42 protein-coding genes, 3 tRNA genes and 1 CRISPR repeat array (1 of these 46 cut by a window edge) are annotated in these 57,526 nt (G+C 74.4%); of the genes, 26 read left to right on the top strand and 19 right to left on the bottom strand.

Annotated features, from left to right (window positions below; genetic code table 11):
- The 4 genes from ET526_RS12730 to guaB all read left to right on the top strand — a co-directional run.
- Window positions 1–1,164: the 3' portion of a xanthine dehydrogenase family protein molybdopterin-binding subunit gene (locus tag ET526_RS12730; protein WP_135468080.1), read on the top strand. It extends 1,215 nt beyond the left edge of the window; 1,164 of the gene's 2,379 nt are visible here — the last part of the coding sequence; its start codon lies off the left edge, out of view; its stop codon occupies window positions 1,162–1,164.
- A gap of 213 nt (window positions 1,165–1,377) precedes the next feature.
- Window positions 1,378–4,230 (top strand): PAS domain S-box protein, encoded by a 2,853-nt coding sequence (locus ET526_RS12725; RefSeq protein ID WP_135468079.1) that lies wholly within the window; start codon window positions 1,378–1,380, stop codon window positions 4,228–4,230.
- The gene (locus ET526_RS12720; protein WP_135468078.1) at window positions 4,227–4,586 is read left to right on the top strand and encodes a response regulator; all 360 of its coding nucleotides are present in this window, start codon (window positions 4,227–4,229) and stop codon (window positions 4,584–4,586) included. Before ET526_RS12725 ends, ET526_RS12720 begins: the two co-directional genes overlap by 4 nt.
- Window positions 4,587–4,686: 100 nt before the next feature.
- Window positions 4,687–6,204, top strand: a complete 1,518-nt coding sequence (gene guaB, locus ET526_RS12715) for an IMP dehydrogenase (RefSeq protein ID WP_135468077.1) — start codon at window positions 4,687–4,689, stop codon at window positions 6,202–6,204.
- On the opposite strand, the gene ET526_RS12710 is transcribed toward guaB, so the two are convergent.
- Window positions 6,189–8,153 carry a molybdopterin-containing oxidoreductase family protein gene (locus ET526_RS12710; RefSeq protein ID WP_158295575.1) on the bottom strand — a complete coding sequence of 655 codons (1,965 nt, stop codon included), beginning with the start codon at window positions 8,151–8,153 and terminating at the stop codon, window positions 6,189–6,191. The two genes, guaB and ET526_RS12710, sit on opposite strands and share 16 nt — an antisense overlap.
- A gap of 305 nt (window positions 8,154–8,458) precedes the next feature.
- On the opposite strand from ET526_RS12710, the gene ET526_RS12705 reads away from it, so the two are divergent.
- From ET526_RS12705 to cofC, 5 genes are all read left to right on the top strand, one after another.
- Window positions 8,459–9,334, top strand: coding sequence for a TIGR03620 family F420-dependent LLM class oxidoreductase (locus tag ET526_RS12705; protein WP_158295574.1), 876 nt, complete (start codon window positions 8,459–8,461; stop codon window positions 9,332–9,334).
- An 81-nt stretch (window positions 9,335–9,415) separates the two neighbouring features.
- The gene (gene fgd, locus ET526_RS12700; protein ID WP_135468074.1) at window positions 9,416–10,417 is read left to right on the top strand and encodes a glucose-6-phosphate dehydrogenase (coenzyme-F420); all 1,002 of its coding nucleotides are present in this window, start codon (window positions 9,416–9,418) and stop codon (window positions 10,415–10,417) included.
- Between the two features lie 6 nt (window positions 10,418–10,423).
- Window positions 10,424–11,179, top strand: a complete 756-nt coding sequence (cofE, locus tag ET526_RS12695) for a coenzyme F420-0:L-glutamate ligase (protein ID WP_135468073.1) — start codon at window positions 10,424–10,426, stop codon at window positions 11,177–11,179.
- Entirely contained in the window at window positions 11,176–12,117 is a 942-nt protein-coding gene (gene cofD / locus ET526_RS12690) for a 2-phospho-L-lactate transferase (protein WP_135468072.1), read from the top strand. Before cofE ends, cofD begins: the two co-directional genes overlap by 4 nt.
- A complete protein-coding gene (cofC, locus tag ET526_RS12685; RefSeq protein WP_135468071.1) occupies window positions 12,114–12,794 on the top strand; it encodes a 2-phospho-L-lactate guanylyltransferase in 681 nt (226 codons plus the stop codon). Before cofD ends, cofC begins: the two co-directional genes overlap by 4 nt.
- A 96-nt stretch (window positions 12,795–12,890) precedes the next feature.
- Here the strand turns inward: cofC and cofH are convergent, their stop codons facing one another.
- Window positions 12,891–15,254 (bottom strand): 5-amino-6-(D-ribitylamino)uracil--L-tyrosine 4-hydroxyphenyl transferase CofH, encoded by a 2,364-nt coding sequence (gene cofH / locus ET526_RS12680; RefSeq protein ID WP_240048380.1) that lies wholly within the window; start codon window positions 15,252–15,254, stop codon window positions 12,891–12,893.
- Between the two features lie 111 nt (window positions 15,255–15,365).
- Between cofH and ET526_RS12675 the strand changes: the two genes are divergently transcribed.
- Both ET526_RS12675 and ET526_RS12670 read left to right on the top strand, forming a co-directional pair.
- On the top strand, window positions 15,366–16,319 hold the full coding sequence (locus tag ET526_RS12675) for an LLM class F420-dependent oxidoreductase (protein ID WP_135468069.1): 954 nt from the start codon (window positions 15,366–15,368) through the stop codon (window positions 16,317–16,319).
- A 19-nt stretch (window positions 16,320–16,338) separates the two neighbouring features.
- Entirely contained in the window at window positions 16,339–17,382 is a 1,044-nt protein-coding gene (locus ET526_RS12670) for an LLM class F420-dependent oxidoreductase (RefSeq protein WP_135468068.1), read from the top strand.
- 28 nt (window positions 17,383–17,410) lie between these two features.
- Here ET526_RS12670 and ET526_RS12665 read toward each other — a convergent pair whose 3' ends face one another.
- Window positions 17,411–18,427, bottom strand: a complete 1,017-nt coding sequence (locus ET526_RS12665) for a TIGR03619 family F420-dependent LLM class oxidoreductase (protein WP_240048379.1) — start codon at window positions 18,425–18,427, stop codon at window positions 17,411–17,413.
- On the opposite strand from ET526_RS12665, the gene ET526_RS12660 reads away from it, so the two are divergent.
- The 9 genes from ET526_RS12660 (at window position 18,385) to ET526_RS12620 (ending at window position 29,767) form a co-directional block, all read left to right on the top strand.
- On the top strand, window positions 18,385–20,427 hold the full coding sequence (locus tag ET526_RS12660; protein WP_135468067.1) for a PAS domain-containing sensor histidine kinase: 2,043 nt from the start codon (window positions 18,385–18,387) through the stop codon (window positions 20,425–20,427). The genes ET526_RS12665 and ET526_RS12660 overlap by 43 nt on opposite strands.
- 64 nt (window positions 20,428–20,491) lie before the next feature.
- Window positions 20,492–21,226, top strand: a complete 735-nt coding sequence (locus ET526_RS21265; protein WP_158295573.1) for a hypothetical protein — start codon at window positions 20,492–20,494, stop codon at window positions 21,224–21,226.
- Window positions 21,227–21,362: 136 nt separating this feature from the next.
- Window positions 21,363–21,620: an exodeoxyribonuclease VII small subunit gene (locus ET526_RS12650; protein WP_240048378.1), complete on the top strand. Its 258-nt coding sequence runs from the start codon at window positions 21,363–21,365 to the stop codon at window positions 21,618–21,620.
- Window positions 21,621–21,633: 13 nt separating this feature from the next.
- The gene (locus tag ET526_RS12645; RefSeq protein WP_240048377.1) at window positions 21,634–22,551 is read left to right on the top strand and encodes a polyprenyl synthetase family protein; all 918 of its coding nucleotides are present in this window, start codon (window positions 21,634–21,636) and stop codon (window positions 22,549–22,551) included.
- The gene (gene dxs / locus ET526_RS12640; protein ID WP_135468066.1) at window positions 22,551–24,476 is read left to right on the top strand and encodes a 1-deoxy-D-xylulose-5-phosphate synthase; all 1,926 of its coding nucleotides are present in this window, start codon (window positions 22,551–22,553) and stop codon (window positions 24,474–24,476) included. Before ET526_RS12645 ends, dxs begins: the two co-directional genes overlap by 1 nt.
- 73 nt (window positions 24,477–24,549) lie before the next feature.
- Complete coding sequence (locus ET526_RS12635; protein ID WP_135468065.1) at window positions 24,550–25,341, top strand: TlyA family RNA methyltransferase; 792 nt, start codon at window positions 24,550–24,552, stop codon at window positions 25,339–25,341.
- A gap of 27 nt (window positions 25,342–25,368) precedes the next feature.
- Window positions 25,369–25,444 (top strand) — tRNA-Lys (locus ET526_RS12630).
- Window positions 25,445–26,429: 985 nt separating this feature from the next.
- A complete protein-coding gene (gene cas3 / locus ET526_RS12625) occupies window positions 26,430–29,072 on the top strand; it encodes a CRISPR-associated helicase Cas3' (RefSeq protein ID WP_135468064.1) in 2,643 nt (880 codons plus the stop codon).
- Complete coding sequence (locus ET526_RS12620) at window positions 29,069–29,767, top strand: hypothetical protein (protein WP_135468063.1); 699 nt, start codon at window positions 29,069–29,071, stop codon at window positions 29,765–29,767. Before cas3 ends, ET526_RS12620 begins: the two co-directional genes overlap by 4 nt.
- Before the next feature lie 532 nt (window positions 29,768–30,299).
- Window positions 30,300–30,755: a CRISPR direct-repeat array (repeat unit 29 nt; unit sequence GGTGCCCCCGCCCACGCGGGGATGGACCC).
- Between the two features lie 669 nt (window positions 30,756–31,424).
- Here ET526_RS12620 and ET526_RS12615 read toward each other — a convergent pair.
- From ET526_RS12615 to fsa, 3 genes are read right to left on the bottom strand one after another with little or no spacing between them, the layout of a single operon-like run.
- Entirely contained in the window at window positions 31,425–32,348 is a 924-nt protein-coding gene (locus tag ET526_RS12615) for a tyrosine recombinase XerC (protein ID WP_135468062.1), read from the bottom strand.
- A gap of 48 nt (window positions 32,349–32,396) precedes the next feature.
- Window positions 32,397–33,068 (bottom strand): DUF484 family protein, encoded by a 672-nt coding sequence (locus ET526_RS12610; RefSeq protein ID WP_158295572.1) that lies wholly within the window; start codon window positions 33,066–33,068, stop codon window positions 32,397–32,399.
- Window positions 33,065–33,721, bottom strand: coding sequence for a fructose-6-phosphate aldolase (gene fsa / locus ET526_RS12605; RefSeq protein ID WP_135468060.1), 657 nt, complete (start codon window positions 33,719–33,721; stop codon window positions 33,065–33,067). The genes ET526_RS12610 and fsa overlap by 4 nt, the downstream gene beginning before the upstream one ends.
- A 64-nt stretch (window positions 33,722–33,785) precedes the next feature.
- Between fsa and ET526_RS12600 the strand changes: the two genes are divergently transcribed.
- Both ET526_RS12600 and ET526_RS12595 read left to right on the top strand, forming a co-directional pair.
- A complete protein-coding gene (locus ET526_RS12600) occupies window positions 33,786–36,023 on the top strand; it encodes a primosomal protein N' (RefSeq protein WP_135468059.1) in 2,238 nt (745 codons plus the stop codon).
- Window positions 36,024–36,206: 183 nt separating this feature from the next.
- The gene (locus ET526_RS12595) at window positions 36,207–36,908 is read left to right on the top strand and encodes a CBS domain-containing protein (protein ID WP_240048375.1); all 702 of its coding nucleotides are present in this window, start codon (window positions 36,207–36,209) and stop codon (window positions 36,906–36,908) included.
- Here ET526_RS12595 and ET526_RS12590 read toward each other — a convergent pair.
- From ET526_RS12590 to ET526_RS12580, 3 genes are all read right to left on the bottom strand, one after another.
- Entirely contained in the window at window positions 36,898–38,160 is a 1,263-nt protein-coding gene (locus ET526_RS12590; RefSeq protein WP_135468058.1) for an MFS transporter, read from the bottom strand. The two genes, ET526_RS12595 and ET526_RS12590, sit on opposite strands and share 11 nt — an antisense overlap.
- A gap of 28 nt (window positions 38,161–38,188) precedes the next feature.
- The gene (locus ET526_RS12585) at window positions 38,189–42,898 is read right to left on the bottom strand and encodes an NAD-glutamate dehydrogenase (protein ID WP_135468057.1); all 4,710 of its coding nucleotides are present in this window, start codon (window positions 42,896–42,898) and stop codon (window positions 38,189–38,191) included.
- A gap of 72 nt (window positions 42,899–42,970) precedes the next feature.
- Complete coding sequence (locus tag ET526_RS12580) at window positions 42,971–43,852, bottom strand: DMT family transporter (RefSeq protein ID WP_135468056.1); 882 nt, start codon at window positions 43,850–43,852, stop codon at window positions 42,971–42,973.
- 296 nt (window positions 43,853–44,148) lie between these two features.
- Here ET526_RS12580 and ET526_RS12575 point away from each other — a divergent pair, with 296 nt between their 5' ends.
- Window positions 44,149–44,871 carry a M48 family metallopeptidase gene (locus ET526_RS12575; protein WP_135468055.1) on the top strand — a complete coding sequence of 241 codons (723 nt, stop codon included), beginning with the start codon at window positions 44,149–44,151 and terminating at the stop codon, window positions 44,869–44,871.
- Window positions 44,872–45,137: 266 nt separating this feature from the next.
- Here ET526_RS12575 and trpS read toward each other — a convergent pair whose 3' ends face one another.
- From trpS to ET526_RS12525, 10 genes are all read right to left on the bottom strand, one after another.
- On the bottom strand, window positions 45,138–46,139 hold the full coding sequence (gene trpS / locus ET526_RS12570; protein WP_135468054.1) for a tryptophan--tRNA ligase: 1,002 nt from the start codon (window positions 46,137–46,139) through the stop codon (window positions 45,138–45,140).
- Between the two features lie 112 nt (window positions 46,140–46,251).
- Complete coding sequence (locus ET526_RS12565) at window positions 46,252–47,043, bottom strand: MBL fold metallo-hydrolase (protein WP_192898690.1); 792 nt, start codon at window positions 47,041–47,043, stop codon at window positions 46,252–46,254.
- Between the two features lies 1 nt (window position 47,044).
- Window positions 47,045–47,818 (bottom strand): TatD family hydrolase, encoded by a 774-nt coding sequence (locus ET526_RS12560; protein ID WP_135468053.1) that lies wholly within the window; start codon window positions 47,816–47,818, stop codon window positions 47,045–47,047.
- A 5-nt stretch (window positions 47,819–47,823) separates the two neighbouring features.
- Window positions 47,824–49,359, bottom strand: a complete 1,536-nt coding sequence (metG, locus tag ET526_RS12555; RefSeq protein ID WP_135468052.1) for a methionine--tRNA ligase — start codon at window positions 49,357–49,359, stop codon at window positions 47,824–47,826.
- 11 nt (window positions 49,360–49,370) lie between these two features.
- On the bottom strand, window positions 49,371–50,423 hold the full coding sequence (locus ET526_RS12550; protein ID WP_135468051.1) for a DNA polymerase III subunit delta': 1,053 nt from the start codon (window positions 50,421–50,423) through the stop codon (window positions 49,371–49,373).
- Window positions 50,420–51,058: a dTMP kinase gene (gene tmk, locus ET526_RS12545; protein ID WP_135468050.1), complete on the bottom strand. Its 639-nt coding sequence runs from the start codon at window positions 51,056–51,058 to the stop codon at window positions 50,420–50,422. Before tmk ends, ET526_RS12550 begins: the two co-directional genes overlap by 4 nt.
- Window positions 51,059–51,444: 386 nt before the next feature.
- Window positions 51,445–52,674 carry a D-alanyl-D-alanine carboxypeptidase family protein gene (locus ET526_RS12540; RefSeq protein WP_135468049.1) on the bottom strand — a complete coding sequence of 410 codons (1,230 nt, stop codon included), beginning with the start codon at window positions 52,672–52,674 and terminating at the stop codon, window positions 51,445–51,447.
- 142 nt (window positions 52,675–52,816) lie between these two features.
- Window positions 52,817–53,893, bottom strand: a complete 1,077-nt coding sequence (locus ET526_RS12535) for a tartrate dehydrogenase (RefSeq protein WP_135468048.1) — start codon at window positions 53,891–53,893, stop codon at window positions 52,817–52,819.
- A 252-nt stretch (window positions 53,894–54,145) separates the two neighbouring features.
- Window positions 54,146–54,220 (bottom strand) — tRNA-Asn (locus ET526_RS12530).
- Between the two features lie 90 nt (window positions 54,221–54,310).
- A tRNA-Cys gene (locus ET526_RS12525) sits at window positions 54,311–54,384 on the bottom strand.
- 193 nt (window positions 54,385–54,577) lie between these two features.
- Between ET526_RS12525 and ET526_RS12520 the strand changes: the two genes are divergently transcribed.
- The 3 genes from ET526_RS12520 (at window position 54,578) to ET526_RS12510 (ending at window position 57,399) form a co-directional block, all read left to right on the top strand.
- Entirely contained in the window at window positions 54,578–55,234 is a 657-nt protein-coding gene (locus ET526_RS12520) for a protein-L-isoaspartate O-methyltransferase family protein (RefSeq protein WP_135468047.1), read from the top strand.
- A 186-nt stretch (window positions 55,235–55,420) separates the two neighbouring features.
- Window positions 55,421–56,833: a TolC family outer membrane protein gene (locus ET526_RS12515; RefSeq protein WP_135468046.1), complete on the top strand. Its 1,413-nt coding sequence runs from the start codon at window positions 55,421–55,423 to the stop codon at window positions 56,831–56,833.
- Between the two features lie 2 nt (window positions 56,834–56,835).
- Entirely contained in the window at window positions 56,836–57,399 is a 564-nt protein-coding gene (locus ET526_RS12510) for a DUF2497 domain-containing protein (RefSeq protein ID WP_240048374.1), read from the top strand.
- Window positions 57,400–57,526: the final 127 nt, after the last annotated feature.

Raw genomic sequence — 57,526 nt, 5'->3', positions numbered from 1 at the left:
AGCGCCGTCGAGCTGCGCCGGCTCAACCACATCCGGCCCGACCAGTTCCCGTTCCACGCCGCCTCCGGCAGCGTCTACGACGGCGGCGACTTCTCCGCCATTCTGGAGGAGGCGCTGAAGGCCGCCGACTGGGAGGGGTTCAAGGCGCGCCGGGCGGAAAGCCGCGCGCGCGGCAGGCTGCGCGGGCGGGGCATCGGCAACTTCCTGGAATGCACCGCGCCGCCCATGAAGGAGCAGGGCGAGATCCTGTTCAACGAGGACGGCACCGTCACCATCGTCACCGGCACGCTCGACTACGGCCAGGGCCACTGGACGCCCTTCGCCCAGGTGCTGCACCAGACCCTCGGCGTGCCCTTCGAGGCGATCCGGCTGGTGCAGGGCGATTCCGACCGGCTGGTCGCCGGCGGCGGCACCGGCGGCTCCAAGTCGCTCATGGCGTCCGGCGCCGCGATCGTGGAGGCGGCGCAGCAGGTGATCGAGAAGGGCCGCGCCGCCGCCGCGCACCTGCTGGAGGCGGCGCCGGCCGACATCGAGTTCGAGCGCGGCGCCGACGGCCTCGGCCGCTTCGTCATCGCCGGCACCGACCGCGCCATCGGCATCATGGAGCTCGCCTCCCGGCTGCGCGCCGAGGGCGGCCGCCTGCCGCCCGATGCGCCGCGCAGCCTCGACGTGCGCCACGTCTTCGACCAGGCGCCGATGGCCTTCCCCAACGGCTGCCATGTCTGCGAGGTGGAGATAGATCCCGAGACGGGGGTCGCCGAGGTGGTGCGCTACGTCTCGGTGAACGATTTCGGCGTCGTCGTGAACCCGCTCCTGGTCGAGGGCCAGGCGCATGGCGGCATCGCCCAGGGCATCGGCCAGGCGCTCTACGAGCGCGTCGCCTACAGCGAGGAGGGCCAGCTCCTGTCCGGCAGCTTCCAGGACTACGCCCTGCCGCGCGCCTCGGACCTGCCCGGCTTCGGCTTCCGCAGCCACCCCGTGCCGTGCCGGACCAACCCGCTCGGCGCCAAGGGCTGCGGCGAGGCCGGCTGCGCCGGCTCGCTGCCGGCGGTGATGAACGCCGTGGTGGACGCGCTGTCGGAGTTCGGCATCAGCCACATCGACATGCCGGCGACGCCGGAGCGGATCTGGCGCGCCATCGCCGAGGCGCGCGGGCGGGCCTGACGCCGCCCCGCCGGCGGGGGCATGTCGGCGGCTTGTGGACGCGCCCCTCTCCTTGCGCCATGGAGGAACCCGCGCGCAGACCCTCTCGGGATCTGCGCGGGCTGGCGCCTGATTCGCCGGGGCAGGAGCGGCGAATCGGTCGCCCAAGGGTGGCGGAGGCGTGATCGGCGAAGGGGTGTCACGCCGTAGGGAGGAGGGGCGGCGGCAGGGCGCATGAACGAGGCGACGGTGCGGCATCCGGCTCGGCCCAGGCGCGGCCTTGGCGTGCGCGCGCTGCTGGTCCTGCTCGTGCTGCTGGCACTGCTGCCCGCCTGGGGCGCGGCCGGCTTCGCCGCTTGGCGCTTCGCCGAGATGGAGCGTGCCCGCCTGGTCCGTGGCGGGGAGGAGATGGCGCGCGAGATCGCCGCGGCGGTGGAGCGGGAGATCGCGGCGCTGCGGGGCTCCCTCTCGGTGCTCGCTTCCTCGCCCGCGGTGCTGGCGGCGGATGCCGAGGCCTTCTCCCGGCAGGCTGCGGTGCTGCAGGCCTCGCTCGGGGTGGAGCTGAGCCTGGTCCCGGCCGAGCGCGATGCCGCGCCGCCCGCGCTCCGCGTCTCCGACCTGCGGCGGGATCCGGAGACCGGCCGCCCCGTGGTGGTCTTCCGCCAGCCCGTGGACGGCGCGGCGGGAGCGCCGCTGGACCTCCTGCTCTCCACCGACGGGATCGGCTTCTGGTCGGCCGTCCTCGAGCGCCTGCGCCTGCCGCCCGGCTGGGTCGCCTCGGTGCTGGACGGCAGCCACACCATTCTCGCCCGCGTGCCGCTGCCCGCCCGCTTCGTCGGCCAGCAGGTGCATCCGGACGCGCTGGCGGCGCTGCGGGAGGCGGGCTGGCCGCCGGCCGGCTGGCGCACCAGCACCACGCGGGACGGCGTGCCGGTGCACATGGCCTGGCGGCAGGTCTCCGGCATGCCCTGGACGGTGCTGGTCGGGGTGCCGCGGGACGCGGTGGACGGCGCGCTGCGCCGCGCCATGGCGCCGGTGGTGCTGGGCGGCCTGCCCCTCCTGCTGGCGCTCACCCTCGGCATCGCCTTCTGGGGCGACCGGCGCCTCGTCCGGCCGCTGCGCGGGCTGCAGGCGGTGGCCCGCGTGGCCGGGCGGGGGGAGGTGCCGGTGCCGCTCCGCGCTTCGGGGGTGCGGGAGGTGGACGCCGTCGCCACCACCCTGGTCGCCGCGGCGCGCAGCCGCCGCGCGCGGCAGGCGGAGAGCGCGCGCCTTGCCGCGCGGCTGCAGGCGGTGCTCGACCACGTGCCGGTGGGCGTGGTGCTGGCGGAGGCGCCCTCGGGCCGGATCATCCTGGCCAACCGCCGCGCCGCCCGGATGCTCGGCGTGCCCGAGATGGCCGCCGCCGGCGTCGCCGACTACGCCCGCTACCAGGCCTTCGACGGGGAGGGCCGGCTGGTGCCCGCCGAGGCGCGGCCGCTGGCGCGGGCGCTCGCGGGGGAGTCCCCGGCCAGCGCCGAGCTGCGCATGCGCCGTCCAGGGGGCGATTCGGTCTGGATCCGGGCCCAGGCCGCGGCGATCCGCGACGATGAGGGGCGGATCGCCTTCGCCGTGGCGGCGCTGATGGACATCGACGCGGAGCGGCAGGCGGCGGAGGCGCTGCGCCAGTCGGAGCTGCGCTTCCGCATCCTGGCCGAGGCGGTGCCGCAGATCGTGTGGTCGAGCGGGCCGGACGGGCGGGTGGACTACCTGAACCCCCGCTTCTTCGAGTTCACCGGCCAGCCGCCGCGGGAGGCGCCGGAGGCGGTGCGCGTGCCCGTCCACCCCGAGGACCGCGCGGCGGTGCTCTCCGCCTGGCGCGCGGCGCTGCAGCGTGGCGAGCCCTATGAGGCGGAGTGCCGGATGCGCCGGGCCGACGGCGCCTGGCGCTGGTTCGTCGCCCGTGCCCTGCCGGCGCGCGGCGCCGACGGGGTGATCCGGCGCTGGATCGGATCGGCCACGGATGTGACGGACCTTGTCGAGACCCGCCAGGCGCTGGAGCGGCAGGTGGCGGCCGAGGCAGCGGCACGCGCGGCGGCGGTCGCCGCGGCCGGGGCCCTCGCCGCCTCCGAGACCCGCTTCCGCCGCTTCGCCGAGGCGAGCCCGGACGTGCTCTGGGTTCTCGACGCCGGTGCGGACCGGCTGGACTATGTCAGCCCCGCCTATGCGCGCCTCTGGGGCGCCCCGCCCGGGCCGGGCGCGGGCCACACCGCCCTGGCCCGCGGCGCAGAGGAGCCCGGGCAGACGGCGGAGGCGTTGCGCCGGATGCTGTCCGGCGAGGCGATGGACCTCGAATACGCCATCCGTCGCCCCGACGGGCAGCGGCGCTGGATCCGCGTGCTCGGCTTCCCGATCGGCGAGCCGGAGGAGCGGCCGGCCCTGCTCGGCGGCTTCGTGCGCGACATCACCGCCCGCCGCGAGGCGGAGCAGCGCCAGCGCCTGCTGATCGGGGAGCTGAACCACAGGGTGAAGAACACCCTGGCCACTGTGCTCTCCCTGGCGCGACAGACCGCGCGTCGCGCCGGCCCCGGACCGGTGGAGGGGTTCCTCGCCGATTTCCAGGACCGGCTGATGGCGCTCGCCCGCGGCCACGACCTGCTGACGGCGCGCACCTGGCGCGGCGCCACGCTGGAGGAGGTGGCGGCGTCGGCCCTTGCGCCCTGGCGCGGAGCGGGCGATGGGGGAGCGCAGACCCGCATCCGCCTGGAGGGGCCGCCGGTCTGGCTGGCGCCGCGCCAAGCCCTGGCGCTGGCGCTCGCCATCCACGAAATGGCCACGAATGCCGCCAAACATGGCGCGCTTAGCCTGCCCACCGGGCAGGTGGTGCTGACCTGGCGGCGGGAGGAGGAAGGCTGGGTGGACCTTGCCTGGGAGGAAGGCGGCGGGCCGCCGGCACGGCCGCCCGAGAGGCAGGGCTTCGGCACGCGGCTCCTGCGCTCGGGCCTGCCGAACGAGCTGGGCCAGGGAGCGACGGTGACGCTCGACTACAGGACATCGGGTTTCCGGGCCAGGATCCGTTTCCGGCCCGCCCCGGGGGGAGAGACGGAATGACGAGGCTGACGGGGCGGCGCATCCTGGTGGTGGAGGACGAGGCGCTGGTCGCCATGCTGGTCGAGGACGCCCTGCAGGACGCCGGCGCCACCATCATCGGCCCGGTGGCGACCGTGGCCGAGGCGCTGGCGCTGCTCGAGCGCGAGATGCCCGACGCGGCGGTGCTGGACCTCAACTTGGCGGGCGAGACCTCCACGCCGGTGGCGGATGTGCTCGCGGCGCGGCAGGTGCCCTTCGTGGTCGCCACCGGCTACGGCGCCGAGGGGCTGCCGAGCGCCCATGCCGACGTGCCGGTGCTCGCCAAGCCCTACGACCCGGACGAGCTGACCGCGGCGCTCGGCCGGCTCTGGGGCTAAGGGGCGGCGGCAACGCGCCCCGCGCTTGCGGCGCGGGGGCGGATGGGGCTATGGGGGGCCGCCAAGGTGCGGATCGCGCCCTCCCCGCGAAAGGTCCACCATGGCTCCCGAATTCCTGCCCGACGCAGGCCCCCGCGCCCGCATCGTCATCGAGGACGCCCTCGCCTTCGACGACGTGCTGCTGGTGCCCGGCTACTCCACCGTCCTGCCGCACCAGACCGACACGCGCACGCGGCTGACGCGCGAGATCGCCCTCAACATCCCGCTCGTCTCCGCGGCCATGGACACGGTGACGGAGGCCGCCATGGCCATCGCCATGGCCCAGGCCGGCGGCATCGGCGTGATCCACAAGAACATGTCGCCGGAGGACCAGGCCGCCCAGGTGCGGCGGGTGAAGAAGTTCGAATCCGGCATGGTGGTGAACCCGGTCACCATCCACCCCGACCAGACGCTGGCCGAGGTCCGCGCCATCCAGGACCAGCACCGCATCAGCGGCATCCCGGTGGTGGAGCGCGGCGCCAATGGCGAGCCGGGCGGGCGCCTCGTCGGCATCATCACCAACCGCGACGTCCGCTTCGCCACCGACCCGAACACCCGGGTCTACGAGCTGATGACGCGGGAGAACCTGGTCACCGCCCCCCCCGACGTGACGCCGGAGCAGGCCCGCGCCCTGCTGCACCGCCACCGCATCGAGAAGCTGCTGGTGGTGGACGAGGCCGGGCGCTGCATCGGCCTCATCACCGTGAAGGACATGGAGAAGGCGCAGGCCAACCCGAACGCGGTGAAGGACGCGCTCGGCCGGCTGCGCGTCGCCGCCGCCACCGGCGTGGGCGAGGACGGCCTCCGCCGCGTCGAGGCGCTGGTGCGGGCCGAGGTGGACGTGGTGGTGGTGGACACCGCGCACGGCCATTCGGGCGGCGTGCTGGCGGCGGTCGAGCGCATCAAGCGCATGTCCAACGCGGTGCAGGTGGTGGCCGGCAACGTGGCGACGCCCGAGGGCGTGCTGGCGCTGGCCGAGGCCGGCGCCGACGCGGTGAAGATCGGCATCGGACCGGGCTCGATCTGCACCACCCGCGTGGTGGCGGGGGTGGGCGTGCCGCAGCTCACCGCGGTGATGGAATGCGCCGCCGCGGCGCGGGAGCGCGGCGTACCGGCCATCGCCGATGGCGGCATCCGCAGCTCCGGCGACATCGCCAAGGCGATCGCGGCGGGGGCGGACTGCGTGATGATGGGCAGCGTCTTCGCCGGCACCGACGAGGCGCCGGGCGAGGTGTTCCTCTACCAGGGCCGCTCCTACAAATCCTATCGCGGGATGGGCAGCCTCGGCGCCATGGCCCGCGGCTCGGCCGACCGCTACTTCCAGCAGGAGGTGCAGGATTCGCTGAAGCTGGTGCCCGAGGGGGTGGAGGGCCGCGTCGGCTACAAGGGGCCGGTCGGCACGGTGATCCACCAGATGGTGGGCGGGCTGCGCGCGGCGATGGGCTACACCGGCAACGCCACCATCGCCGAGATGCAGCGCAACTGCCGCTTCCGCCGCATCACCAACGCCGGCCTGCGCGAGAGCCACGTGCACGACGTGGCGATCACGCGCGAGGCGCCGAACTACCGCCAGGAATAGGCCGCCGCGGCCGGCGCCTCGACGGCGACGAACACGTCATTGTAGGCCGGCTGGCCGCCCGGCGACCAGGCGGAGGGGGTGAGCAGGTTGGCCACCGCCCCGTCCGCCTCCCACCACTTGCCGGGCAGCGCCGCGACGCCGGGCGGCACGGCATCGGTCACGTGCAGCGTCGCGAGGATCGTCCCCCGCGCATTGCCGATCCGCACCGCCTGCCCCTCGCCGAGGCCGCGCGCCGCCGCATCCGCCGGCGCCATCTCCAGCCGCGGCGCGCCCTGCGCGCGGCGCTGGCGCGGCTGGTTGGCGAAGCTGGAGTTGAGGAAGAAGTGCGCCTTCGGCGTCAGCAGCCGCAGCATCCCCTCGGGCGGGGCGGGCGGCGGCGTCACGCCGCGCGCGAGGCGCAGCCCGGCGCCGTCGAGGCGCGGCGGCGGCTTCTCCATCTTCACCCACCCCGCCTCCTTCAGCGCCGCCAGCGTCAAACCCGGCGGCAGGGCGGAGGCGGCGATCGTCTCGTCGTCCTCGCGCAGCGCCGGGTGGTCGAGGCCCAGGCTCCGCGCCAGCAGGCGCATGATCTCGCCGTGCGACTTCGCCTCGCCGAGCGGGGCGATGGCCGGCAGGTTGACCGTGACGTACTGGTGCCCCCAGGCGCCGAGCACGTCGAAATGCTCGAGCTGCGTGGTCGAGGGCAGCACCACGTCGGCGTGGCGCGCGGTGTCGGTGAGGAAGTGCTCGATCACCACGGTGAACAGGTCCTCCCGCGCCAGGCCCCGCCGCACCCGCCCGGCATCCGGCTGCACCACCGCCGGGTTGGTGCCCCAGACCATCAGCCCCATCACCGGCGGGTCGAGCGCCGGGTCGGTCAGCGTCGCGCCGAGCCGCGCCATGTCGAGGGCGCGCGGCGCCGCGCCGGGCGGGATCAGGTCGGCGCGCTCGGCGCGAAGATCGTCGAGGCCGGGCGTGGCGATGGTGAGCACGCCGCCGCCGCGGTGCCGCCAGTGCCCGCCCAGCACGGCCAGGGCGTGCACCGCGCGCAGGAACTCCTCGCCATGCACTGTCTGCTGCGGCCCGACGCCGACGCGGATAGCCGCCGGCCGCGCCGCGGCGAAGTCGCGCGCGAGGCGCGGCACCGTCTCGGCGGGGATGCCGCAGGCCTTGGCCACCCGCTCCGGCGTCCAGGGCGCCACCTGGGCAGCGAGGGCGTCGAAATCGGCGCAGGCGCCGCGGGCGAAGCCGAGATCGGCGAGCCTCTCCTCCAGCATCACCCGCGCCATTCCGGCGGCCAGCACCGCGTCGGAGCCGGGGCGGAGCGCGATGTGCTCGTCGCATTGGCGCGCCGTGCGGGTGCGGATCGGGTCCAGGCAGAGGATCCGCGCGCCGTGGCGCCTGCGCGCCTCCTGCACGAAATGCCAGTGGTGGTGGCAGGTGGTGAGGAGGTTGAGGCCCCAGAGCAGGATCAGCCGGCTCTCCGCCATGTCCTCCGGGTCGAAGCCGAGCGGCAGCCCCTCCGCGGCGGTGGCGATGGCGGCGACGCTGCAGATGCCGCCCTGCAACCGGCTGGCGCCGAGGGCATGGAACAGGCGCATCGGCGCCCGCCGCTGCACCACGCCCATGGAGCCGAGGTAGCGGTGGGGCAGGAGGGCCTGCGGCCCGTGCCGGTCGGCGATCGCGCGGAAGCGCTCGGCGATCAGCGCCGCCGCCGCCTCCCAGGAGATGCGCTCGAACCGGTCGGAACCCTTGGGGCCGACGCGCCGCAGCGGATGCAGCAGGCGGTCCGGGGCGTAGGTGCGCGCTTGGTAGTCGTTCACCTTGGCGCAGAGCACGCCGCGGGTGAAGGGATGGTCCCTGGCGCCGCGGACGGCGACGACGCGGCCCTCCTCCACCTCCGCAACCCAGGCGCAGGTGTCCTGGCAGTCGAGCGGGCAGCAGCCCTTCACCTGGCGGACCTCGCCCATGGCCGTCCTCCCTCGCGGAAAGCAGGCTACGCCGCCCGCGGCCACGGCGCGCCGACGGCATGAGCACAGCATCGCGATCCCCAGGCGCTGCGCAACCGCCACCCGCTCTTGACGTTCAGCCGGGCGCAGCCATCTTCGCGGCGGCCAGCAGACCTCTCTGTCTGCTGCCTTTCTTGGACGTTTCCTCCCTGAACTTGGCGGTGCCATCAGGCGCCGCCTTTTTCTTGCCTGGGTATTGCCATTTTCTTGCCACGATTGTGGCGCGGCGCCAGGATGGTCACCGTGCGGGGAAGGGAGGCCATGTCATGCGGGATGACAGCATGCGGATCGGGCGGCTCGGCATCTGGTATCCGACGGACCGTTTGGATGCGGCGGGGCTGCGCGACCTGGTCCGCACCGTCGAGGATCACGGCTATTCGACGCTGTGGTATCCGGAGGCGCGGGGCTACGAATCCTTCTCGCTCGCCGGCTTCCTGCTCGGCGCCGGCACGCGGCTGATGGTCGGCAGCTCGATCGCCAGCATCTACGCGCGCGATGCCTTCGCCGCCCGGCGCGGCCTCATCACCCTGAACGCGCTGTACGGGGACCGCTTCATCCTCGGCCTCGGCGTCAGCCACGCCCCGATGGTGGAGCGGCTGCGCGGCCACGCCTACGAGAAGCCGGTGCCGGCGATGCGCGCCTATCTCGACGCCATCGCCAGGGACCAGCCGGAGGCCGGGCGCTGGCCGATCCTCCTCGCCGCGCTCGGCCCGAGGATGCTGGCGCTCGCCGCCGAGCGCGCCCGCGGCGCTGTTCCCTACAACGTGACCCCGGAGCACACCCGGCGCGCCGCCGCCATCCTCGGCCCCGGCAAGGTGCTGGCGGTGGAGCAGAAGGTCTGCCTCGAGACCGACCCGGCCCGCGCCCGTGCCCTCGGCCGCAGGGAACTGGCGCGCTACATGACGCTGCCGAATTACCGCAACAACTGGCTGCGCCTCGGCTTCACCGAGGCGGAGCTGGAAGACGGGGGCAGCGACCGCTTCATCGACGCGATGGTGCTCTGGGGGGAGGCCGAGGCGGTGAAGCGCGGCCTGCGCGCGCATTTCGAGGCCGGCGCCACCCATGTCTGCATCCAGCCCGTGCACGAAGAGGAGGACCGGGCGGCGCGCGACCGCATCATCGCCGCCCTGGCCGACACCTGATCCCCGGTTGGTGGCGGCGCTGGGCGCGGGCTATAGATCACCGGGCGCCCGCGCCCGGGCGCCGGCGGAGGGGGTCGCGACGTGCTGAAGCTCGGCTACAAGGCATCGGCGGAGCAATTCGCCCCCGGCCCGCTGCTGGAGTTCGCCTGCCAGGCGGAGGCGGCGGGATTCGACAGCGTCTTCGTCAGCGACCACTTCCAGCCCTGGCGGCACAGCGGCGGCCACGCGCCGAACTCCATCGCCTGGCTCGGCGCCCTCGGGGCGCGCACCGCGCGCGTCGCCATCGGCACCAGCGTGCTGACGCCGACCTTCCGCTACCATCCCTCCATCGTCGCCCAGGCCTTCGCCACGCTCGGGGCCATGTTCCCCGGTCGCGTCGTGCTCGGCATCGGCACCGGCGAGGGGCTGAACGAGGTGCCGGCCACCGGCCAGCCCTGGCCGGAGTTCAAGGAACGCTTCGCCCGGCTGCGCGAGGCGGTGGCGCTGATCCGCCGCCTCTGGACGGAGGAGCGGGTCAGCTTCGAGGGGCAGTACTACCGCACCGAGAACGCCACCATCTACGACCGGCCGGAGCGGCCGGTGCCGATCTGGATCGCCGCCGCGGGGGCGATGGTGGCGAAATACGCCGGTCGCGCCGGCGACGGATTCATCTGCACCAGCGGCAAGAAGGCCGAGCTCTACACCGAGACGCTGCTGCCCAACGTCGCGGCGGGGCTGGAGCAGGCCGGGAACGGCCGGCCCTTCGAGCGCATGATCGAGGTGAAGGTCTCCTTCGACACCGACCGCGACCGCGCCCTGCGGGACACGCGCCACTGGGCGGCGCTGGCCCTTTCGTCAGAGGAGAAGATGTCGGTCGAGGACCCGGCGGAAATGGAGCGGCTCGCGGACGCGCTGCCGCTGGAACGCGCGGCGAGCCGCTGGATCGTCTCCACCGACCCGGAGGAGCATGTGGAGCGCATCGGCTTCTATGTCGGCCTCGGCTTCCGCCACTTGGTGTTCCACGCCCCGGGGCCGGACCAGGCGCGCTTCCTCTCCCTCTACGGGGAGCAGGTGCTGCCGCGGCTGCGCCGCCGCTTCGGCTGAGCGCGGATGCCCGCCCCAGGCCGGCTGGAGCTCCTGGCGCTGCCCGGCATCCCGTTGGTGCGGGCCGGTGACGACCTCGCCGCGCTGCTCGCGGCGGCGCTCGCGCGCGCCGGCGCCGTACCCGATGCGCGCGATGTGCTGGTGGTGGCGCAGAAGATCGTCTCCAAGGCCGAGGGACGGATGCTGGACCTCGCCACGGTCACGCCCTCGGCCAGGGCGCGGACGCTGGCGGCGGCGGTGGGCAAGGATCCGCGCCTGGTGGAGGTGATCCTCTCGGAATCCGTGCGCGTGGTGCGCGCGCGGCCGGGGCTGCTGATCATGCAGCACCGGCTTGGCTTCGTCATGGCCAATGCCGGGGTGGACCGCTCCAACGTCGCCGCGGCGGACGGCGCGGAGCGCGTGCTGCTGCTGCCCCGCGATCCCGACGCCAGCGCGGCGGCGCTGCGGGAGCGGCTCGGCCTGCCGGTGGTGATCAGCGACAGCTTCGGCCGCCCCTGGCGCCGCGGCACGGTCGGCGTCGCGATCGGCGCGGCGGGGCTGCCGGCGCTGCTCGACCTGCGCGGCCGGCCGGACCTGTTCGGCCGTCGCCTCGAGGTGAGCATCACCGGCTTCGCCGACGAGATCGCCGCCGCCGCCTCGCTGCTGATGGGCCAGGGCGACGAGGCGCAGCCGGCGGTGCTGCTGCGCGGCCTCCGCTGGGACGCGCCGCCCGCCGCGGCGCGGGCGCTGGTGCGCGCCCCGGAGGAGGATCTGTTCCGGTGAACCTTGTGGTGGCGCTTTCGGGCGGCGTCGGCGGCGCCAAGCTGGCGCTCGGCCTCTCCCGCGTGCTGCCGGAGGGGGCGCTGCTGGTGGTCGCCAACACCGGCGACGATTTCGAGCATCTCGGCCTGTCCATCTCGCCCGATCTCGACACGCTGATCTACGCGCTGGCCGGGCTCGACAACCCGGAAACCGGATGGGGGCGGCGCGACGAGACCTGGTCCTTCATGGCGGCGCTCGCCGAACTCGGCGGCGAGACTTGGTTCCGCCTCGGCGACCGCGACCTGGCGACGCATGTCGAGCGCACGCGCCGCCTGCGCGCGGGCGAGACGCTGAGCGCCGTCACGGAGGATTTCCGCCGCCGCCTCGGCATCAGCGCGCGCATCCTGCCGATGTCGGACGATCCGGTGCGCACGCGCCTTCTCACCGGGGAGGGATGGCTCGACTTCCAGCACTGGTTCGTGCGTCGGCAATGCGGCCCGGCGGTGCGGGGGATTGCCTTCGCGGGCGCCGGGCAGGCGCGGCCGCAGCCCGAGGTGCTGGCGGCGCTGTCCGGAGGCCGGGTGCGCGCGGTGGTGATCTGCCCCTCCAACCCGCTCATCAGCGTGGAGCCGATCCTCGCCGTTCCCGGCCTGCGCGCGGCGATCCGCGGCTGCGGCGCTCCGGTGGTCGCGGTGTCGCCGATCATTGGCGGCCGGGCGGTGAAGGGACCGACGGCGAAGATGTGGCGCGAGCTGCTCGGCGAGGCGCCGGGCGCCGCCGCCGTGGCGCGCCGCTACGGCGACCTGCTCGACGGCTACGTGATGGACGAGGCGGACGCGGTGGAGGCGGAGGGGCTGCGGCCGCGCGTCGCGCTCGCCCGCACGCTGATGACGACGCTTGCGGAGCGCGAGGCGCTGGCGCGCGCCGCACTCGACCTTGCGGATTCGCTTCGCGCATGAGCCGCGACCTCTGGGCGGTGCTGCCGGTGAAGGAGCTGGACGGGGCGAAACAGCGCCTCTCCCCGCTGTTGGCGCCGCCGCGGCGTCGCGCCCTGGCCGAGGTGATGCTGACGGAGGTGCTGGAGGCGCTCGCCGCCACGCGCGGCCTCGCCGGCATCCTGGTGGTGACGCTCGATCCCTGGGCGGCGGCGCAGGCGCGACGCATCGGCGCGCGCATCGTCGCCGAGGGCGCGCGCGAGGGTCACACCGGCAGCGTCGCCGCCGCGCTGCGCCTGCTCGCGCGGGAGGGGCGGAGCGGCGCGATGGCGGTGCCGGGCGACATCCCCGCCGCCACCGCCGCCGAGTTCGAGGCGGTGCTGGCGGCGCATGGCGGGGCGCCCGCCTTCACCATCGCGGCGGCGCATGACGAGATGGGCTCCAACGCCGTCGCCTGCTCGCCGCCCGATGTGGTGCCGCTGCGCTTCGGCGACAACAGCTTCTTCCCGCATCTCGAGGCCGCGCGGCGCCGCGGCATCGCACCGTGCGTGCTGCGCCTGCCCGGCATCGGCCTGGACATCGACCACCCGGCGGACCTCGCCGCCTTCCTGCGCCTGCCGCAATCCGCCGGCACGCGCACGCGCGCCTGGCTGGAGGCGAACGGGGTGGCGGCCGCGCTGGCGGAACAGGGCCTCGGCTAGAGCGGATCGCGGACGGCCGGAACCGGGGATCCGCCCTGCGGACAAAGGGCCAGAGCCGTTTCCCCGATCACAGCCGTGTGGAAACGGCTCTGAGGGTCAGGCCGGCGCCGCCTCCCGCCGGCGGGGCGGCGTCTGCACCACCGGGGCGAGCGCCGCCGCGGCGAAGGACGCGGCCCGCCGCTCCTCCGGCACCGGGCGGTAGAGCGTGTCGCGCTGGCGCGGCTCGCGGCCGATGCCGCGGATCAGCGCCTCCATCGCCGCCGGGGGGAATTCCTGGCCGTGCTGCGTGCCGGCGGCACGGGAGATGCTCTCGTTCATCAGCGTGCCGCCGAGGTCGTTGGCCCCGGCCCGCAGGCACAGCGCCGCGCCCTCCGGCCCCATCTTCACCCAGGAGGTCTGGATGTTGCGGATGTGCGGATGCAGCGCGAGGCGCGCCACGGCGTGCATCAGCACCGCCTCGCGGAAGGTGGGGCCGCGGCGCGCCTCGCCCTTCAGGTACATCGGCGCCTCCATGTGCACGAAGGGCAGCGGCACGAATTCGGTGAAGCCGCCGGTTTCCGCCTGCAGGTCGCGCAGCGCCAGCAGGTGCCGCGCCCAGGCGGGCGGCCCCTCGACATGGCCGAACATGATGGTGGCGGTGCTGCGCAGGCCGAGCCCGTGCGCGGCGCGCATCACGCCGAGCCAGGCGGCGGTGTCGAGCTTGTCGGGGCAGATCACGGCGCGCACCGCGTCGTCCAGGATCTCCGCCGCCGTGCCCGGCAGGGTGCCGAGCCCGGCCTCCCGCAGCCGCGCCAGGAATTCCGGCACGGCGAGGCCGAGCGTCGCCGCGCCCTGCGCCACCTCGAGCGGCGAGAAGGCATGGATGTGCATGGCGGGCACCGCCGCCCTGATGGCGCGGCAGATCGCGAGGTAGGTCTCGCCCGTGTAGTCGGGGTGGATGCCGCCCTGCAGGCAGACCTCGGTGGCGCCGCGCTCCCAGGCCTCGGCGGCGCGCCGGACGATCTCCTCCATCGCCAGGTCGTAGGGCGCGCCGCGCAGCGCCTCGTGCGTCCTGCCCTTGGAGAAGGCGCAGAAGCGGCAGCGGAAGGCGCAGATGTTGGTGTAGTTGATGTTGCGGTTCACCACGTAGCGCACCACCTCGCCGCTGACGGCGCGGCGCAGCGCGTCGGCGGCTGCGGTGACATGGGCGAAATCCGCGTCGCGCGCGGCGAAGAGGCGGAGGATCTCCGGCGGCTCCGGCCGCTCGCCCCGCGCCGCCCGCTCCGCCGCGCGCGCCAGCCCCGCCTCGGCGCGGGCGAGCCGTGCGGCGGGCAGGCGCGGCGGCGCCGTCTCGCCGGGCGACCAGGCATCCTCCCGCGCCAGCCCCGCCGCGTCGGCCAGGCGCCGCGCCCGCGCCGCAACCTCCGGCGCCAGCCACGCCCCGGCCTCCCGCACATAGGCGGGATAGGCGGGCAGGCGCCGCACCAGCACCTTGCCGGCCTCCGCCGTGCGCCGCGCCAGCTCCTCGAGGTGTGGCCAGGGCGCCTCCGGGTTCACGTGGTCGGGCGTGACGGGGGAGACGCCGCCCCAGTCGTTCAGCCCGGCCTCGACCAGCCGCGGATAGACGCCGGGCGAGAGGTTGGGCGGCGCCTGGATGTTCATCTCCGGGCCGAGCAGGAGGCGCGCCGCGGCGATGGTCCAGAGCAGGTCGTCGAGGTCCGGCTCCGGCGACCCCGCCCGCCGGGTGCGGGGCTTGGCGCGGAAATTCTGGACGATGACCTCCTGGACGTGGCCGAACTCGGCGTGCAGGTCGCGGATCGCCAGCAGCGCCTCGATCCGTTCCGCCCGCGTCTCGCCGATGCCGATCAGGATGCCGGTGGTGAAGGGCACGCGCAGCGCGCCGGCGAGGCGGATCGTCTCCAGCCGCGCCGCCGGGTGCTTGTCGGGCGAGCCGTGGTGCACGCCGCCTGGCGCGCAGAGGCGCAGGCTGGCGGATTCCAGCATCAGGCCCTGGCTCGCCGTCACCTCGCGCAGCGCGGCGATCTCCTCGCGCGTCATCACGCCGGGGTTGGCGTGCGGCAGCAGCCCGGTCTCGCGCAGCACCAGCGCGCACATCGCGCGCAGGTAGGAGATGGTGGTGGCGTGGCCGAGCGCCGAGAGCGCCTCCCGTGCCGCCGGCCAGCGCAGCTCCGGCTTGTCGCCGAGGGTGAACAGCGCCTCGGTGCAGCCGGCGGCGGCGCCGGCGCGGGCGATCTCCAGCACCGCCTCGGGCGGAAGGTAGGCGGGCCGGCCCGGGCGCGGCGGCTCGGCGAAGGTGCAGTAGTGGCAGACGTCGCGGCAGAGCCTGGTCAGCGGGATGAACACCTTGCGGGAATAGGAGACGAGGCGCCCGTGCCCCTGGTCGCGCAGCGCGGCGGCCTCCGCCATCAGCTCCGCCAGCGGCGCCCGTTCCAGCCGCTCCACGAGGGGAATGCCCGCCACGCCCGTCCTCCTGCCCCCGTTGCGGCGCCGCCGGCTTGCCGCCGGGCGCCAACTTCCGCATCGTGTGGGAAGGCCGGCCCGGAGGCAATCGGGGCGGGAGGGAGGGACGCCATGCAGCTCGGCTTCAGCGCGCCGATCGCGGGACCGCTGGCGGCGCCGGACAGCCTCGTCCGCCTGGTGACGGAAGGCGAGGCGATGGGCTTCGCCTACGCCACCTTCAGCGACCATGTGGTGATCCCGCGCGACATCCGGGCGCGCTACCCCTACACCGAGAGCGGCGAGTTCCCGAGCGGCTCGCGCGGGGAGCGGCACGAGCAGCTCGCCGCGCTCGCCTTCGTCGCCGCGAAGACCTCGCGCCTCAGGCTCGTCACCTCGGTGATGGTGGTGCCGCACCGCCCGGCGGTGCTCGCCGCCAAGACGCTCGCCACCATCGACGTGCTCTCCGGCGGGCGGCTGACGCTCGGCGTCGGCGCGGGCTGGCTGCGGGAGGAGTTCGAGGCGATCGGCGCGCCCGACTTCGCCGCCCGCGGCGCGGTGACCGACGAGTGGCTCGATGCCTTCCGCGTCCTGTGGACCGAGGAGGATCCGCGCTTCGAGGGGCGGCATGTGCGCTTCTCGGGCATCGTCTTCGCGCCCAAGCCGGCGCAGAAGCCGCACCCGCCGATCTGGGTCGGCGGCGAGAGCGGCCCGGCGCTGCGCCGCGCCGCGCGGATCGGCGACGCCTGGTACCCGATCGGCACCAACCCCGCGCACCCGCTCGACAGCCTGAAGCGGCTCGAGGCCGGCATCGCCCGGCTGCGCCGGCTGGCCGCGGAGGCGGGGCGCGACCCGCGGGCGGTCGGCGTCGCCTACCGCGTGCAGGCGCACGGGCCGGAGGTGCCGGCGCGGGCGGGGGATGGGGAGCGGCGGCTGTTCTCGGGCGGCGCCGGCGACATCCTGGGCGATCTGCGCGCGCTCCGCGACCTCGGCGTCTCGCATGTGGATGTCGGCTTCGCCGGCGCCACGGCCGATGCCGTGCTCGCGGAGATGCGGCGCTTCCGCGACACGGTGCTGGCGCGGCTCTGACGGGAGGGGGGAGGTGTCCATGCGGCTCGGCATGACCATCGGCATGATCCGCGGCGCCAGGCCGCAGCTCGAGCTGGAGACGGTGCTGGAGGCCGAGCGCCTCGGCTTCGACGCGGTGTGGTGCGGCGAATCCTACGGCACCGATGCGGTGACGCCGATCGCCTGGGTGCTGGCGCGCACCACCCGCATCAAGGGCGGCACCGGCATCATGCAGATCCCGGCGCGCACCCCGGCCTGCGCGGCGATGACGGCGATGACCCTGCAGGCGCTCTCCGGCAACCGCTTCCTCTGCGGCGTCGGCCCCTCCGGGCCGCAGGTGGTGGAGGGCTGGCACGGCGTGCCCTACGGCAACGGGCTCGGCCGCACGCGCGAGTACATCGAGATCATCCGCAGGATCATCGCCCGCGAGGCGCCGCTGGAGCACCAGGGGGAGCACTACCAGATCCCCTATCGCGGCCCCGGCGCCACCGGCCTCGGCAAGCCGCTGAAGAGCATCGTCCATGCCGAGCCGGGGATGAAATTCTACACCGCCTCCATCACCCCCGCGGGGCTCCGCCTCGCCGGCGAGATCGCGGACGGCACGCTGCCGATCTTCATGTCGCCGGAGCGGGCGGACACGGTGGCGAAGGCGATCCTGGACGGCATGGAGAAGGCGGGGAAGCCGCGCAGCCTCGCCGGCTTCGACATCGCCCCCTACACCAAGATCCGCATCGGGCAGGATGTGCAGGCCTGCCGCGACGCGCTGAAGCCCGAACTCGCCCTCTACATCGGCGGCATGGGGGCGCGGGGGAAGAACTACTACAACGACTACGCCAGGCGCCTCGGCTACGAGGCGGCGGCGGCGGAGATCCAGGACCTGTTCCTGGACGGCAGGAAGAAGGAGGCGGCGGCGGCGGTGCCCGACACGCTGGTGGACGAGATCGCCCTGGTCGGCCCGCCCGAGCGCATCCGCGACCGGCTGCAGGCCTGGAAGGCGGTGGCGAAGGAGGGCAAGGTCGGCACGCTGGTGCTGACCGGCGCCACCACCGAGGCGGTGCGGGTGGTGGCCGAGGCGGTGCTGTAGGGCGCCTTCGCGCGAGGCGGCGCCGCGCTCAGCCCGCGAGCGCCGGGATCAGCGCCGCCCAGCGGTCGAGCAGCGGCAGCACCGCATCCGCCCCGGCCGAGGGCAGGCTCACCACCACCCGCGCCACGCCGAGGTCGCGGTCGCGCCGGAGCAGGCCGGGGTCCTCCGGCGCGCCCCAGACGGTGACCGGAACGGAGGCCGGGTCGCGCCCCGCCTCCGCCGCCATGCGCCGGAACTCCGGCAGCAGCGCGGTCACGTCCGGGTAGTGGCGGCGCACGCGGTGCGGCATCCAGCCGTCGCCGTAGCGCAGCGCCCGGCGCGCGCCATAGGGGAAGGCGCCGCCGACGATCACCGGCGGGTGCGGTTTCTGCACCGGCTTGGGCCAGGCGTGCATCGGGCCGAAGCGCACCATCCCGCCGTGGTATTCCGCCCGCTCCTCGGTCCAGATCGCCTTCATCGCCTCGATCCGCTCGCGCGCCAGCCGGTGGCGGGTGGCGAAGGCGGTGCCGTGATTCGCCATCTCCTCGGCGTTCCAGCCATTGCCGACGCCGAACAGGAACCGCCCGCCCGAGACCTGGTCGAGGGAGGCGACCAGCTTCGCGGTCTGGATCGGGTCGCGCTGCGCCACCAGGCAGACGCCGGTGCCGACCAGCAGCCTGCGCGTCGCCGCCGCGGCGGCGGCGAGCCCACGAAGGGGTCCATCACCTCCGCATATTCGCGCGGCAGCTCGCCCCCGGCGGGAAAGGGCGAGAGGCGGGAGAGCGGGATGTGCGAGTGCTCCGGCGCCCAGAGGCTGTCGAAGCCGCGCTCCTCCAGCGCCCGGGCCAGCGCGCCCGGCGCCATGGAATAGTCGGTGACGAACATCGCCGCGCCGATCCGCATGGCGTCCTCCCGCCCGGCAGGGGGATTGGGCCACGGGGCGGGGCGCGTTTCCAGCCCGTCCCGCCCCGGATCCGGCGCGGCGGGCTGCGCGCCGTGCCCGGAACCAGGTTAACCTCCGGCATGACCTCCCGACCGGAGCCGCTGAGCACCGCCCCCCACACATCCCCGGAAGCGACGGGTGTCGCCGCGCCGCGCCGGGCCGCGCGGGAGATCCCCTGGCCGCTCTGGGGGGTGCTGCCGGCAGCGGCCCTGTTGCCCCTGGGCATGGCGGCGGGCTGGCCGGCCGCCCTCGGCCTTGCCGCCGCGCTTTCGCTTCCCCTCCTGCTCCTGCTGCGCGGGTGGCGCGCGGCGGCGGGGGGTGAGGCGCGGTTCCGCGCCATGGCGGACACCGTTCCGGCGCTGGTCTGGATGACCGATCCGGAGGGCCGGCTGATCTTCGCCAACCGCCGCTACGAGGAGATGTTCGGCCGCCCCGTGGCGGCGATGCTCGGCCATGGCTGGCGCGACATCGTCCTGCCCGAGGATGTGGAGGCGGCGGTGGCGGCGTTCCGCGCCGCCGCCGCGCGGCGCCGGCCCTTCCGCCACGAGCTGCGGGTCCGCGATGCCGCCGGCGCGGTGCGCTGGCTGCGCTGCGAGGCCGATCCCTGGCACGGTCCGGGCGGGGAGTTCGCCGGCTATGTCGGCTGCAACGTGGACATCACCGAGGCCCGCGCGGCGGAGGCGGCGCTGCGGGCGAGCGAGGCGCGGCAGCGTGCCCTGTTCGAATCCGCCCCCTTCGCGGTGATCGTGATAGACCCGGCCACGCACCGCATCCTCGAGGTGAACGACCGCGCCTGCCTCGACTACGGCTACACGCGCGAGGAGTTCACCCGCCTCTCCATCGCCGACATCGACGCGCTGGGCGATTCGGCGGCCATCCGCAGCCGCGGCCGGGCCCATGCGGTGGGCCCGGACGCGCAGGAATTCGAGGCGCGGCACCGGCTGAAGTCCGGCGCGCTGCGCGACGTGCTGGTGCGGGTGCAGGGGGTGCGGATCGGCGGGCAGGACGTCACCTACGGCGCGCATTTCGACATCACCGACCGCAAGGCGGCGGAGGCGGCGCTGCGCGCGAGCGAGACCCGGCTGCGCCTGGCGATCGAGGCCGCCGAGTTCGGCACCTGGGAATACGACGTGCGCCGCGATCTCGGGCGCCGCGCGGGGCGGCTTGCCGATGCGCTGCCGGCGCTGCCCCCGGAAGGGTTCGGCCTCGCCGCCTGGCTCGCCCCGATCCACCCCGAGGACCGGCCGCGCGCCGAGGCGGCGTTGCGGGAGGTGCTGGAGGGGCGGAGCCCGCGATTCGAGGCGGAGTTCCGCCTGCCCGCCCCGGACGGGGGGTGGCGCTGGGTCGCCTCGCGCGGCGCGGTGGTGGAGCGCGACGAGGCGACCGGCGCGCCGCTGCTGGTGGCCGGGGTGGCGCGGGACGTCACCGCGCGGCGGGAGGCCGAGGAGCGCCAGGCGCTGCTGACGCGCGAGCTCGACCACCGGGCGCGCAATGCCCTCGCCGTGGTGCAGGCGGCGCTGCGCCTGACGCCGCGGGAGGATCCGGAGGCCTTCGCGCGCACGGTGGAGGGGCGGGTCGCGGCGCTGGCGCGCGCCCACACCCTGCTCGCGCGCGGCAATTGGCGGGGGGTGGAGCTGCGCGCGCTGGTGGAGGGGGCGCTGACCCCCTTCCTCTCCCCGCAGGGCGGGCCGCGGGCGGTGCTGGAAGGGCCGGCGCTGCTGCTCTCCCCCGGCGCGGCGCAGGCCCTCTCCATGGCCTTCCACGAGCTGGCGACCAATGCCGCCAAGCATGGCGCGCTGTCCTCCCACTCCGGCCAGGTGGCCATCTGCTGGGAGGTGCTGCCTGGGCAGGAGGGCGAGGAGGTGCTCTCCCTCGCCTGGGCGGAGACGGGCGGGCCGCCGGTCGCCGCGCCGCCGCGGCGGCGGGGCTTCGGCTCCTCTGTTTTGCAGGCGACGGTGGGCCGCCAGCTTGGCGGCAGCATCGCGCTGCGCTGGCGGCCCGAGGGCCTGCTGTGGCAGGCCATGGTGCCGATGCGGCGCATCAGGGGAGCGGTGGAGGAGGAGCCGGCACTCTCCGCCCCCGCCGGGGAAGTTCCGCCGCGGCAAAGCGTTACGCAAGCGTGATCCCTAGTGCCACCGGGGCGCCGCCTGCCTAAAGGGGCGCCCGGGATTCCTGCCAGGACACGAGATGGACGAGGTCGGCGACGTTCGCTGGATGACCTACGCCGAGGTGGCGCAGCTTCTCGGCATCGAGCGTTCCTCCGCGAAGCGCCTGGTCGCCCGCAAGGGCTGGCCGAGGACCCGCGGCAATGACGGCATGGCGCGCATCGGCGTGCCGCTGGCGCATCTGGAGCGACTCGCCAGCGGCGAGGGGATGGGCGAGGAGGCGCCGGAACTCGCGGCGCTGCGCCAGATGCTGGCGCGCCGCGAGGGCGAGGTTGCGGGCCTGCGGGAGGCGCTGCGCGTGGCCGAGGCGCGGGCCGCCGAGGCGCAGGCGCAGGCGGCGGAGGCGACGCGCCGGGCGGAGGAGGCCACCCGCCGCATGCAGGAGACGGAGCAGGAGGCAGGGGAGACGAAGGGGCTGCGCCAGTCGCTGTCCTTCCTCCGCCAGGCGCTCGAGCACCTGCGCGCCAGCGCCGCCGCGGCCGATGCCCAGGCGGCGGCGGCGCAGCGCGAGGCCGCCGAGGCGACGATGCGGGCGGCCGAGGTGGAGGGGCGGGCGGCGGAGGCGCAGCGCCGCGTCGCCGAGGCGGAGGTCCGCTCCGGAGAGGCCGAGCAGCGGGCGGCGGAGGCGCGCCGGCGCGCCGCCGAGGCGGAGGCGCGGGCGGCGATGGCCGACCGGGCCGCGCTCGAGGCCCGCGAGGCCCTCGCCCGGATCCGTGAGCGCGGCCTTCTGGCGCGCCTGCTGAACCGGCCCGCCTGAGGCGGGTTTCCCTCCCATGGAGGCCCGAGCGCCCGGAGCGGTGACACCCTTCGCCCGTGGCGCGGCGGGGAGGGGGCCGGACGTTCCGCCCGGCCGGGATCGCCTGTATGGTCACAGAGGTGCAAAGGAGATCCGCATGCCCGAAGGCCGCAGCGAGGCCGCCATGCCCCCGCGCGAGATCGGCGCCCTGTCCTTCGAGGATGCGCTGGCCGAGCTGGAGGCGATCGTCAGCCGCCTGGAGCAGGGCAAGGGCACCCTCGCCGAGGCGATCGCCGACTACGAGCGCGGCACGGCGCTGCGCAAGCATTGCGAGGCCAGGCTGAGCGAGGCCGAGGCGAGGGTGCAGGCCATCGTCGAGGGTGCCTCGGGGCCCGGTCTGCGCGATGCCGAGTGAGGCGCCGCCCCGCATGAGGCCGACCGGGGAGGCCGACCGCCTGTCCCTCGCGCGCGCCATGGCCGCCGCCGCGCAGGAGATGGACGCCGCGCTCGACGTGCTGCTGCCGCCGGCCGAGGGGCCGGAGGCGCGGCTCTACGCGGCGATGCGCTACGCCGCGATCGGCGGCGGCAAGCGGCTGCGCGGCTTCCTGGTGCTCGAGGGGGCGCGGCAGTTCAGCGCCTCCCGCGCCGCGGCGCTGCGCGTCGCCGCCGCGGTCGAGATGGTGCACGCCTACTCCCTGGTGCACGACGACCTGCCGGCAATGGACGACGACGACCTGCGGCGCGGCAAGCCGACCGTGCACAGGGCCTTCGACGAGGCGACCGCGATCCTCGCCGGGGACGCGCTGCAGGCGCACGCCTTCACCGTGCTCGCCGAGGAGGACACGCACAGCGACCCGGCGGTGCGCGCCGAGCTGGTGCGCTGCCTCTCCCGCGCCGCCGGGCCGAGGGGGATGTGCGGCGGGCAGATGCTCGACATGCTGGCCGAGGAGGCCGAATCGCCGCTCGACGAGATCGCCATCGGCCGGCTGCAGACGATGAAAACCGGCAAGCTGATCGAGTTCTCGGCCGAGGCGGGTGCGATCCTCGGCAAGGCGCCGGCGCCGCTGCGTCACGCGCTGTGCTGCTACGGCCGCGACCTCGGCGCCGCCTTCCAGATCGCCGACGACCTGCTGGACGCCACCGCGACCGAGGCGGAGACCGGCAAGCGCACCGGCAAGGACGCCGGCGCGGGCAAGGCCACCCTGGTCGGGCTGCTCGGCCTCGACCGAGCGCGGCTGCAGGCCGAGCGCCTGGTGGCGCAGGCCAAGGACCACCTTGACGGGCTTGGGGAGCGCGCGGGGCTGCTGCGCGCGCTCGCCGATTTCGTGATCGAGCGGAGAAGCTGATGTCACCACCGCCTGCCACCCCTCTGCTCGACCGGGTCCGGATCCCGGCGGATCTGCGCAACCTCTCCGCCGAGCAGCTCAAGCAGCTCGCCGAGGAGCTGCGCGCGGAGACGATCCACGCGGTGAGCCAGACCGGCGGCCATCTCGGCGCCTCGCTCGGCGTGGTCGAGCTCACCGTCGCCATCCACGCCGTGTTCGACACGCCGAGGGACCGGCTGATCTGGGACGTCGGCCACCAGGCCTATCCGCACAAGATCCTGACCGGGCGGCGCGACCGCATCCGCACCCTGCGCCAGGGTGGCGGCCTCTCCGGCTTCACCCGGCGCAGCGAGAGCGAGTACGACCCCTTCGGCGCGGCGCACTCCTCCACCTCCATCTCCGCCGGCCTCGGCATGGCTGTGGCGCGCGACCTCAAGGGCGACGACCGCAACGTCGTCTGCGTGATCGGCGACGGGGCGATGAGCGCGGGCATGGCCTACGAGGCCATGAACAACGCCGGCGCCTCCAAGGCCCGGCTCATCGTCATCCTCAACGACAACGACATGTCCATCGCGCCGCCGGTCGGCGCGATGAGCGCCTATCTCTCCCGCCTCATCTCCTCCCGCCCCTTCCTGTCGCTGCGCGAGGCGATGGGCAGGCTGGCGCGGCTGTTCCCGGCACCGATCGAGCGCGCGGCCAAGCGCGCCGACGAGTACGCGCGCGGCCTGCTGACCGGGGGGACGCTGTTCGAGGAGCTCGGCTTCTACTACGTCGGGCCGCTCGACGGCCACGACCTCGACCACCTGCTGCCGGTGCTGCGCAACCTGCGCGACACGGACCACCAGGGGCCGATCCTGCTGCACGTGGTGACCAAGAAGGGCAAGGGCTACGCCCCGGCCGAGGCCTCGGCCGACAAGTACCACGGCGTGCAGAAGTTCAACGTCATCACCGGCGAGCAGGTGAAGGCTCCCCCGGGGCCGCCGACCTACACCAAGGTCTTCGCCACCGCCCTGATCGCCGAGGCCGAGGCGGACGAGCGGATCGTCGCGGTCAACGCCGCCATGCCCTCGGGCACCGGGCTCGACCTCTTCGGCAGGCGCTTCCCGAAGCGCACCTTCGACGTCGGCATCGCCGAGCAGCACGCCGTCACCTTCGCCGCCGGCATGGCGACGGAGGGGCTGAAGCCCTTCTGCGCCATCTACTCCACCTTCCTGCAGCGCGCCTACGACCAGGTGGTGCACGACGTGGTGCTGCAGGACCTGCCGGTGCGCTTCGCCATGGACCGCGCCGGCCTGGTCGGCGCCGACGGCGCGACCCATGCGGGCAGCTTCGACATCGCCTATCTCGGCTGCCTGCCGGGCATCGTGCTGATGGCGGCGGCGGACGAACTCGAGCTGATGCACATGGTGGCGACCGCCGCCGCGCTCGACGACCGGCCCTCCGCCTTCCGCTACCCGCGCGGCGAGGGGCTGGGCCTGGAGCTGCCGCGGCGCGGCACGCCGCTCGAGATCGGCAAGGGGCGGGTGCTGCGCGAGGGCACGACGGTCGCCATCCTCTCCTACGGGGCGCGGCTGCAGGAATGCCTGAAGGCGGCGGACGAGCTGGGCGCGCGGGGCCTCTCCACCACCGTCGCCGATGCCCGCTTCGCCAAGCCGCTCGACACCGCGCTGGTGGAGCGGCTGGCGCGCGAGCACGAGGTGCTGATCACCATCGAGGAGGGATCGGTTGGCGGCTTCGGCAGCTTCGTGCTGCAGCACCTGGCCTGGAAGGGTCTGCTGGAGAGCGGGGTGAAGGTGCGGCCGATGTGCCTGCCCGACCGCTTCATCGACCACGACACGCCGAGGAAGCAGTACGACGAGGCGGGGCTGAACGCGCCGCACATCGTCGCCACCGCGCTGGCGGCGCTGGGGCAGGGGGAGGCGGCGCTCCGCCCCGCCCGGGCCTGAACGTGTCGCGGCGCCCCCGCATGGCCGGCGGCGCGTGGCCCCGGAGCGCGCCGGGGGCCGGCGCGGCAGGGCGATGAAGGGGCCCGCCAAGGCGCGGGCGGACCAGCTTCTGGTGGAGCGCGGACTGGTCGAGAGCCGCGCCCGGGCCCAGGCGCTGATCCTGGCGGGCAAGGTGTTCTCCGGCGGGCAGCGGGTGGAGAAGCCCGGCCAGGCCCTGGCCGCGGACCGTCCGCTCGAGGTCCGCGGCCAGGATCACCCCTGGGTCTCCCGCGGCGGGGTGAAGCTCGACCATGCGCTGCGGCATTTCGGCCTGTCCCCGGCGGGCAGGGTCTGCCTCGACATCGGCGCCTCCACCGGTGGCTTCACCCATGTTCTGCTGCACCATGGCGCGGCCAGGGTCTACGCCGTGGATGTGGGGCACGGGCAGCTTGCCTGGTCGCTGCGCAACGACCCGCGCGTGGTGGTGCTGGAGCGGGTGAACGCCCGCTACCTGGAGCCGGCGCAGGTGCCCGAGCCGGTCGGGGTGCTGACCTGCGATGCGAGCTTCATCGGGCTGCGCACCCTGCTGCCCGCACCGCTCGGCCTTTGCGCGCCGGGTGCCTGGGCGGTGGCGCTGATCAAGCCGCAATTCGAGGCGGGCCCCCAGGCCGCGCGCGGCGGGGTGGTGCGCGACCCGGAGGTGCACCGGGCGGTCTGCGACCGCATCGCCGCCTGGTGGGCCTCGCTGCCCGGCTGGCAGGTGCTGGGGGTGGAGCCGAGCCCGATCCTGGGGCCGGAGGGCAACCGGGAGTTCCTGCTCGCCGCACGCCTCGGGGAGGCGGGGGCGGCGCCGGGGCTGGACAAGCCCGCGGCGGGCGCTATCTAGGCGGCGGCCATTCCCTGCGGGCGGGCCGGGCGCATAGCTCAGTTGGTAGAGCAGCTGACTCTTAATCAGCGGGTCCTAGGTTCGAATCCTAGTGCGCCCACCAAGATCTAGCCGCGTTATCCACAGGCTCTCTCCGGCTCGGGGCTTCGGTGGGACGTCAGCCGCGCGGCGTCATCCCTCCGGCAAATCCCCAGCTATCTGTGGGTGGGGAAACCCGTGCAGCCGAGGGAGTAGGCGCCGGGTGCATCCTTCGGCTCCCTGACGATCGTCGGCTTGCCGCAACGCGGGCACTTCTCGTGCTCTGCTGGCGGCATGGCCACGGCTCCGCTTGCGCCGCTTTCTCCTTCGCCTCCGCCAGCTCGGCGCACTGTACGCAGAGCTCGGCGGCCGGACGCACCCGCCGCTCGTCCGACAGCCTGGGCAGACCGAAGGGGCGACAGATGCGGGCGTCATCGGCATCAAGGAGCCGCCTGCCGTCCGCACCGGCCATCCAAACATCGTAGCGCCGGAGCGGTAGACGGAGCAGACTAGGTGCCTCAGCGCCGGACGAATCGTGCGCATGGTGGGTAGTTCGCCCAGCCAGGCGGTGAGCGTGTCTTGTGCAACAGAGGCGGCGCGGATCCGACCGGGTGTCGGCAATGGACGAGCCTCACGCCTGCATCTCGTGATGTCGTGCTAGAGCCGCTTCCTTTGGCTATGAACGCAGAAACGATCCTGGTTCAGTTTGTAGAGCAGATTTGCGCTTCCGGCTGTTCCAGCCATTTGCGATCTGCTCTGTCGCCGCCCCGCTGAGGTGCCGCGGACGACCACGCTTGGCCCCTCCGGCAAGGCGGTGGCGCTGCTTGCGACAGCTTGGCACGGACGGCATGTCGGGCGCGGCTTGCTGACGCCGCGACACGCTCCGGCCTCACTCCAGAAACCGCCGAGGCGTTGGAGGACGGGCAGCAGCCGGAGAGCTGGCGCAGCCTGCCTGCTCGATCGATGAGAAGTCAGCTCTGACGCCATTGGACAGAGTGAATGGCGGCATGCCGTGCACGCCGATCATGACATCCTCCGGATACCAGGCCATGGGATAGGAGCCATTCTGGATGGGCCAGGCCACACTCTTTCCGCACGCATGGGGCAAGCTGCGCAGGCGGTGTTCCGATGCCTGGCCGGACGCCGTTCTTGCCCTGGCGGATCACGCCGCCGATGTCGCGGCCGTCACTGCGGCGCTCCTGGATCTTCCCTCGGTCCGGGCCCGGCTTTGCGCGCTGGCGGGCGCCGAGATCACCGATGACCAGCGGGCCGCGATGACCGGGGCGGCCTTCCTGCACGACATCGGCAAGGCCAACCGGGGCTTCTGGGGCAAGCAGAGGCCGCCGGCGGAACGCGAGGGCAGCCCCATCGCCGGACATGTCCGGGAAGCTGCGCCGCTCCTGTTCCGGCCGTTCGGCGGCCGCCCCATTGCCATCCCGGACGCCGGCGCCTTCCTCAAGCCGGCAACCCCCGCCGGCACGCTCCTGCTCGCCGCGCTCGGCCATCATGGCGAGCCGGTATCGTGCGCGTCGCTCTCGGACGAGGCGTCGCGCCACGCGGCGCTGTGGCAACCGGCCGAGGGGTACGATCCGGTCGCCGAGGCGCGCGCCCTCTGCCACGCGCTCGCCGCCTGGCTGCCCGACAGTCTGCGTGCAGCGGAGCAACTGCCGCCGTTGCCGTTCCCTCTGCTGCACGGCTTCGCGGGCTTGCTGTCCCTTGCCGACTGGATCGCTTCCAACCCGGCGCCGGGCTTCTTCCCCTTCGAGGGCGACGGTACGGACGATCGGTGGGCCTTCGCGCGCACCCGAGCCCGGGAGGTGCTGCGTGCCATGCGGCTGGACCCCGGCCCGGCCCGCTCGGCCCTGGTGCGGGCCGCCCCGGACTTCGGCGCCGTGTTCCGCGAGCGGCACGGGCCGCTCACGCCGAAGCCGCTCCAGGTGGCGATGGCCGGCCTCGACCTTGGCCCGATCGTTGTCGCCGAGGCGGCGACGGGCGCCGGAAAGACCGAGGCGGCGCTCTGGCGCTTCCGCTCCCTGATGGCGGTCGGCGCGGTGGATGGCCTTGCCTTCCTGCTGCCGACACGCACCGCGGCGGTGCAGATCGAGGCTCGCGTGCGGCGGGCGGTCGAGGCGATGTGGCCGGACCCGGCGACGCGACCGAACACCGTGCTCGCCGTGCCTGGCTATCTGCGCGCCGATGGCGAGGAGGGGGCAAGGCTGCCGGGGTTCGAGGTGCTGTGGCCCGACAGCGAGGACCAGGAGGCGGCGCATCGGCGCTGGGCGGCGGAGAGCCCGAAGCGCAGCCTCGCCGGCACGGTGGTGGTGGGCACGGTGGATCAGGCTCTGCTCGCGGCGCTGAAGGTGCGGCACGCGCATCTGCGCGGCGCCTGCCTGCTGCGTGCGCTGCTCGTGGTGGACGAGGTGCATGCCTCGGACGCCTACATGAGCGGCCTTCTGCGCACGCTGCTCGCGCGCCACCAGGCGGCGGGCGGCCATGCTCTGCTGCTTTCGGCGACGCTCGGAGTGGCGGCCCGCCAGCGGCTGCTCATGCCGGCGCCCTCGGCCAAGCCCGCCATACCGCCGCTCGCCGAAGCGGAGGCCGCACCCTATCCGGCGATCTCCGACCGGAGCGGGCTGCGGGGTATCAAGGACGAAGGGAGGGAGAGGCGGGTCGCGCCACGGCTCGAAGCCTGGCTGGACGCGCCGGAGGCGGTCGCCGCCACGGCCCTCGCCGCGGCACGGCACGGCGCCCGCGTCCTGGTGGTGCGCAACACCGTCGCCGGCGTGCTCGCTGCGCAACGCGCGCTGGAGGCGGCGGCCGCGCCGGATGACGCTGTGCTGTTCCGCGCCAACGGGGTGGTGGCACCGCACCACGGCCGCTTCGCCGCACCGGACCGGCGCGTGCTCGACGCCGCCGTGGAGGCGCGCTTCGGCAAATGGGCCGGGCGCGAGGGAGGCTGCGTGCTGGTCGGCTCGCAGACCCTGGAGCAGTCGCTCGACATCGACGCCGACCTGCTGCTGACCGATCTCTGCCCGATGGATGTGCTGCTGCAGCGCCTGGGGCGGCTGCACCGGCATGAGCGGGCGCGGCCGGCGGGGTTCGAGGACGCGGTGGCCATCGTCCTGGTGCCGGCGGAGCGCGACCTGTCTCCCTTCCTGCCCGGCCGGTCCCGCGGACTGCCGCGGCACGGCCTGGGCGGCACGGTCTATCCGAACCTGCTCACCGTGGAGGCGACCTGGCGGCTGCTGGAGGAGAGATCCCTGCTGCGGCTGCCTGGCGACAACCGGCTGCTGGTCGAGCACGCGACACATCCCGAGGCACTCACGGGCATCGCCGAGGCACTCGGGCCCGCCTGGCAGAAGCTGCGGCAGGATCTCCTGGGCATCGAGTCGGCGCAGTTCCAGCAGGCGGGCAGTATCGCACTGCGCTGGGAGGAGGACCTGCTCGACATGACGTTCCCGCGCCGGCTGGACGAGCGGATCGGCACCCGGCTCGGCACGGACGATCGCCGCCTGCGTCTGGAGCCGCCATCGGCAAGTCCCTTCGGCAGCATGCTGGAGGAAGTTGTCGTGCCTGGCTGGATGGCGGGGGAGCTTGGCAAAGGGGTGGAAGTGGCGCAGGCGGAGGAGGCCGCGGATGGGTTGCTGCTGCGGGCTGGCGAATCGTGTTTCCATTATGGAAGACTTGGGCTGCAGCGGGTCGAGGGCGGATGACCCTGTGCCGAGGCGGCCTGCTCGGGGGCGCCATGCACAACCTGCTTGCCGATGCGGTCATCACCCTGACCACGCGTGCTGGATCAGTCGGCGCGACCCTTCCGGAGCTGCTTTCGCTGCTCGCCGAGGATGCGGTTTCGGACTTCCCCGCGCTGCGGCCGCATCAGGCACCGGCCTGGCACGCCTTCCTGGTGCAGCTCGCCTTCCTGGCCACCGAGCAGGGCGAGGTGCCGCAGGACGCAGACGGTTGGGCGGCGGCGCTGCGCGCCCTGACGACGGACTGGCCTGAGGACGAGCCCTGGTGCCTGGTCGCGCGGGCGGATGCACCGGCCTTCCTGCAATCGGCGGCGCCGGGGGGTGACATGGCGGCCTACAACGTCAGCATCCTCACCCCGGACGAGCTCGACCCGCTCGTTACCAGCAAGAACCACGATCTGAAGGCGGCGCGGATGATCGCGGCAAGGCCGGAGGATTGGCTCTTTGCCCTCGTCAACCTGCAGACCACCGAGGGCTATGGCGGCAAGAAGCTGAACGGCATCATGCGCATGAATCGCGGCTATGGCAGCCGCCCCTTTCTCGGGGCGATGCCGGCCGGTGGGCGGCCAGGGCAGCGGTGCGCGACCTCGCGGTGCTGCGGCGGCAGCGCGAGACGCTCTACGCCGGGACGCAAGGCTTTGCCACAGTTCGTGCCGTGAAGCTGCTGTGGCTCGAGCCCTGGGACGGCACGCAGTCCCTGTCCATCGCGGAGCTGCATCCGCTCGTCATCGAGATCTGCCGCCGCGTGCGGCTGGAGGCCGCTCCGCGCGGTGGCTTGCGCGCCCGCGGCACCAGCACCGCCGCGGCGCGGGTCGCGGCGAAGGACCTCAAGGGCGTCACCGGCGATCCCTGGGCGCCGGTCGAGACCGGTGGCAAGGACGGCGCGAAGGTGCTCTCGATCACCGGCGACGGGTTCGGCTGGCGGCGGATGAAGGAGCTGCTGGTGCCGGGCAGCGGCGAGGAACGCTCCTTCGACCGGCCGCTGCTCGCCAGGCCCGAGCCCGAGGATGGGGACGCCGTCGAGATCCTGGCCGCCGCGCTCGCCCGCGGGAAGGGCAAGACCGAGGGTTTCCACACCCGGCGTGTCCCTGTCGCCAACCGGGCAGCGATCAGGGCGCTCGCCGAGGAGGGCGAGGAGCGCCAGCGTCTGAATGCGCTGGCGCAAGGCTTGACCGGGGCGGCCATGTCCGCGGTGCCCCCGCCCACGCGGGGATGGACCTTGTCGCCGTCGCCCCGGCTCTCCGGCAGGCGGGGTGCCCCCGCCCACGCGGGGATGGACCCGCCGCTGCCCGCGCCGCGGACTCGCCGCGCAAGGTGCCCCCGCCCACGCGGGGATGGACCCTGTCCATCGCCAAATCCTCGTCGCCGCTCTCGGGTGCCCCCGCCCACGCGGGGATGGACCCCGCTGCGAGAAGCCCGGCGAGGCCGGCGCGGTGGTGCCCCCGCCCACGCGGGGATGGACCCGCCGCGCCCTACGTGCCGAGCCTGCTCGGGATGGTGCCCCCGCCCACGCGGGGATGGACCGCTGATGGCTTCCGTGTCGCGCTGCGAGGACGAGGTGCCCCCGCCCACGCGGGGATGGACCCGCGTCTTCACCCACTCGAGCCGCCGGAAGCCAGGTGCCCCCGCCCACGCGGGGATGGACCCCTGAAAGCATGGATTCGCAAGCGGGCGCTCCGGATGCCCCCGCCTATGCGGAGATAGGCCTCCTTCGGATAGGTGAGACAGGCGGATGTTGCAGCTTATGCCAAAGAGAGCCGTCAGCAGTGGCCAACGCTCCGGCGCAAGTTGGAGCGGTTTGAGGCTGCGCGGACTCGCGGGTTCTGATTCGACGCTGCCTGTTGAGCGTCAAGGCGGCGATGACGGCACCCTTGTCGGCGGACCTGCGCGAGTGGCTTGTCCGGGAAACCGGCAGCGCCGCCCCGGCCCGGATCGGCGGCTACCGCAAGCCGCTGCTGGCCGGCCACAAGGATCTGCTACGCGAGCTGATCGAAGCAAAGCCGGGGATCACACTAGCGGAGCTCCAGGCCGAGCTAGCAGCAAAGGGAGATCCGGGCCGGCTCGCTGACGACGATCTGGGCGACGCTGCGCCGGCTCGGCTTGCGACACAAAAAGTCGCTGAGAGCGGCCGGGCAAGACCGGCCCGACGTGGCCACCGGCGCTCCGGACCACCTCGGCCGCGTGCTCGACACCTGCATCCCCAGACGAGTCAAAAACTGCCTCGCCAATATGCGTCCGAGTAAACAGAAAACGGTCTAGCGTGCCTACCAATCCCCGGGCATCCTTCCTCTTGGCAGGCGGGCGCTCCGTGCGCCGTCAGTCGGCTCGCGGATGCGCGCGCCGCCAGGTGGAGAGCAGCGCCGCCGCGTCCACCGCCGTATAGCGCTGGGTGGTGGAAAGGCTCGCATGGCCGAGCAGTTCCTGGATCGCACGCAGATCCGCCCCGCCGGCCAGCAGGTGTGTCGCGAAGCTGTGCCGCAGCGCGTGGGGCGTGGCGTGTTCCGGCAGACCCGCGAGGCGCCGGTAGAGGCGCAGGGAGCGCTGCGCCACCGCGGCATCCAGGCGGCCGCCGCGGGCGCCGAGGAACAGCGGCTCCTCCGGCCGGGCGCCGGGGCGCAGCCGCAGATAGTCGGCGATCGCCCGGCGCACCGCGGGCAGCACCGGCACCATGCGCTGCCGCCCGCCCTTGCCGGTGACGCGCAGCGCCGCCTTCTCCCCCTCCCGCGGCGCGTCGCGCACATCGAGGGCGAGCGCCTCGCCGAGGCGGAGCCCGCAACCGTAGAGCAGCGCGAACAGCGCCACATCGCGCGCCGCCTGCTGCGCCGGCAGCTCGGCCCGGTCGGGGTCGTGCACCGTGCCGGCCTGCTCCACCACCTCGCGCGCCTGGCCGGGCGTCAACGCGCGGGGCACCGGGGGCTTCAGGCGCGGGCCGCGCAGCCCGCTCAGCGCCGCCGTCGGCAGCCCCCGGGTCCGCGCCAGCCAGCGCAGGAAGCCGCGCACCGCGGCGAGCTGGCGGGCGCGTGTGGCCAGGCCGGCCCCTCCCATGGCGCGGGCGGCGAGGAAGGCGCGGATGTCGCCCGGGCGGAGCGCGGCGAGGTCCACCTCGCCCCCCATGTGCCCGGCGAGGAACTGCAGGAAGTCCGCGAGGTCGCGGCCATAGGCCTCGACCGTGTTGGCGGCGGCGCGGCGTTCCCGCGCCAGCCAGTCGAGGTAGCGGGCCCGGGCCTCGGCGGCGGTCATGGCGCGGTGCCGCGCGTCGGGAAGCCGCGGAGCCGGGCGGGCACGGCCTCAGCGCGCCATCGCCGCCGCCACCACGCGGCCGAGGAAGGCCAGGGTGGCGTTGGCCTGTCGCGCCGGCAGGGCCGCCGGGTCGCGCGCGCCGAGGGCGAGCAGGGTGGGCTGCCCGGTCCACAGCGGCACGCGGGCCAGCGCGTCGCGCGCCACCAGCGGCGCCGCCTCCTGGTGCAGCAGCTCGGTCTCGGTCGGCACCGCGCGCACCACCGCGTCGCGGCCCGGGCCGAGCAGGCGCGCCACCGTGCCCCGCGGCAGCTTCACGACGCCGCGGCGGTCCGGCTGCTCGGAAAGCAGGGTGCAGGTCTCGACGCCGAGCAGCGCCGGCACCTCTTGCGTCACCGTCTCGGTCACGTCCTGGGCGCGCATCAGCGCCAGCACGGCAAGACGCACCCGCACGTTCAGGCCGTTGCCGGCGCGCCCGACCGCGACGGCGGCCTCCATCTCCGCCTCCAGCGAGCGGACGCGGCGCCGCTCGGCGGAGAGCATGGCGGCCATGTGGTCGGCCAGCCGCTCTCCGTGCACCCGGCGCGGGGGGGTGAGGATCCGGTAGAGGTCCGGCCGCTCCGCCAGGAAGTCCGGATGGGCTGCGAGGAAGGCGGCCACCGCCTCCGCCTCCGGCAGTTCTGCCTCGGCATCGGGACGCCTCTGCGGAAGGGGAAGTGTCACAGGATGCTCTGCCCTGTCTTGCGCCAATCCGCCAGGAAGGCCTCGAGGCCCCGGTCGGTCAGCGGATGCTTCAGGAGTTGGCGGATCACCGCAGGCGGCAGGGTGGCGACGCCCGCGCCGAGCTTCGCGGCCTCGACCAGGTGGATGGGGTGGCGGATGGATGCGACCAGTACCTCCGTCTTGAGCTGCGGGTAGTTGCGGAAGATCGCCACCACGTCGGCGATCAGCCGCATGCCGTCGGTGGCGATGTCGTCGAGCCGGCCGACGAAGGGGGAGACGAAGGCCGCCCCCGCCTTGGCCGCCAGCAGCGCCTGCGCCGGGGTGAAGCAGAGGGTGACGTTCACCAGCGTCCCCTCGCCGGACAGGACCCGGCAGGCGCGCAGCCCCGCCTCGGTCAGCGGCACCTTCACCGCGACGTTGGAGGCGATGGCGCGCAGGTGCCGCCCCTCGGCCAGCATGTCCTCGAACTCGGTGGCGGTGACCTCGGCGGAGACGGGGCCCGGGGTGATGGCGCAGATCTCCTCGATCACCTCCGCCATGCGGCGTCCCGATTTTGCGATCAGGCTCGGGTTGGTGGTCACGCCGTCCACCAGGCCCGCCTCGGCCAGGGAACGGATCTCCGACACCTCGGCGGTGTCCACGAAGAACTTCATGGCGGGATCCTCACGGCCTATGGCCGGGTAGTCGTTTCAGCTTTGTTCCTATAAAGGATAGCCCATGGCTCGGGGCCCCGGAAAGCAGAGCGGCAGACAGGACACGCCCGGCGTTGCATCCATGCCACGGGTGCGCGTCCTGCTGCCCCTGCCACTGGCCGGGGCCTATGACTACCGCCTGCCCCCGAAGGGGGCGCCCCGTCCAGGGGAATTCGTCGTCGTTCCGCTCAATCAAAGGGAAACAATCGGCGTCGTCTGGGACGCGGAACAGGAGCCGGACGAAAGGCCCGTGCCGGACCACCGCCTGCGACCCGTGCTCGAAATCCTGCCGGCGCCTCCAATGACCGAGAGCCTGCGCCGTTTCGTGGACTGGGTCGCGGCCTATACGCTGAGCCCGCCCGGCGCGGTGCTGCGCATGGCAATGAGCGTGCCCGCGGCCCTCGAGCCCCCCACACCCCAGGCCGGCTGGACCCTGGCCGAGCCCGGCGCCAATCACCGCCCGCGCCTCACGCCGGAGCGCCGGCGGGTGCTGGACGCCATGGCGCCCGGCGAGGTGTATGCCGGCGCGGCGCTGGCCGAGGTGGCGAAGGTCTCGCTCTCCGTGCTGCGCGGCATGGCCGATGCCGGGCTGATCCGCCCCGCCCTGCTGCCGCGCCGGCCCCGCTTCGCCCGGCCCGATCCGGACCACCCTGGCCCGGCGCTGTCCGGTGCGCAGGTCGGGGCGGCGGCCACGCTGCGCGCGCGCGTCTCGGCGCGTCGCTTCGGCGTGACGCTGCTCACCGGCGTCACCGGCTCGGGCAAGACCGAGGTCTATCTGGATGCGGTGGCCGAGGCGCTGCGCCAGGGCCGGCAGGCGCTGGTGCTGCTGCCGGAGATCGCCCTCTCCGCCCAGTGGCTCGACCGCTTCCGCGCCCGCTTCGGCGTCGCCCCGGCACTGTGGCATTCCGAGATCGGCTCCCGCACCCGCCGCGACACCTGGCGCGCGGTGGCGGAAGGCGAGGCGCCGGTCGTGGTCGGCGCCCGCTCCGCCCTGTTCCTGCCCTTCCCCGATCTCGGGCTGGTGGTGGTGGACGAGGAGCACGAGACCGCCTTCAAGCAGGAGGACGGCGTCGTCTACAACGCCCGCGACATGGCGGTGGTGCGCGCCCGCCTCGCCGGCGCCGCCTGCGTGCTGGTCAGCGCCACCCCCTCGCTCGAGACGCTGACCAATGCCGAGACCGGGCGCTACGCCGCGCTGCACCTGCCGCAGCGCCATGGCGGCGCCCGCCTGCCCTCGGTGGAGGCGGTGGACCTCCGCGCCGCGCCGCCCGAGCGCGGCCGCTTCCTCTCCCCGCCCCTGATCGCCGCGGCGGGCGAGGCGCTGGCGCGGGGAGAGCAGGCGATGCTGTTCCTGAACCGCCGCGGCTACGCCCCGCTCACGCTCTGCCGCACCTGCGGCCACCGGCTGCGCTGCCCGAACTGCACCGCCTGGCTGGTGGAGCACCGGGCGCAGCGGCGCCTGCAATGCCACCATTGCGGCCATGCCGAGCCGGTGCCGGCGGAATGCCCGGAATGCGGCCATGCCGGCACCCTCGCCGCGGTCGGCCCCGGCGTCGAGCGGGTGATGGAGGAGGCGCGCACCCTCTGGCCCGAGGCGCGGGTGCTGGTCATGGCCTCCGACAGCATTCCCGGGCCGGCGGCGGCGGCGGCGGCGGCGCAGTCCATCCAGGACCGCGCGGTGGACCTGATCATCGGCACCCAGATCGTGGCCAAGGGCTGGCACTTCCCGCATCTCACCCTGGTCGGCGTGGTGGATGCCGATCTGGGCCTCGCCGGTGGCGATTTGAGGGCGGCGGAGCGCACGGTGCAGCTCCTCCACCAGGTCGCCGGCCGCGCCGGCCGGGCGGAGGCGCCGGGGCGGGTGCTGCTGCAGACCTTCAGCCCCGAGCATCCGGTGATGAAGGCGCTGGTCGGCGGCGACCTCGACGCCTTCATGCGCGAGGAGGCGGCGATGCGTCGCCCCGGCGGCTGGCCGCCCTTCGGCCGCCTCGCCGCGCTGATCGTCTCCTCGGAGGAGGAGCGGGAGGCGGATCGCGTCGCGCGCGACCTCGGCCTCGCCGCGCCGGGAGGGGAGGGGGTGCAGGTGCTGGGCCCGGCGCCGGCGCCGCTCGCCATGCTGCGCGGGCGGCACCGGCGGCGGCTGCTGCTCAAGACGCGGCGCGACATCGCGGTGCAGCCGATCCTGCGCGAATGGCTGGGGCGGGTGGAGGTGCCGGGCAGCGTGCGGGTGCAGGTGGACGTGGACCCGGTGGGGTTCCTGTAGCGGCGCCGGCTTGCGCTGCGTCAAGGCGCGGGCGCCGCGTCCCTGGCAGCCTGCCCGCGCTGGGGCAGATCGCGCGCGGCCGGGAGGCGGCCGGGAGCGCGGAACCCGCCCGCAGGCGACAGTCTGGAGCCGTTTCCGCGATCGCAACCGAGCGGACGCGGCCCCGCGAAGGAGGACCGTGCCATGGCCGCCCTGACCGCCCGGGACCTGATGACCCCCGACGTGGTCACGGTGCCGCCCGACATGCCGGTGCAAGCGGTGGCCCGGCTGCTCGCCGACCGCGGCATCTCCGCCGTTCCGGTGCTGGACCGGGAGGGCACCCTGCTCGGCATCGTCACCGAATCCGACCTGCTCCGCCGCCTCGCCGGGGAGGAGGACGAGCGGCGCGGCTGGCTCGCCGGCCTGTTCGCCGACCCGTCCCGGGCCGCCGACCGCTACGCCCGCACCCACGGCACCACCGCCGCCGAGGTGATGACGACGCAACTCGTCACCGTCCCCGAGGACGCGACCGCCGCGCACATCGCGCACCTGCTGGAGGAGAGGAGGATCCGCCGGGTGCTGGTGGTGCGGGAGGGGCGGCTGCGCGGCATCGTCTCCCGCGCCGACCTGCTGCGCGCCCTCACCGCGCCGCCCGACCGGCAGGAGGAGCGCCTGTCGGACGAGCGCATCCGCCGCGCCATCCTCGCCGCCATGCGCAAGGAGCCCTGGGTGGACACCTTCCACCTCTCGGTCGAGGTGCGGGAGGGCGTGGTGGAGCTGCACGGCTTCGCCCGCGACCAGGCGACCCGCCGCGCGCTCCGCGTCCTGGCCGAGACCGTGCCCGGGGTGAGGGAGGTGAGGGATCTGACGCAGCCGCTCCCGGCCTACCTCTACCTCATGCCCTGACCACCACCTCCCGCTCCTCCCTGACGCCGAGCAGGATGGCGGCGCCGAGGCCGAGGAAGAGCAGGATCGTCGCCATGCCCGCGCGCTGGCTGTCGGTGGCGGCGGTCACCGCCGCGAGCGTCGCCGGGCCGAGGAAGCCGGTGATGCGCCCGGAAAGGGCGAACAGGCCGAAATGCGCCGTCACCTCCGCCTCCGGGGCGATGCGCGCCATCAGCGCCCGGCTCGCCGCCTGCGCCGGGCCGATGAAGACGCCGAGGCCGAGGGCGAGCGCCCAGAAGGCCGCCTTTTCCTGCACCACGAGCAGCCCCGCGCCGAGCGCGATCAGCGAGGCGAGGGCCACCAGCACCGTCCGCTTCGAGCCGAGGCGGTCCTCGATGAGGCCGAAGGCGGCGGCGCCGAGCCCGGCGGTGACGTTCAGCGCGATGCCGAACACCAGGATCTCCTCGAAGCCCATGCCGAACACGCCGGCGGCGTAGATGGCGCCGAAGGCGAACAGCGTGTTCAGCCCGTCGGTGTAGAACAGCCGCGCCACCAGGAAGCGCAGCATCGAGGGGCGGGAGGGCAGGCCGCGCAGCACCGCCAGGATCTCCGCCAGCCCCTCCCGCGCCGCCGCGCCCCAGGAGGGGCGCCGCCCCGGCGGGTCGGGCAGTGCCAGCAGCACCGGCCAGGCGAAGGCGGCGATCCAGAGCGCGGTGAGCAGCGCCGTCGCCCGCACATGCTCCGCCGCCTCGCGGTCGAGGCCGAACGGCGCCGGGTCGGGACGCACCAGCACCACGAGGCAGAGCACGAGGCACACCAGCCCGCCCGCATAGCCAAGTCCCCAGGCAAGGCCGGAGACGCGCCCGATCCGCTCCGGCGCCGCCACCTGCGGCAGCATGGCGTTGTAGAACACCATGCCGACCTCGAAGGCGACGGTGGCAAGGCCGACGCAGGCCAGGGCCCAGAGCACGTCCGAGGGCTGCGGCCGGGCGAACCAGATGCCCCCGACCGCGAGCACGAGCACCACGGTCGAGGCGGCGAGCATCGCCCGCCTGCGCCCCCCCGCATCCGCCACCGCCCCGAGCACGGGGGAGAGCGCGGCGATGGCGAAGGCGGCCGCCGCCTGCATCCAGCCCCACTGCGCCTGGCCGGTGGCGGGGTCGGGCGCCACGGCGGTGGCGAAATAGGCGGCGATGACGAAGGTGGAGACGACGGTGGGAAAGGCGCTGTTGGCCCAGTCGTAGAGGGCCCAGGCGAGGGCGGGGCGGCTCAAGGCCGCGCCTCCGGCTCGTGCCGGCGGGTCACGCCAGCCCCGCCAGCGCCCGCGCCGCCACGGTCAGCGCCGCCAGGTCGCCGACCAGCGCCGCCTCCCGCGCCACCTGCACCGCCCGCGCCGCCGCGGGCGGCGGCGGTTCGCGGCCGGCAAGCAGCGCGGCGGCCAGCCGCGCCTGGGCCTCCGCGAGGTCGGTCTGCAGCACCAGCTTCGCCCGCGGGCCGAAGGCACCGGGGGCGGGGGCGTGCGCCGCCGCCTCGCGCAGCGCGTCGAGCTGGAAGGCGGCGCCCACCCGGTCCCAGGCGGCGGCGGCGGCGGCCGGCGAGGCGCCGGCAAGGGCGGCGAGGCGGAGGATCGCCGGCGCCGCCATCAGCCGCGGCGCCGCCGCGGCCAGCGCCGCGACCGGGGCAGGCAGGCCGGCCTCGCGCCAGGACCGCGCCCGCGCCTCCTCCGCCGCCCGCGCCGTCTCCGCCTCCACCAGCGCGGCGATGCCGGGGCGGAGCGCGGCGAGGGCCTCCTCCATCGGCCGCGCCGGGTCCTCGGCCAGCAGCCCGTGCGCCACCGCCTCCTGCAGCCGGCGCAGCGCCAGCAGCGCCTCCAGCCGCGCCGCGGCGGGGGCGGGGGCGGCGTCGGCGGCGTCGCACGCCTCCTCCAGCCCAAAGGCGGCCCCGGCAAGCAGGGCGGCGCGCGCGGCCGCGACCGGCCCCGCCTCCGCCGTCAGGCGTGCGAGGCCGGCGCAGCCGATGCGGTTCGCCACCAGGTTGGCGACGGCGGTGGTCACCAGCTCCCGCCGCAGGCGGTGGCGGGCGATGAACTCCGGGTAGCGCGCGCGGAGCGGCGCCGGGAAGTAGGCGAGCAGCAGCGGCGCCAGCGCCGCGTCGTCCGGCAGCGGGCTGGCGACGATCGCATCCGTCAGCCAGAGCTTGGCGAAGGGCAGCAGGGCCGCGATCTCCGGCCGCAGCAGCGCGGCGCCGGCGGCGGTGCGCGCGGCGAGCGCCACCGTGTCCGGCAGCCCGGCCACGGCGCGGTCGAGCACGCCCTCCGCCTCCAGCCGCGCCATCAGCGCCGCCTGGGCGGGCAGCGCCTCCGTCCCCGCCCGCTCCTCCAGGCTGACGGCGAGGTGCTGCAGCGCGTTGTCACGCAGCACCAGCGCGGCGACCTCCTCGGTCATCTCGCGCAGCAGCGCGTCGCGCTGGGTGCGGGTCAGCGCCCCGGCACGCTCCACCTCGGCGAGCAGGATCTTGATGTTGACCTCGTGGTCGCTGGTCGAGACGCCGGCGGAGTTGTCGAGCGCGTCGGTGTTGACGCGCCCGCCCCTGCCGCCCGCCCCTTCCCGCGCGTATTCCACCCGCCCGGCCTGGGTGACGCCGAGATTGGCGCCCTCGCCGATGACGCGGGCGCGGACCTCCCGCCCGTCCACGCGCAGCGCGTCGTTGGCGCGGTCCCCGGCCTCGGCGTGGCTCTCCGTGCTCGCCTTCACATAGGTGCCGATGCCGCCGAAGTAGAGCAGGTCCACCTCGGCGCGCAGGATGGCGCGGATCACCGCGGCGGGCTCGGCGCGCTCCTGCCGGAGGCCGAGCAGGGCGCGGATTTCGGGCGAGAGCGGGATGGACTTGGCGCCGCGCGGGAAGACGCCGCCGCCGGGCGAGAGCTTCGTCCGGTCGTAATCCTCCCAGGAGGAGCGGGGCAGGGCGAAGAGCCGCCGGCGCTCCTCGTAGGAGGCCTCGGGGTCCGGGTCGGGATCGAGGAAGATGTGGCGGTGGTCGAAGGCGGCGACGAGGCGCGCCTTCCGGCTGATCAGGAGGCCGTTGCCGAACACGTCGCCCGACATGTCGCCGACGCCGGCGCAGGTGAAGGGCTCGGCGAAGATGTCGTGGCCGAGTTCGGCGAAGTGGCGCGCGATCATCACCCAGGCGCCGCGCGCGGTGATGCCCATCGCCTTGTGGTCGTAGCCGGCCGAGCCGCCGGAGGCGAAGGCGTCGCCGAGCCAGAAGCCGTATTCGGCGGCGAGCGCGTTGGCGACGTCGCTGAAGGTCGCGGTGCCCTTGTCCGCGGCGACGACGAGGTAGGGGTCGTCGCCGTCGCGCCGCACCACGCGCGGCGGCACCACCACGCGCCCGTCCACCAGGTTGTCGGTGATGTCGAGCATGCCGCGGACCAGGGTGCGGTAGCAGGCCACGCCCTCGGCCTGGAACGCCTCGCGGTCCGAGGGCTGCGGCTGCCGCTTCAGGATGAAGCCGCCCTTCGCCCCCGTCGGCACGATGACCACGTTCTTGACCCGCTGCGCCTTCAGCAGCCCGAGGATCTCGGTGCGGAAATCCTCGCGCCGGTCGGACCAGCGGATGCCGCCGCGCGCCACGGGCCCGGCGCGGAGATGCGTTCCCTCCATGCGCGGGGAGTGGACGAAGATCTCCCGCCAGGGGCGGGGGGCGGGCATCTCGCCCGCCGCGGCGCTGTCCACCTTCAGCGACAGCCAGGCCTTGTCCTGGAAGAAATTGGTGCGCAGCACCGCGTCGAGCAGGGTGCGCAGCCGGGTCAGGATGCGGTCCTCGTCCGGGTTCTCCACGCCCTCGAGCAGCGCGGCCCAGGCGGCGTCGAGCGCGCCTTCCCGCGCCGCGCGGTCCCCTGGCAGGTCGGGGTCGAAGCGGGCGTGGAACAGCGCCACCAGCAGCCGCGCCGCCTCCGGGTGGGCGGCGAGCGCCGCCTCCACGCTCGCCTGGGCGAAGCCGAAGCCCACCTGCTTCAGCCAGCGGAACATGGCGCGCAGCAGCCAGCATTCGCGCCAGGAAAGGCCGGCGCGCAGCACCAGGCGGTTGAAGCCGTCCGCCTCCGCCCGCCCGTCGAGCAGCGCCGCGAGCGCCTCGAGCAGCGCCGGGAAGCGCGCCTCCTCGGCCGGCGCGGCGGGCACCAGGGCGAAGAGGTGCAGCACCACGGGCGGCGCCCCGGCCGGGGCGAGGCGGTGCGGCACCTCCTCGATGGCGCGGAGATCGAGGCTCTCGAACAGCGGCAGCGCGTCGGCGAGCGCGATCGGCGCGCCGGGGCTGGCCATGCGCAGCGCCAGCGTCTCCGCGCCGGGGGGGCGGGAGAGGGTGGCGGCGGGCCGCCCCTCGGCCAGGGCCCGCTCGGCCAGCGCGATGTCGGCCACCGCCTGCGCGCCCGAGGCGCCCTCCCGGTAGGCGGCGGGGAAGGCGTCGCGCCAGCGGCCCAGCGCCGCCGCGGCGGCGCCCTCGCCGCGCTCGGCGGCCAGCGCCTCGGCCAGCCGGTCGTGGAAGCTGCGCGCCGCCTGGGCGATCGCGGCCTCCAGCACCGCCTCCTCCACCGCCGCGGGCTTCGCCGGGTCGGTGCCGATGATGTAGTGGACGCGGGCGAGGGGGCTGTCGCCAAGGGCGATGTAGAAGGCGCTGAGATGCCCGCCATAGGCCCGGGCCAGCATCTCCCCCACCCGTTCGCGCAGCCGGGTGTCGAAGGTGTCGCGCGGCAGCCAGGCGATGGCGGAGACGAAGCGGCCGAAGGGATCGCGGCGGGCCACCAGCGCCGGGCGCGGGCGGATCGAGAGGTCGAGCGCGCGCCGCGCCCCCTCCAGGATCGCCGCCTCGGGGGCCTGGAACAGCTCGTCGCGCGGCCAGGTGTCGAGGATGTTGCGCAGCGCCCGCCCGTCATGCGCCTCCGGGTCGAGGCCGGCGGCGGCGAGGATGCGCGCCACCTTACCCGCCAGCATCGGGATGCTGCGCGGGTTGCGGTTGTAGGCCGAGGCGGCGAACAGGCCGAGGAACAGCCGCACCCCCTCCACCCGGCCGTCGGCGCCGTACAGGCGCGTGCCGATCACGTCCGCATGCTGCGGGCGGTGGACGGTGCTGCGCATGTTGGCCTTCGCCACCGTCACCGGCGTCGGGTCGGTGAAGGCGGCGCGCATCGCCGGCGGCACCTCGCCGAGGTCGCGGAGCGCGTCGAAGACGGGCAGGGAGGGGTCGCGCAGCAGGCCGAGATTCTCCTCCGCCACCATGCGCGGCGCGCCGTCCGGGCCGAGGGCGAAGCGGCGGTGGCCGAGCAGCACGTAGTTGTCCTCGGCCAGCCAGCGCAGGAAGGCGGCGGCGTCCGGATCCCGCTCGCCGCCCACCTCCTCCGCCGCGCGGCGCAGCAGCGCGGCCATGGCGGGGAAGTCCTGCACCGCCAGGCGGACATCGGCCATGCCGCGGGCGAGCGCCGCCTCCAGCCCCGCCCAGTCCCCGGCCGGGGCGGCGTGCAGGCCGGGCAGCATGGCCGCCGGCGCGACGCCGATGGTGATGCGCATCATGCTCTCGGGCGTCCCGCCCGGGCCGATCGCCAGCAGCCTGCCCTCCGCGTCGCGCCGCACCGGCACGATCGGGTGCAGGAGCTGGCGCACCACCCGCCCGTGCCGCGCCAGCGCGGTCAGCGCGCTGTCCACCAGGAAGGGCATGTCGTCGGTGACGATCTCGGCCACCGCGTGCGGGCCGCGGCCCGGTCCCGGGGGCAGCACCCGCAGCTTCGCCTCCCCCGGCGGGCGGTGGGTGGCGAAGGCGAACAGGCTGGCGGCGGCCTCGGCGACCGATTCGGCGGACATGGCGGCGAGCTCGGCCGAGGGCACGTCGGCGAAGAGGCGGCGCAGCAGCTCGGCGGCCTCGGGCGGCAGGCCGGGGGCGAGGCGGGCGAGCGCCTCCTCCGCCGCGCCGAGCAGCTCGCGGCGCGCGCTGTCGCCGGCGGGTGCCAGGTCGTTCATCTCGGCGGTCTCCTCCCTCCTCCGCGCCGGCGCAGCATCCGCGCCCGGGGCCGCCGCGGCAAGGGCGGCGCCCTATCCGCGCCGGCGCGGCGGCAGCGTCACCAGCGCGAGGCCGGCGAAGATCAGCCCCGCCGCCGGCACGGTCAGCCAGCCCGGCTGCTCGCCGAAGAACAGGAAGCCCCAGAACAGGCCGGAGAGGGTGACGAGATAGCCGACCTGCGAGGTGCCCACCCCGCCGATTCCCACGAGCAGGCGGAAGTAGAGAATGTAGGCGAGCGCCGTCAGCCCCGCCTGCGCCGCGAGTACGCCGAGCCCCACCCCCGTGGGCAGCGCCGCCGCGCCGAGCAGCAGCGCCGGCACCCAGGCGAAGACCGCCGCCCCCGCCAGCATCCCCGTCGCCAGCGCCAGCGAGGGCGTGCCGGGCGGGGCGAGGCGGATCGCCAGCACGTTGGCGGTGGCGTAGCCCGCCGGCGTCACCAGCAGCAGCAGCGCCCAGGGCAGGAGCCGCGCCTCCGGCAGGGCCGCGCCCGGCGCCATGGCGAGCGCCGTGCCGGCGAGGCCGAGCGCGGTGCCGAACAGGCGCCGCAGCGTCGCCCGCTCCATTCCCAGAAGGGCGGCGAGCAGCATGGTCAGCATCGGCGAGAGCGGCACCAGCAGCGCGAACAGCCCCGCCGGCACGTGGCGCAGCGCGGTGAAGGAGACCACGTTGGCGAGCGCGAAGCCGGCGAGGCCGGTCACCGCGTAGTGGCGGAGATGCGCGGCGTCGAGCGGCACGCGGATCCCCCGCGCGGCGCAGGCGGCGCGGAGCAGCGCCGCGCTCAGCGTCGCCACCAGGGCGGCGAGGCCGAGCGCCGGCATCCCCCCCTGCACCAGCAGCTTGGCGAGGGCCGGCGTCAGCCCCCAGATGGCGCCGAGCAGCAGGAGGGCCGGCAGGGCGCGCAGGGCAGGGGGCATGGACGGCTTCTACAGCAGGATCCGCTTCAGCGGAGCCCGCTTCCGCCTTTCGTTGGGCGGCCGGAACCCGCCGGCGAGAGGGGCGGAGCGCCGGCCCGCCCGGCCGATTCGACCCATACGCGAAAATGCCCCGCGCCGCATCGCCCGGGATCCTCGTGGCGGGGGGCATGGCCCTCCTCCGACCCGGGGCAGGCCGGCGGGGCTGGCGCCCCCTCCCGCAGCAGTGCTGCGACCGTTCCGCAACGTCGCGTGTCAAGGCGTTGAAGCGGGGTGGCCGGCCGGTCCATGTTCACCCCATGGACCAGAGCGCATCCGAAACACTCGCCCCCGCCGGGGGCAGGCTCGCCGAGGCCCTCGCCTGCCCGGTGCGATGGCGCCGTTCCAGCCGCGCGCGGCGGGTCAGCCTGCGCATCGACCCCCGGGCGGGCGAGGTGGTGGTGACCCTGCCCCCCCGCGCCGCCAGGCGCGCCGGGATGGCCCTGCTGAACACCCACGCCGCCTGGGTGCGGGAGAGGCTGGCGGCGCTCTCCCCCCACATCCCCTTCGCGCCCGGGGAGCAGGTGCCGCTCGGCGGCGTGCCGCATCTGGTGCGGCACGAGCCGGAGGAGCACGGCCGGGCGGTCCGGCTGGAGCCCGGTGCGATCGTCGTTCCCGGCCCCGCCGAGTCGCTGCCCGCGCGCATCGCCGGCTTCCTGCGCGCCGAGGCGCGGCGGCGGGTGCAGACGCTGGTGACCGGCCACGCCGCCGCCCTCGGCGTGCGGGCGAAGGCGGTGCGCATCAAGGATACCCGCAGCCGCTGGGGCTCCTGCGCCCCGGACGGGACGCTTGCCTTCTCCTGGCGGCTGGTGATGGCCCCGGACTGGGTGCTGGACTACGTGGTGGCGCACGAGGTGGCGCATCTGAAGGAGCTGAACCACTCCGACCGCTTCTGGGCGCATGTGGCGCGGCTGACCCCGCACCGCGACGCCGCGGTGGCCTGGCTGCGGGTGCACGGGCCGGGGCTGCTCCGGGTAGGGTAGGGGCGGACATCCCCTAGAGCCGTTTCCACTCGGCCATGAACGCGGAAACGGCTCCAGCCCATTGTTCGTAGGGCAGAGTCACGCGCCCGGCTGTTTGCAGCCGTCCGCGATCTGCTCTAGCGCACGGGCCGGGGCCACGGCCGCGGGCGGATCCGGAGCCTGCCCGTCCCCCCGGCTCGCGGCCCTGGCCCCGCGATGCGCGCGGGCATCTTCACCCGCGCGGCCGGTCCACCGCACCGGCGTTCCCGCCTCCGCGGATCAGGCGCTCAGCGCCGGGGCAGGAAGCCGACGATGCGCTCGGCCTCGGCGACGATCGGGTTGGCGATCGCCTCCGCCCGGTCGGCGCCGAGGCGGAGCGCGGCATCGAGCGCCGCGGGGTCGCCGAGCAGGCGCGCCATCTCGCTCTGGATCGGCGCGAGATGGGCGATCAGCGCCTCGGCCAGCACCTCCTTGAACTCGGAGAAGCCCCTGCCGCCGTGCTCGCGCAGCACGTTCTCGGGCAGGGTGTCGGTGATGGCGGCGAGGATGCCGACCAGGTTGCGCGCCTCCGGCCGCCCCTCCAGCCCCGCCTCGTGCTCGGGCAGCGGGTGAGGGTCGGTGCGGGCGCGGCGGATCTTGAGGGCGATCGCATCCCGGTCGTCGGTCAGGTTGATGCGCGACTGGTCGGAGGGATCGGATTTCGACATCTTTTTCGTGCCGTCGCGCAGCGACATCACGCGCGCCGCCACGCCCTGGATCAGCGGCTCGATGCGCGGGAAGAACGCCACCCCGTAGTCGTGGTTGAACTTCTCCGCGATGTCGTTGGCGAGTTCCAGGTGCTGCTTCTGGTCGTCGCCGACCGGCACCTTGGTGGCGTGGTAGGCCAGGATGTCGGCCGCCATCAGGTTGGGATAGACGTAGAGGCCGGCGCTCGCCGCCTCCCGGTCCTTGCCGGCCTTGTCTTTGAACTGCGTCATCCGGTTCAGCCAGCCGATGCGGGCGACGCAGTTGAAGATCCAGGCGAGGCGCGTGTGCGCGTGCACGTGGGACTGCACGAACAGGATGCAGCGGCGGGGATCGAGGCCGCAGGCGATCAGGGCCGCCGCCATCTCCCGCGTCTGCTGCGCCAGCGCCGCCGGGTCCTGCCAGACGGTGATGGCGTGCAGGTCCACGACGCAGAAGATGCAGTCGTGGCTGTCCTGCATCGGCACCCAGTTGCGGATCGCGCCGAGATAGTTGCCGAGGGTCGGGACGCCGGAGGGCTGGATGCCGGAGAAGACGCGCTGCATGGGGCTCGGGACCGGGATCTGCTGCCCGGCGCCTATCGGTCGCGCCGGCGGAGGCGTCAAGCCGGGGCGCCCCGCCCATGCCCCCGCGAGGGGAGCCGGAGAGGGGGAGGCGTCATCCCACCTCCAGGACCATGCCGTCATAGCCGGGCTCCACACCCTCCGGGAGGTCCCGGCGCAGCGCGGCGTAGTCCATGGAGGCGCTCATGTGCGTCAGCACCGTGCGCCGCGGCCGCAGCCGCGCGACCCATTCCAGCACCTGGTCGAGATTCGCGTGCACCTTGTGGGGTTCCCGCTGGAAGCAGCCGACGACCCAGGTATCGACGTTCTCCAGGAACGGCATGCTCTCCTCCGGCAGCGCCACCACGTCGGTCGAATAGGCGAAGCCGCCGATCCTGATCCCAAGCGTGTCCATGACGCCATGGTCCTGGCGGAAGACCCGCACGGGGAGCCCCGCGATCTCCAGGCGCTCCCCGTACTCGACCCGCCTCGGCTCCAGCGCCGGGCGGAAGAAGAAGGGGGAGGAGGCCTCGATGAAGGCGTAGTCGAAGCGGTCCTCCAGGCGGCTCAGCGTGGTGCGCGTCCCGTAGGCCGGCAGGGCCCGTCCGGTGATGCGGTTCACCTGCCGGAGATCGTCGATGCCCAGGATGTGGTCGGCATGGGCGTGGGTGAACAGGATGGCGTCCAGCCGCGCCCTGCGCGTCGCCAGGAGCTGCGCGCGCAGATCGGGCCCGGCGTCGATCAGCAGGCGCTGCCCCTGCGGCCCCTCGACCAGGGCGGAGGTGCGGGTGCGGCGGTTGCGCGGCTCCCCTGGGTCGCAGGCGCCCCATTCCCCCGCCTCGCCCTCCCCGCCGAGCAGCGGCACGCCCCCGGAGCCGCCGGTGCCGAGCAGGATCACCCGCAGCATGCTAGGCGGCCCGGCGGAACAGGCGGAAGAAATTGGCGGTGGTCACCTCCTCCACGCGGGCCTGGCTGATGCCGCGCAGCCCGGCCAGCATCCTCGCCGTGTGGACGACATGCGCGGGCTCGCAGCGCTTCCTGCGCAGCGGCACCGGCGCCAGGTAGGGCGCGTCGGTCTCCACGAGCAGCCTGTCCTCGGGCAGGTCGCGGGCGATCTCCCGGATCGCCTCGGCCTTGGGGAAGGTCAGCATGCCGCTGAAGGAGACGTAGCCGCCCATCGCCACCGCGCGCTCCGCCAGCGCGCGCCCCGAGGAGAAGCAGTGCAGCAGGAAGGCGAAGGCGCCGCCGGAGCGGTGCTCCTCCTCGAGGATCGCCAGGATGTCCGCATCCGCGTCCCGGGCGTGGATCACGAGGGGAAGGTCGGCGACGCGGGCGGCGCGGATGTGGCGGCGGAACGACTCCATCTGCACCGCGCGGGGCGCCTTGTCGTAGAAGTAGTCGAGGCCGGATTCGCCGATGCCGATGATGCGCGGATGATCCGCGAGCGCCGCCAGCTCCGCGGCGGATGGCAGCGGGTGCTCGGCGACGTTGTGCGGGTGGATGCCGACCGTGCCCCAGACCTCGTCGAAGCGCCTAGTCAGCGACTTCACCGCGGCGGCCTGCGCGACGCGGGTGCCGATGGTCACCATCCGGCCGACCCCCGCCTGCCGCGCGCGGAGGACGACCGCCTCGACCTCCTCCTCGGTGAAGTAGTCGAGGTGGCAATGGCTGTCGATCAGCATCGTCGTCAGGGAATCTCGTCGATCTTGCGGAAGAGCGGGCTCGGCGGCGGCAGGGGGGTGCCGGGCGGCAGCGGCGCGCCGAGCCGCGCGATGTCGCGCATCTCCTGCGGCACGCCGAGCTGGTCCAGGAGCCGGCCCATGCTGCCGGGCATGAAGGGCTGCAGCAGCGTGGCGACGCCGCGCAGCAGGTCGTGCAGCACGCGCAGCACGCAGGCCATCCGGGCCGGATCGGACCTGCGCAGCGCCCAGGGCTGCTCGCGCGTGATGTAGGCGTTGCCCTCCCGCACCGCGGAGAACAGCACGGACAGGGCGGCGTCGAATTTCTGCTCGTCCAGCAGCAGCCGCACCTGTTCCGGCAGCGGCTCCACATGGCGGGCGAGGAAGGCGCGGTCCGCCTCGGAGCGCGGCTCCGCCTCCGGCAGCCGACCGCCGCAATTGCGCTGGATCAGGGACAGCGTCCGCTGCGCCAGGTTGCCGAGCCCGTCGGCGAGCTCCCCGTTCAGGCGCCCGACCAGCGCGCGGCGCTGGAAATCCCCGTCCTGGCCGAAGGGCACCTCGCGCAGGAGGAAGTAGCGGACCGGATCGAGGCCGTACTGCTCGATCAGGGCCAGCGGATCGATGACGTTGCCGAGGGATTTCGAGATCTTCTGCCCCTCGTTGGTCCACCACCCGTGCGCGAAGATCCGGCGCGGCGGCTCGATCCCGGCCGCCTTGAGGAAGGCGGGCCAGTAGATGGCGTGGAAGCGCAGGATGTCCTTGCCGACGAAGTGGACATCCGCCGGCCAGAAGCCCCAGCGCGGATGGTCCATGTCGGGATAGCCGGCCGCGGTGATGTAGTTGGTCAGCGCGTCCAGCCATACGTACATCACGTGGTCCGGATCGTCCGGCACCGGCACCCCCCAGCGGAAGGAGGTGCGGCTGATGGAGAGGTCCTGCAGCCCCGCCCTGACGAAGCTGATGACCTCGTTGCGGCGCGAGGCGGGGGCGATGAAGTCCGGGTTCTCCTCGTAGTGGCGGAGCAGCCAGTCCCGCCATTTCGAGAGACGGAAGAAGTAGGAGGGCTCCCGCACCCATTCCACCGGCGCGCCGCTCGGCGCGTATCTCGCCCCGTCGCGCTCGGTCAGCTCCTCCGGGCCGTAGAAGGCCTCGTCGCGCACGGCGTACCAGCCCTCGTAGTGGCCGAGGTAGATCTCCCCCCGGCGCGCCAGCTCCGTCCAGAGCGCCTGGCAGGCGCGCCGGTGCCGGGGCTCGGTGGTGCGGATGAAGTCGTCGTTGGAGAACTCCATGCGCCGGGCGAGGTCGCGGAAATGCTCGCTCACCTGGTCGGTGAAGACCTGGGGCTCGAGGCCGGCCTCCCGCGCCGCCTTCTCGACCTTCTGCCCATGCTCGTCGGTGCCGGTGAGAAAGAAGACCTCGTGGCCGTCGAGCCGCTTCCACCGCGCCAGCACGTCGGCCGCGAGGGAGGTGTAGGCGTGGCCGATATGGGGCCGGTCGTTCACGTAGTAGATCGGCGTCGTCAGGTAGGTGCGCGGCTTGCTCATTCGCTGCTCTTTCACCGCCCCGGCATGGGCAGGGCGGACCGGGGCCCGGCCCGCACCAGGGAGAGGGCCTGGAGAACCGCCTGCCTGCGGTCGAGGTTCAGCCGTTCCGCCTCGTCCGCGAGGAGACCCAGCTTCTCCCACAGGGTCACCCAGTCGGCAAGCGAGGCGCCCCCGAGCCAGGGCGGGCGCGCCTCCGGCGCGGCGCGGCCGGCATGACGCAGCCCTGCCGCCAGGGCGCGGCGCAGCAGCGCGAGGAAGGTGGCGAGGGCGGAGGCGTCGCGCTGCCCCGCCACCACCTCGGCGATGTCATGGGCCCGCCGGGGATCGAGGCGCGGCAGGGCCGCGAGCACCTCCTCGACCAGTCCCTGCAGCGCCATCCCTTCCTTCTCCGCCAGCCTCAGCGCCTGGCCGGGGGCGCCGTCGGCGATGCGGGCGAGGCCGGCCCGCTCCGCCTCGGGCATCTCCGGCAGCAGCCGGCCGAGAAGGCCGAGGAGGTCCGGCTCCGGCAGCGGGAACAGGTCGAGCCGGCGGCAGCGGCTGCGGATGGTCGGCAGCAGCCTGTAGGGCTGGTTCGCGGCCAGCAGCAGCACGGTGCGCGGAGGCGGCTCCTCCAGCGTCTTGAGCAGGATGTTCTGCACTTCCGCGCGGTCGGCGCGCTCCGCCTGGTCCAGCACCACCACGCGCCAGCCGCCCTCGGCGGCGGTGTGCGCGAGGAAGCGGATCGCGGCGCGCGCGTCCTCGGCCCGCAGGACCTCCTTCGTCCCCCGCTCGCCGGTGTTCGGCTCCAGGACGAACAGGTCCGCATGGGCGGCGGCGGCGACGCGGCGGAAGACCGGGTGCGCGGGCGGCACGAAGAGCGGGGCCTGTCCCGGCGCCGCCTCCGGCATGCCGGCGAGCAGCCAGCGGGCGAAGCGGTAGGCGAGGGTCGCCTTGCCCACCCCGGCCGGGCCCGCGATCAGCCAGGCATGGTGCAGGCGTCCGCCGCGCGCCGCCGCCTCCAGGGTGCGGGCCGCGGCCTCATGGCCAACCAGCTCGGGGTTGGCGCGCGGCTCGGGCGGCGTCACGACGGCAAGCGCAGCCGCGCCCGCACGATGCCGAGGATGGCCGCCGCGATCCCCTCCGGGGAGTCGGTGGCATCGAGAAGGACGCAGCGGGCGGGCGCGAGGGCCGCAACGGCGCGGAACCCGTCCCTCACCCGCGCGTGGAAGGCGAGGTCCAGCGCCTCGTACCTGTTGACGGGGCCGCGGGCGGCGGCGCGCGCCAGCCCCTCCTCCGGAGCGAGGTCGAGGATGAAGGTGAGGTCCGGCCAGACGCCCTCGAGGCTCAGCGCCGCGAGATCGTCCCAGACCCGGCGGGGCACGCCCTGGGCGAAGCACTGGTAGGCCAGGGTCGAATCCACGAACCGGTCCGACACCACCCAGATCCCCGCGGACAGGGCGGGGATGATGGTGCGCGCGAGATGCTCCCGCCGCGCCGCGAAGTGCAGCATGGTCTCCGCCACCCCGTCCCAGCCGCCGCCCCCGAGCAGCAGGCCGCGTATCCTCTCGGAGCCGGGGGCGCCGCCCGGCTCCCGAGTGCGCAGGACCGGCACGCCGCACAGGGCAAGCGCCGAGGCGAGCCGCAGGGCCTGGGTGCTCTTCCCCGAGCCCTCGCCCCCTTCCAGGGTGATGAACCTGCCCCGTTCCCGCTCCTTCAGCATGTCTTCCTGAAATCGGCGCGCGGGCGGCGGCGCAAGTCACATTTCCCGTCCTCCGATGGTGGCGGGGATGAAACTGAGCGGGTCCTCATGCGTATCGGGCGAGCGAAAACAAACCGGGAGCGACAGGCGATGCTCAGGGGCGCACTTCTTTGGCTGATCGGCATTCCCATCCCGATCATTCTGATTCTTCTGCTGCTGGGAGTCATCTGACGATGCCGGCGGCACCGGCCCCTGGCCGGTGCCGAGGCCCCGACGGGCGCCCGGCATTGAGGATGCCGCGCATCCTCGAGGGGAGGTTCCGGAACGCGGCCCGCGCCCTTGCCCGGATGCCGCAAGCGGCCGGACCGTCGGCATGACCCCGTGCGCGAGGGCGCATCGGACGCTCCTCAGCTTCCGGAGATCCAGTGCCCGATGATGGCGGGGATCCGCGACACGAGGCCGAGCCGCTCGACCGCCGCGCCCGCGTAAAGGGGCTCGGAGAAGGCCGGTATGCCCTGGCCCGCCACCTCGATGCGGCCGAGCGGCTGACCCCTGGAGATGGGGGCCGGCACCGGGGCGTCGTAGTGCACCCGCACCTGCAGGCGGTTCCGCCAGGCGCGGGGCAGGGTGACGGTGACGTTCCGCTCGCTCACCAGCGGGACCTTGCGCCGCTCCCCGAGATAGACGGGCACCTCCTCCACCACCTCCGCCGCCCTGAACAGGGTGACGTTGTCGAACTCCCGGAAGCCCCATTCGAGCAGGCGCTGGCTTTCCTCGGCGCGGACGCGCATGCTCGGCATGCCGTTGAGCACCAGGATCAGGCGCCGGTCGTTCCTCCGCGCGCTGGCGGTGAGGCCGAACCCCGCCTCCTCGGTATGCCCCGTCTTCAGCCCGTCCGCGCCGGCGACCCGCGCGAGGGTGGGGTTGCGGTTGTCCTGGCTGATATTGTTGAACCTGAAGCTGCGCTCGTTGTAGTAGGGATAGTATTCCGGAAAGTCGCTGATGATGCGCTTCGCCAGCACGGCGAGGTCCCGGCACGTCATCCTGTGTTCCGGGTCGGGCCATCCGGTGCTGTTCCTGAAGGTGCTTCCGGTCAGGCCGATCCGGCGCGCCTTGTCGTTCATCATCTCGGCGAATTGCTGCTCGCTGCCGGCGATGGCCTCGGCGAGGACGATGCAGGCGTCGTTGCCGGACTGCACGATCACTCCCCGCACTAGGTCCTCGACCTTCACGGAGGATCCGACCTCGACGAACATCTTGCTGCCGCCCATCCGCCAGGCGCGCTCGCTGACCGGCAGCTCCTGGTCGAGCCGCAGGCGGCCCTGCTTGAGATGGTCGAAGACCATGTACATGGTCATCAGCTTCGACATGGAACTGGGCGGCATCCGCTCGTCGGCGTTCCTCTCGAGGAGGACCGCATCCGTGTCGAAATCCACGAGCAGCGCCTGCCGCGCCTGCACGTCGAACGGCCCGAGGGGCGTCTGCGCCGGCAGCATCGCCTGCTGCGGCGCCGCCTGCCGGCCGGCCGACCGGCCGGCGGCGGGCTGGGCCAGCGCCGGCAGCGGCAGCCAGCCAGTGAGCGCGGCGGCCAGCAGCAGGCGACGGGAAGCGCCCTGCCGATCGGTGACATGCGCCATGGTGCGGCACTCCTGTAGGCGGAAAATGTTTATAAAATTTTCAACCTTTTGCGCTCAAGCGATTTCCTCAGGACGTCCCCCAGGAGCTTCATCATAGGGCATTTTGCGCCCGGGCGGAGGGGCTTCCTGGACCGCCGGCGCCTCAGGCGTTGGCGCCTTCGAGCGCGGCGATCACCGCCTGCGTCACCTGCTCCGTGCCGGCCTGGCCGCCGAGATCGGGGGTGAGCGTCTCGCCGCGCGCCGTCACCGCCTCCACCGCCGCCATCAGCCGCCGCGCCGCCGCCGGCTCGCCGAGGTGGTCGAGCATCATGGCGCCGGTCCAGAAGCAGCCGAGTGGGTTGGCGATGCCCTTGCCGGTGATGTCGAAGGCCGAGCCGTGGATCGGCTCGAACATCGAGGGGCGCTTCCGGGTGGGATCGATGTTCGCCGTGGCGCCGATGCCGAGCGAGCCGGCCAGCGCCGCGGCGAGGTCGGAGAGGATGTCGGCGTGCAGGTTGGTGGCGAGGACGGTGTCTATCGTCTCCGGCCGCGTGACCATGCGCGCGGTCATGGCGTCCACCAGCATCCGGTCCACCGAGAGGTCCGGGTACCGCGCCGTGACCTCGGCGCAGACCTCGTCCCACATCACCATGCCGTGGCGCTGGGCGTTCGACTTGGTCACCACCGTCAGGCGCCGGCGCGGCCGGCCCATCGCCACCTCGCAGGCGTAGCGGCAGATGCGCTCGACGCCGGCGCGGGTGAATACGGCGACATCCATGCCGACCTCGATCGGCAGGCCGCGATGCGCCCGGCCGCCGACGCCGGCATACTCGCCCTCGCTGTTCTCGCGCACGATCACCCAGTCGATCGCCCGGCCGAGCTCCTCGCGCAGCGGCCCGCGCACGCCCGGCAGCAGGCGGGTGGGGCGGACATTCGCATACTGGTCGAAGCCCTGGCAGATCGCCAGGCGCAGCTCCCACAGCGTCACGTGGTCGGGGATGTGCGGGTCGCCGACCGCGCCGAAATAGATGGCGTCGAAGGGCTCGAGGCGCCTGAGGCCGTCCTCGGGCATCATCCGGCCGGTGCGGCGCCAGTGGTCGCTGCCCCAGTCGAATTCCTCGAATTCCAGGACGAAGCCGCCATCCGCCCGGGCGGCGGCGGCGAGCACGCGGCAGCCCGCGGAGATGACCTCCGGCCCGATCCCGTCGCCGCCGATGGCGGCAATCCTGTGGCGGCGCATCCCGCGTCCCTCCTCCCCGAGCCGGCGTCGGAGAGGGGCTTTAGCGCCGGATCCGCGCAGGCGGTAGCGCCGGCGCAGCGACCGGGCACCCGGCAGGGGGCGGAAGCATGCTCCACCATGGTGCATCGCACCGTGGAGCGGATCGCGGAGGGGCGAAACCGGCCGGGAGCGGACGCTGCCCCGCGAGGAAAGGGCCGTTGCCGCGAGGGGGCCGGGCACGGCGCGTGCGGGAGGAGGCTTGGGGGGGAACGATGGCTCCGGCGGTTGGATTCGAACCAACGACCAACGGATTAACAGTCCGCTGCGCTACCGCTGCGCCACGCCGGATCAGCCTATGCGGTCGGAGCGGCGCCTATAGCAGCCGCCCCTGCCCGAAGGAAGCCCCCGCCCGTCCCTGTTCCGGCGCGGAAGCCGCCCTGGAGGTCCGGGGCGGAATTGAACCGCCGTAGAGGGTTTTGCAGACCCTTGCCTGACCACTCGGCCACCGGACCGCCGCGCGGGCCCGTCTTCTATCGGGCCGGTGCCGCGGGAGGTCAAGCGCGCCGCTTGGCGCCCTCCGGGGCGCGCCCCTATAAGCGTGCGGCTTTCCGGACTCCCAAGGATCTTTCCGCCCGCCCGGAGGCCCGCCGCGCCCCGCGCCGGCGGAGGGAGCGGCGCGGCGGTCTCGCATGGAATGGGTGGCGCATGGATTTCGAGGACGCGCGGCGGCGGATGGTGGACGGGCAGTTGCGGCCCAACCGCGTGACGGAGCCCCGTCTGCTGGAGGCGATGCGGACCCTGCCGCGCGAGCGCTTCCTGCCGCCGCCGCTGCGCAGCCGCGCCTATGTGGACGAGGACGTGCCGCTGCCGGGGGGAAGGGCGCTGATGGAGCCCATGGTGCTCGCCCGGCTGGTGCAGCTCGCCGCGCCCCGCCCCGGCGACCGGGCGCTGGTCGTCTGCGCCGGCACCGGCTACGGCGCCGCGGTGCTGGCGCATATGGGCGCGCGGGTGACGGCGCTCGAGGAGGATGCGGCGCTGCGCCGGATCGCCGAGGAGGCGCTGTCCGGCTGCCTGCCGCCGGGCTCGGTGCGGCTGGTCGGCGGCGATCCGCGCGAGGGCCATGCCGCCGGGGCGCCCTACGACGTCATCCTGATCGAGGGCGAGGTGGCGGAGGTGCCGGCCTCCCTTGCCGGCCAGCTCGCCGAGGGGGGGCGCCTCGCCACGGTGCAGGGCAACGGCGTGCGCGGCGGCCGGGCGGTGATCGGCCGCCGCATCGGCGGCACCTTCACCCTCACCCCCGCCTTCGACTGCGCCACCTTCCCCCTGGCGGCCTTCTCGCCGGCGCCGGGCTTCGTCTTCTGAGGCGCGGGCGCCACACCACCCCGGCATCGGCGGCGGCGCGGCGTTGGCGATCGGGAGGTCCGCGCTAATCTGCCCCGGCATCGCGCCTGCCGGAGCCGAGTCTCCCGGCGGGCCAGCCGCCCGGCGCATGCGCAACCGGCAGGCCCGTGCCGGCACCCCGGCCGCGAGGGAAGGATCCGAGCCACGATGAGGTTGACCCGCTTCGCCCTGGCGCTGACGACGGCGCTGCTGGTGCCGCCCGCCCTGGTCGCGGCGGCCCGCCCGGCGCGTGCGCAGACCCTGCAGGAGGCGCTGGCCCTGGCCTACGCCAACAACCCCACCCTGCTGGCGGCCCGCGCCCAGCTCCGCGCGGTGGACGAGAACGTGCCCCAGGCGCTGGCGGGCTGGCGGCCGACCGTCAGCATCACCAGCAGCGTCGGCGTGATCGACAGCCAGGCGCGCCAGGCCGGCATCACGCGGGAGGCCGACCGCACCACCACCTCCAACGCCCTCACCATCACCCAGCCCCTGTTCCGCGGCGGCCGCACCGTCGCCGCCACCCGCCGGGCGGAGAACCAGGTGCTGGCGCAGCGGGCGCGTCTGCTCGCCACCGAGCAGCAGGTGCTGCAGGAGACCGTCTCCGCCTATGTGAACGTGGTCCGCTTCCAGGAGGAGCTGCGCCTGCAGATCAACAACGAGCAGGTGCTGACGGAGCAGCTCCGCGCCACCAACGAGCGCTTCCGGGTGGGCGAGATCACCCGCACCGACGTGGCGCAGGCCGAATCGCGCCTCGCCGGCGCCCGCTCGGCGCGCGCCAGCGCCGAGGGCCAGCTCCAGATCGCGCGCGCCACCTTCCAGCGCCTGACCGGCATGCCGCCGCAGCGGCTGACGGCGCCGCAGCCGCTGCGCCCGCCGGTGCGCTCGGCCGAGGAGGCGGCGCAGCTCGCCGGCCTCAACAACCCGAACGTCGTCGCTGCCCTGTTCGACGAGGCCGCCGCGCGCGACAACGTGGACATCCAGATCTCCCAGCTCCTGCCCAGCGTCAGCCTGCAGGGCCAGGCCTTCCGCAACGAGAACGCCCAGACCCGCGGCACGACGATCGAGGGCACCCAGATCACCGCCAGCCTGACCGTGCCGCTCTACCAGGGCGGCGCCGAATACGCCGCGGTGCGCCAGGCGCGGCAGGTCGCCGTGCAGCAGCGCCAGGTGGTCGCCGACCAGCGCCGCATCGCGGCGCAGCAGGCGACCCAGGCCTGGGAGCAGCTCCAGGCCACCCGGGCCCAGGTGGAGTCGGTCAGGGCGCAGATCCGCGCCGCCGAGATCGCGCTCGACGGGGTGCAGCGCGAGGCGATCGTCGGCAGCCGCACCACCCTCGACGTGCTGAACGCCGAGCAGGAGCTGCTGAACGCCCGCACCGCCCTGGTGCAGGCCCTCTCCACCGTGGTCTCGCAATCCTACGTCCTGGCCGCGGCGGTCGGGCGGCTGACCGCGCAGGATCTCGGCCTGCCGGTGGAGATCTACGACATGCGCGCCTATTATCAGCAGGTGCGGAACCGGTGGATCGGCCTCGGCGGCGAGGCCGAGCCGCCGGAGCTCCAGGTCATGCCGGCGGGGCGCTGACGATGGCTGAGAAACGGACCGATCCCGGCGGCAGCCCCGCCCCCCAGCCCGGCGCGGGCCAGGGCGGGGCGGACCCCAGCATGGAGGACATCCTCGCCTCCATCCGCCGGATCCTGAACGAGGAGGAACCCGCGCCCCCGGCCGAACCGCCGGCCGAGGAGCCGCTGACCCTCTCGGAGGACATGCTGGTCGAGCCACCCCGCGCGGCGCCGGAGCCGCCTGCCGCTCCCCCCTCCCGCGCCGGCGGCGCGGAAGAGGAGGAGCCAGCCCCGGCGGCGCGGCCCATGCCCGCCGACCCGCCGCCGCCTCCCGCCTCGCGGCCGGAGGACGGGCTGCTCGCCCCGGCCGCCGCCGCCGCCGCCGCCGCCTCGGTCGGCCAGCTTCTCCGCACCGTCGCCGCCGAGCGCGGCAGCGCCGTCAGCCGCGGCGGGCCGACCATCGAGGACATCGTGCGCGAGGAGATCCGGCCGCTGCTGAAGGAATGGCTCGACCAGCACCTGCCGCCGCTGGTCGAACGCCTGGTGCGGGCCGAGATCGAGCGGGTGGTCGGCCGGGCGCTGTCCTAGAGCGGATCGCGGACGGCTGGAAACAGCCGGGAGCGCGACTCTGCTCTACAGACAATGGGCTGGAGCCGTTTCTGCGTTCATGGCCGAGCGGAAACGGCTCTAAGCCGCGTGGACAAACCTGATCCAC

The organism is Crenalkalicoccus roseus, assembly GCF_004761865.1.
GTDB lineage: Bacteria > Pseudomonadota > Alphaproteobacteria > Acetobacterales > Acetobacteraceae > Crenalkalicoccus > Crenalkalicoccus roseus.
Note: the sequence above shows the minus strand (reverse complement) of the source record. Positions and strands in the feature narration are given on the sequence as shown.

Bases quoted from the DNA above. Each gene is read 5' to 3' on its own strand.
- ET526_RS12725 (WP_135468079.1), top strand. From the start codon at position 1,378: ATGAACGAGGCGACGGTGCGGCATCCGGCTCGGCCCAGGCGCGGCCTT.
- ET526_RS12720 (WP_135468078.1), top strand. From the start codon at position 4,227: ATGACGAGGCTGACGGGGCGGCGCATCCTGGTGGTGGAGGACGAGGCG.
- guaB (WP_135468077.1), top strand. From the start codon at position 4,687: ATGGCTCCCGAATTCCTGCCCGACGCAGGCCCCCGCGCCCGCATCGTC.
- ET526_RS12710 (WP_158295575.1), bottom strand. From the start codon at position 8,153: ATGGGCGAGGTCCGCCAGGTGAAGGGCTGCTGCCCGCTCGACTGCCAG.
- ET526_RS12705 (WP_158295574.1), top strand. From the start codon at position 8,459: ATGCGGGATGACAGCATGCGGATCGGGCGGCTCGGCATCTGGTATCCG.
- cofE (WP_135468073.1), top strand. From the start codon at position 10,424: ATGCCCGCCCCAGGCCGGCTGGAGCTCCTGGCGCTGCCCGGCATCCCG.
- cofC (WP_135468071.1), top strand. From the start codon at position 12,114: ATGAGCCGCGACCTCTGGGCGGTGCTGCCGGTGAAGGAGCTGGACGGG.
- ET526_RS12675 (WP_135468069.1), top strand. From the start codon at position 15,366: ATGCAGCTCGGCTTCAGCGCGCCGATCGCGGGACCGCTGGCGGCGCCG.
- ET526_RS12670 (WP_135468068.1), top strand. From the start codon at position 16,339: ATGCGGCTCGGCATGACCATCGGCATGATCCGCGGCGCCAGGCCGCAG.
- ET526_RS12660 (WP_135468067.1), top strand. From the start codon at position 18,385: ATGACCTCCCGACCGGAGCCGCTGAGCACCGCCCCCCACACATCCCCG.
- ET526_RS12665 (WP_240048379.1), bottom strand. From the start codon at position 18,427: ATGTGTGGGGGGCGGTGCTCAGCGGCTCCGGTCGGGAGGTCATGCCGG.
- ET526_RS21265 (WP_158295573.1), top strand. From the start codon at position 20,492: ATGGACGAGGTCGGCGACGTTCGCTGGATGACCTACGCCGAGGTGGCG.
- ET526_RS12650 (WP_240048378.1), top strand. From the start codon at position 21,363: ATGCCCGAAGGCCGCAGCGAGGCCGCCATGCCCCCGCGCGAGATCGGC.
- ET526_RS12645 (WP_240048377.1), top strand. From the start codon at position 21,634: ATGAGGCCGACCGGGGAGGCCGACCGCCTGTCCCTCGCGCGCGCCATG.
- dxs (WP_135468066.1), top strand. From the start codon at position 22,551: ATGTCACCACCGCCTGCCACCCCTCTGCTCGACCGGGTCCGGATCCCG.
- ET526_RS12635 (WP_135468065.1), top strand. From the start codon at position 24,550: ATGAAGGGGCCCGCCAAGGCGCGGGCGGACCAGCTTCTGGTGGAGCGC.
- cas3 (WP_135468064.1), top strand. From the start codon at position 26,430: ATGGGCCAGGCCACACTCTTTCCGCACGCATGGGGCAAGCTGCGCAGG.
- ET526_RS12620 (WP_135468063.1), top strand. From the start codon at position 29,069: ATGACCCTGTGCCGAGGCGGCCTGCTCGGGGGCGCCATGCACAACCTG.
- ET526_RS12615 (WP_135468062.1), bottom strand. From the start codon at position 32,348: ATGACCGCCGCCGAGGCCCGGGCCCGCTACCTCGACTGGCTGGCGCGG.
- fsa (WP_135468060.1), bottom strand. From the start codon at position 33,721: ATGAAGTTCTTCGTGGACACCGCCGAGGTGTCGGAGATCCGTTCCCTG.
- ET526_RS12600 (WP_135468059.1), top strand. From the start codon at position 33,786: ATGGCTCGGGGCCCCGGAAAGCAGAGCGGCAGACAGGACACGCCCGGC.
- ET526_RS12595 (WP_240048375.1), top strand. From the start codon at position 36,207: ATGGCCGCCCTGACCGCCCGGGACCTGATGACCCCCGACGTGGTCACG.
- ET526_RS12585 (WP_135468057.1), bottom strand. From the start codon at position 42,898: ATGAACGACCTGGCACCCGCCGGCGACAGCGCGCGCCGCGAGCTGCTC.
- ET526_RS12580 (WP_135468056.1), bottom strand. From the start codon at position 43,852: ATGCCCCCTGCCCTGCGCGCCCTGCCGGCCCTCCTGCTGCTCGGCGCC.
- ET526_RS12575 (WP_135468055.1), top strand. From the start codon at position 44,149: ATGGACCAGAGCGCATCCGAAACACTCGCCCCCGCCGGGGGCAGGCTC.
- trpS (WP_135468054.1), bottom strand. From the start codon at position 46,139: ATGCAGCGCGTCTTCTCCGGCATCCAGCCCTCCGGCGTCCCGACCCTC.
- ET526_RS12565 (WP_192898690.1), bottom strand. From the start codon at position 47,043: ATGCTGCGGGTGATCCTGCTCGGCACCGGCGGCTCCGGGGGCGTGCCG.
- ET526_RS12560 (WP_135468053.1), bottom strand. From the start codon at position 47,818: ATGCTGATCGACAGCCATTGCCACCTCGACTACTTCACCGAGGAGGAG.
- metG (WP_135468052.1), bottom strand. From the start codon at position 49,359: ATGAGCAAGCCGCGCACCTACCTGACGACGCCGATCTACTACGTGAAC.
- tmk (WP_135468050.1), bottom strand. From the start codon at position 51,058: ATGCTGAAGGAGCGGGAACGGGGCAGGTTCATCACCCTGGAAGGGGGC.
- ET526_RS12540 (WP_135468049.1), bottom strand. From the start codon at position 52,674: ATGGCGCATGTCACCGATCGGCAGGGCGCTTCCCGTCGCCTGCTGCTG.
- ET526_RS12535 (WP_135468048.1), bottom strand. From the start codon at position 53,893: ATGCGCCGCCACAGGATTGCCGCCATCGGCGGCGACGGGATCGGGCCG.
- ET526_RS12520 (WP_135468047.1), top strand. From the start codon at position 54,578: ATGGATTTCGAGGACGCGCGGCGGCGGATGGTGGACGGGCAGTTGCGG.
- ET526_RS12515 (WP_135468046.1), top strand. From the start codon at position 55,421: ATGAGGTTGACCCGCTTCGCCCTGGCGCTGACGACGGCGCTGCTGGTG.
- ET526_RS12510 (WP_240048374.1), top strand. From the start codon at position 56,836: ATGGCTGAGAAACGGACCGATCCCGGCGGCAGCCCCGCCCCCCAGCCC.